This is a genomic window from Arthrobacter sp. 05T47 (genome assembly GCF_056395825.1).
On the sequence record NZ_JBFTKG010000016.1, the window covers coordinates 1 to 57,671 of the forward strand.

The following is a 57,671-nucleotide window of genomic DNA, read 5'->3' on the forward strand; positions in this document are numbered from 1 at the left end:
CTCGTCAACAGCATCATCTGCCAGAGGGGTCAGGGGGAAGGCACTCAAGCCGGTGAACATGGGTATAACTCCTTAGGTCTGAGTAACAGGGAAGCAAAGTCTGAGGCACTCCCTGGGGGACTTAGCTGCGGGCCCTGTCAGCAGGGAATTCCCGCGTAGAGACAGTCTGGCGGACCCCCTATTTGGAGGACTGTCGCTTACTTTGGCCCTTGGCCGATGAGGTCGGGGGCGATGCGGGCGCCGGCGTGTTCGCGGGAGCGCGGTCGCCGTCGGCCACCKCGTTGCGCGGCGGCCCCTGCAAGGACGACGAGCGTGATGCCACCGAATTGGGTGAGTGAGGGCTGCTGGTGCAGCACGAGCAGCCCGAGGAGCACCCCGATGGCGGGTTCGAGGGCCATCAGGGTACCGAACGCCGTGGGCGTCATCCGGCGCAGGGCAAGCATCTCGAGCGCCATTGGCAGCACCGGCATCAGGACGGCCAGTCCGAAAGCGACRGAGAGGACACCGAGGTTGAGATGTCCGGCGGACTGCGGGATGCCGACGACMGCTGCCGTGGCAGCTGCGACGGGAACGGTGAGTGAAAGTGCGCCGATGCCTGTGAAGCGGTCGCCGATCCGTTGGGTGAGCACAATGTAGACGGCCCACCCGACGGCYGCGAGSCCTGCCAACCCGATACCGGCGAGGTTGATGTCACCAGCCCAGGGTTCGGTCAGAAGGACGACKCCGAGCAGCGCCAGGGCTGGCCAGATAAGCGCCCGTGCGCTGTGGCTGCGCACCGCGGCGACRGTCAGCGGACCGAGGAACTCGATCGCGACGGCGGTGCCGAGCGGGATSCGTTCGATGGAGGCGAGGAARGCGATGGTCATCAGTCCGGTGGCGACRCCCAGCCCCAGAAGCACGGGGAYGTCRGGGCGGSGCAGYGYGCGCAATGGGGGCCGGGCRAYGGCCAGGAAGACGAGCGCCCCCACACTGAGTCTGAGCCAGGCGGTTCCGGCCGGCCCCACCGYCGCGATCAGATCCACTGACAGGGCCGARCTCAGCTGRACCGAKAGCATGGCSGCCACGGCCAGCCCCCACGGYGGMACGGGAACATTSTTKGGGRCGCGCTGGCTCACGGCTGGCCCYTTCGGGSCTKCCGGTCAMCGATCGCKCGTGTCCGGGAGKGGAMGRGCATGTCAGTCTCCTTCATTGAGCATCTTCATTGGTCATCGTGCCGGCGGSKATCAGGCGGCGGGCRACSCYGACGTCGGGACCSAGYMGGGTCAGCCGGGCGATSAGGTCCTCGGCTGCGGCGTGGAGCGCCTCATCGGTCATGGGTTCGAGCGCGTCGAGGATGAACAGCGCGGAGGTGGTCTCCYCGCCGAGCTGGGTGCGGCGTGCCTGGCGCCAGTTCCAGCGCCGGCAGGTCACSCCGGCRTCRTCGCRCCACACCACCTCGCCGGATTCCGGGTGCTCGATCACCGYGGCGCCGTCGGCGGCGGTATCAAAGGCYTCCTTGCCGGTGGCTCGAACCAGCCGCGGCGCACCGCTGTAGCGGGTCAGATCCTCCCCACCCAGCGGGACCTGGTGSAGCACCGAAACSGCRTTATAGAGRTCGGTGAGACGGTTCACCCGGGGCAACCCGGACACCGCCCGGCGCAGGAGCGCCTCCAGGSWGTTGCGCGTGCGGTTCGGTTTGGCGCCGAAGCCCTGATAAGCCTCGCGCCACGCAGCCACGTGCGGGAGCTGCTCAACCGGCCGGCCGTTGAGCAGCTCCCGGGCTGCGGAYTCCGCCGCCTGGAGCATCTCCTCWCCGGCCTGGTCACTCGGGCCAGGRACGAGTCCGTCAACGGCCAGCAGCAAMGCCCGGTAGTCGGGCCGCAGCGCKAACACGGCGGCGTCAACATGGCCGCCGTCGAGAAATTCCTGAAGCATGCCCGACTCARGCATCGGACGCCTCCGGCCGGTGWCCYGTCCCCACGCCCGGCTCGAAGACGGCCAGGGAGAACCTCGCCGGCTCCGTGSCCGGATTGGCGTAAGAGTGTGCCACGTCGCCCGGGAAYGTCACCGCATCGSCCTYATCGAGGGTGAGCAATTGACCTGCGACCTCCACCRTGACCGTGCCCTGCTGGACCTGCAARAGCTCCTTGGTGCCCGAYGTGTGGGCCTCGCTYACRTGACGGTCGCCGGGACCCAGCGTCCAGTCCCACAGTTCAACCACGTCCGGCGGTTCGGTGCCGGCCACCAACACCCCGCGGCCSCCGKACTCACCRCTCCACAAMGCAGCGCCCTCACCACTGCGCGTGACCTTCACCGGCTTCGGGCGAGGTGGCTCGACCAACGCCGGCAGCCCCACACCCAGCGCGTCGCTGATCCTCAGCAGAGTTCCCACGCTGGGATTCGCGGCACCCTGCTCCACGTTGACGACCATCCTGCGGCTTACCCCTGCAGACTCCGCAAGCTGATCAAGCGTCCAGCCCCGCGACTGCCTCTCCYGCTTAACYCGGGCGCCGATTGCCAGCGCCAAGCTCGTTGTACTCTCATCCATAAGTGCATCATACTGCACTTTGAGTGCATTATCTAGAACACCTAAATGCGCTGTTACCGTMACGATCGTCACCGGTTGGGGCCAGTTTCAGTTGCTCGCCCGGGGCCAGAAATACTTGACACAATCAGGCCGGCAGTCGGGTAGCTGTAGATCCAGTTCCCCTCACGTCGAAGTTATGCCGTATGTATATGTGGAAACACTGAACTGGTCATCACGGAAGGGGAGTTCTAGCGCCTACTTCTACTCCCGTGTTTTTAACTCCGATAATGAAGATTCCGTAAGGGTGCACTCGTAACCGACGAATCTTCGCCTTGCGCTGCCACTGATTGTGCGATGCCTCAGTGGTTCAGCAGGTCACATCGTCATTGGGGAGGGCCGACGCCCTCCCTGTGGAACCGCGTTTGGGGAGCCCGCCGTCTTCCGGCGTTGGGCCGCGCCGGGGCGCCATGAGATGCTCGTTATCGCTGGTATGCGGAAGGCTGCCGGGCTGTGGCGTCCTGTTTTTTCTGGATTGCTTGTGCCATTGGCGCGGGGTCGTCTTCATAGTCGGTGGCCCCGGCCAGATCGCGGCCGGCGATGTAGCCGAATGTCAGTGCGGGTCCCAGGTTGATGCCGCCGGCAGGGTAGTGGCCGCCCATGACCGATGCGTGATCGTTGCCGGCTACATACAGCCCCGGGATGGCTTCGCCGTCGTTGTTCAGGACGCGGGCGCGGCCGTCCGCGTCGAGGCCGGCGAAGGTACCGAAGCTTCCTGGCACTACCTTGACCGCATAGTAGGGGCCTTTTTCAAGGGGTGCCAGGGATGGGTTGGGACCCACGTTCGGATCGCCGCCGTAGCGGTTGAATTCGGTGTCCCCTCTCCCGTAGTCCGGGTCCACGCCTTGGCGGGCGTGTTCGTTGAAGCGCTCCACGGTGTGCCGCAGGGCGACTGGGTCGATCCCGGATTTGGTGGCGAGTTCTTCAATCGTGCGGCCCTTCTTCAGGTAGCCCGAGCGCAGGTAGGGAAACAGCGGCACGGGCAGCGGTTTGGCCATGCCCAGTGGGTACTTGCGGACGAACCGGGTGTCGGCGATCTGCCAGGACTGCACCGCCTCGCCYTCGGGCGTGGCGTCGATCAGTGCGGTGATGTAGTCGTAGTAGCCGTTGGCCTCGTTGACGAACCGTTTGCCGTTGGCCCTTACTCCGATGGAGCCGGGCTTGGCGCGGTCCATGATGTGTGGGAATGTGCCCGTCCGGCCGTTGCGGTAGGGCACGAGCGAGACCGGGCACCATGCAGCGGCTGACTTCACATTGGTTTTGAACCGGGCGCCGACGGACTGGCCCAGCGAGATGCCGTCGCCGTTGGCTTCAGCCGGCGCCAGCGTCCAATGCTCGCGGCCGGTAGGGGTTTTGGGGAACAGTTCTTTGCGTCGTTGAATATCGTGGGGGAATCCGCCGGTTGCCAGCACCACGCCGCGGGCTGCTTTGATGGCCAGTGTGCCTTCGGGGGAATCGACGAGGGCGCCGGATACCCGCCCGGTGCCGTCGGTCAGCAGGCGGGTAACGGGTGTGGAGACGCGGATGTGGACGCCGAGGTCGTCGGCGGACTTCATCAGCCGGCCGGTCAGGGCGGTTCCGTTGACCAGTTGCATGTTCCTGCGGTGGACCAGAAGATCCCAGACGTGCGGGGTGAAGCGGCGTGCGGCGTGGAACAGGCCGATGATGCGGCCCTGTGACGCTGAAAGGAATTTGGTGAGGTCGGGGCCGGCCATGATGCCCATGCCCAGAAACGAGGTCTCATAGAGCTGGTGGCGCATCTTGGCGCGTACTTCGGGTTTGATGCTGCGGGCGTTGATGGGCTTGGGCCCGACCGAGCGGTGGCCGGTTCCGGCTCCCGGTGTTTGGCCGTAGATGTCCTTGATATTCTCGCCTGGGGTGAACTGCAGGCTGGTTTTGTTCTCGAAGAAGCCCACCATGTGCGGCACGGCCTCAAGAAATGCTTCGACCTTCTCGGTCTGGTAGTCCGGGCCGAGGCGGTGGCGCAGGTAGGTGCGGATGGCTTCCCGGTCCTCGCTGACGCCGGCAGCTTTCGCCAACGGATTTGCCGGGGTCCAGGCCCAGCCGCCGGACCAGGACGTGGCGCCCCCGCAGACCGGGGCCTTCTCCACGACGATGACTTTCAGGCCGTGGTAGGCGGCCGTGACCGCTGCGGAAAGCCCGCCCGCGCCGGAGCCTATGACGAGGACGTCGCAGTCCAGGGTCTTGGCGGGGGCTGTGGTCAGGTCATCGGATTCTGTGGTGTTCACTCGGCTCTGGCCTTAATTGTTGGCTGTATCTGTGGTCTGTGTTTTGTGTGCAGGSGGTGAATGCGTAGCAACTGGCGTCCCGGTTGCCGGTTGCCGCACACTCGTCTTCGCGTCGCCGCTGGTTTGGGCGCGTCCTGCTTCTTGGGTGGGTTTAGCGGTGTTCCTTGTTGGCCCACTTATAGGACCAAAGGCTGGACACCAGGGCTATCAGGCACAGCCCGGCAAGCAGTGCCGCGGCAGGGGCCCAGCTGCCGCTGCTGGCCATGAGGGCGGTGGCGATCAGCGGGATGAAGCCGCCCACGGCCCCGGCCAGTGCATAGGCAAATCCTGCGCCGCTGTAGCGGATCCGGACGTCGAACATGTCGGTGAACCAGGTCTGCTGAACGCAGGTGGAGATGTTGTGCCCGAGATTGATCAGGACGACGAAGCCCAGGATCATCGGGATCAGTTCACCGCTTTCCAGCGCTGCGAAGAACGGCGCGGCTGAAAGGGCCGCGGCGAGCGGGCCGATGATGTAGAACCACTTCCGGCCGTACCTGTCCGCGAGGCGTCCCCAGAGTGCCAGGAAGGGGATGGCCAGGACCATGGCGACCATCGAAGCGGTCAGGACCGTGGAGGTAGGGGTGTGGGTGAAGTTCTTGACGTAGGCCAGGGAGAAGGTGAAGCCCATGTAGAAGGTGCTCTGGTCCACCATCCGCATGCCGATCACAGCGAGGATCTGCTTGGGGCTGGTCCGCAGCGCTTCGGCCAACGGTGCGCGCACGGCCTTGTGTTCTTCCTTGGCGGCGGTGAACTCCGCCGACTCGGGTACGCCGGCACGGATCCAGAGGCCGATTAGGGCGAAGAGGATGCTGATCAGGAACGGGAGCCGCCAGCCCCAGGCGAGGAACTGTTCCGGGGTGGTCAGGGCGGTGACCAGGGAGAACGCTGCGGTGCCGAGCAGCAGTCCGACGAAGGAGCCGATCTGCACGCCGGTGGCGAGGAAGTTGCGTTTGCCTGCCGGCGCGTTTTCTACTGCCATCAGGGCCGCGCCGCCCCATTCGCCGCCGACGGCGATGCCTTGGATGGCCCGCAGGGTCACGAGCAGGATGGGTGCGGCGACGCCGATCGCGGCGTAGGTGGGGAGCAACCCGATGGCGGTGCTGGCCAGTCCCATCATGATGACGGTGATGAAGAGCATGGTGCGGCGGCCGTACTTGTCGCCGAAGTGGCCGAAGATGGCCCCGCCGATGGGGCGGAACAGGAAGCCGACGGCGAACGAACCCATGGAGGCCAGCAGCCCGGCGACCTGGTTGTCCGAGGGGAAAAACAACGGCCCGAACACGACGGCGGCAGCGGTGCCGTAGAGGAAGAAGTCATACCAGTCGACGACGGCGCCAACGGTGCTGGCCAGCGCTGCCCGCCGTCCTGCCCTGGCACTGAAGACGACGGGCGGGTGGTTCAGGGCGCCCATGGTGGTACCCCCGGTGCTCGAAGTGTGGGAACTAGGCATTGCGGTTCACCGCAACCTTTCTGTTTGCTCGGCTGCACCTTTGCGGGCGAGCGGATTGAGTGCTTTAATGACTACGTAGTCATTTAGTGATTTAGATCATACGCACACCGCTTGATKGCAGTCAACACTTAGCGAGCAGGATGGAAGTTATGAATAGAACGATTGGTCTGGCGCACTTGTCGGCGCTGCATTTGAGTCCGCCGGACCTGGTGGAGGCAGCGGCAGATGCGGGCTTCACCTCGGTCGGGGTCCGGGTTCACCCGGCCACCCGGGGAGAAGCTCAGTACCCGATGGCTGCCGGTTCGTTCATGTCCGCGCAGACCATCGAACGCCTGGCCGGTACGGGCCTCTCAGTCCGCGACATTGAAGTATTTGCCCTGGACGGACACCGCGGCCGCGAGGAATGGGAACCGGTCCTGGAGGCAGGAGCGGCCCTCGGCGCGAGCGTTCTCAACGTCATCGGCGGTGATCCGGACCGCGCCCGGCTGACGGACAGCCTTGCGGCTCTGGTTGACGATGCCGCCCAGTACGGAATCCGTCCGTCCATCGAGCCGATCTCCTATCAGCCGCTGGATTCCGTACCCGCTGCCGGCCTGCTGGTCGACCGGACGGGGTGCGGCATCATGCTGGACGCGCTCCATTTCGTGCGGGCGGGCAGCCAAATTGAAGACCTGAAAGCCCTGCCTTCCGGCGCGGTCACAGTCATCCAGCTCTGTGACGGCCCGGCCGAAACCCCGGCACTGCCGGTCCCGCACTGCATGCCGCTGGGACAGGACGTGAACGGATCCGCGCGGCAGATCGAGTCGCGTGCGAAGCGGCTGGCCCCCGGGGAGGGAGTGTTCCCTCTCCGCGGGATCCTGGCGGCACTGCCTGACGCGCCCATCAGCGTCGAAGTCCCTGACGTCTGGGCCGTCGAGACCGGCGGCACAGCCGCACACCTCAAACACATCCACACCGCAACCGGGATTCTGATCGGCTCACCCCTGAAAACTGAAATGGAGAGAACATCATGAGCGAACTCACCGACGTGACAACACCGGGGGCAGCCGCAGGCAGCACCCCGCGGCCCCGAACCGCCAGCGCCGAGATCTATTGGCCCGGCCGTTTCCGGGATCAGGTCATCCTGGTCACCGGCGCCGCCGGCGGGCTCGGATCCGACACCGCGGACCGGCTCAAACGCGAAGGCGCCACCGTCGTCTGCACCGACGTCGCCGACGGCGGGCTCGGCGACGGAAGCAGCCCCGCCAACTGCATGGCACTGAACGTCACCAGAAGGACCGATTGGGACCGCACCGTCCAGACAGTACTGCAGGGGTACGGCCGGATCGACGGGGCGCTGTTCGCCCACGGAATCCAGGGCCCCGAGGTCGCGGTGACCGAAATGCCCGCCGACGGATGGGCTAGGACCCTGAGCGTGAACCTGGACGGCTGCCTTCACGGCCTGGCGAGCCTCCTCCCCGCCCTCACACAGCAGGGATACGGCCGGGTGGCCATCCTGTCCTCAATTTCCGCCCGTGAAGGGAACCCGCACCAGGCCGCCTACTCAGCGTCCAAGGCCGGACTCGTGGCCCTGGTCAAAACGGCAGCAAAGGAAGTCGCGCCTTTCGGGGTTACGGTCAACTCCATCGCACCGTCCATGATGAAGACCCGGCTCCTTGAAGACCTCAGCCCGGAACGGAACGCCCAGCTGCTCGCCAAAGTCCCCATGGGCAGGGTCGGACTGCCCGAGGAATTCTCCGCCCTGGCCACGTGGCTGCTCTCGACCGAAGCGAGCTACGTGACCGGTCAGACGCTCGACCTGAGCGGCGGCCGCAATACCGCCTGAGGAGGCGGCGCGGTCGTCCCCCGTATTTCCAGCCTGACCGGAAATACGGGCTTCCGCGTCTGGCTGGGAGGCCCGCCCTCGATTCTCCCGGCCAGGCGGTCGACGGCCTCGTACGACATCTCCGCAATGGGCTGGTGCACCGTGGTCAGGTTCACAAAAGCCCAGCGGGATGGCCCGGAGTCATCAAATCCCACAATCGACAGCTCCTCCGGAACCCGAAGGCCCAACTGGGTTGCAGCGTCCAACGCAGCAAACGCAAAAGCATCCGTCACGCAAAACAGTGCCGTAGGCCTGTCCTGGCGATCAAGCATCTCCAGGGCCGCCCGCACCCCGTCCTCGTGCGTCAGGCGGAGGTGCTGAATCCAGTCCTCGCGTACCGGGATGCTGCGGCGCTCCATCGCAGCGCGGACACCATCCTCGCGGTCACGGCCATTGGACCGGTCACGCAAAGTGGACAGCACGCCGATTCTCGTGTGCCCCAGACCCTGCAGATGGGAAATCACCAGCTCACCCGCGCCCCTGTCATCCGCCAGGACCGCCTCGACATCGACGCTGACATCATCACGGCTCAACAGCACCACCGGCGTCCCGCGGTCAAGGACCCGCCGGACCGCGGCAGAACCCTCCCTCGCCGACACGAAGATCATCCCGTCAACCGTCGCACGGTCGAGCACATCAACAGCCTCAGGATCCGGCGAAATATCCGGGTCCCGAATCAGCACCATCCGGTAACCACGCTCCAGCAACCGATTCTGCAACGACTCCACAATGACCGGGTAGATCGGGCTGGTCAGATCCGCGACCACAATGCCCACCGCGTGCGTCCGCCGGGTCACCATCATGCGGGCCGCTGCATCCGGTACATAGCCTAGTTCCCGCGCCCCGGACAAAACCCGCTCCTTGGTAGAAGGCGCGACAGCCGGATCCCCCCGCAAAGCACGTGAAACCGTCGACTGCGACAATCCAAGATGCCGGGCCACATCAACACTGGTAACCATGGCCTAATCGTATTTCACCCACAGCGCGCCAATGGCGGAAGTCCAGGCGCGACCAAGATGACTTGAAAAGGAAAGCCTGATCCAGTCAACCATTACTGGATCAGGCCCTCCTCAATGGGCCCACGACACCATCAGGAGGACTCGGCCCTCTAGATTGCCCCTGACGACACTCTCAGGAGTATCGGGCCCTCTGCGACCAGCGCAGCATCATGCTGATCCCGGATGAAGTCATGGCAGGGTTCGGCCGCGCCGGCGACTGGTTCGCCCTCGACGCCTACAAAGTCCGGCCGGACCTGATCACCTTCGCCAAGGGCGTCAACGCAGGCTACGTTCCCGTCGGCGGTGTCATCATCTCCGAAGAAATATCCGCAACGTTCGACGAGCGCGTGTTCCCCGGCGGACTGACCTACTCCGGCCATCCCCTCGCGGCCGCGTCCATCGTGGCCTCCATCGACGCCTTCTAAGAGGACAACATCGTGAAAAACGCCGACGCGACCCGCTATCTGAAGGAATGGCTGGTTGCTCACCGTCGGCTGGCGGCGGTCACCAAGGGCGGGCCGTTAAGCAGCCAACCGCGCAACAAGGCCAGAAGATCATTGAGTATTCGAGAAAACTGGAATGCTCGGTGATTCTTTGGCTCCTATGGGCTGATGGAACCCGCAATGAATCCCTTCACCCCCGGCTCCGGCGTCAAACCACCTGCCCTCCGTGTCTGAACGATTAGCGAGGAACGAGCGAGGTCCATGCCTCCAGAATTGTTCGGGGTGAGGTCTTCGACGATCCCCTTGGCCCGAGTCAACAGAGTCTCTGAAGGCGATATGCCGGAGTGTCTTACATCGATGTAGCCAGCGGAATCATCAGCGTTCACAGTAGGTGTTGGTCCACGGCCAGGTGGCGACGCATAGGCCGGTCTCGCTCGGATCTACATCATCGCGCTGGCTCCGCCGTCTACCACCAGGTGGGATCCCGTGACCCATTTCGCCTCATCGGAGGCGAGGTAGAGGCCTGCATACGCGACGGCGAGTGGGTCCCCTGGCTTGCCGTCAATCGTGCGCTCTATGATCGGGGCGACCGGTGCGTTCTCGCCGAATTCCTCGAACATCGCGAGTACCGGCGGCGTCGCCATGACACCAGGACTTACGCAATTGACGCGAACGCCGACGGCGACACCCTCGGCCGCGAGCTGCCGAGTGAGAGCGATGACGGCCCCTTTCGCGGCAGCATGGGCGGCCTGCGGCAGGGCCCGGGCACCCAGGATCCCGGCTCCAGAACCGATGTTCACGATCGCACCGCCGACGGCGGCAAGGTGCGGCCAGGCGCTTTGGCTGGCATGCCACACCAGGTCCAGCTCGTTCTGGATGGTGAACCGGTAATCCTCGTCGCTCATCTGTGCGAACGGCGCGAATTTCGGCATGCTGGCGTTGTTGTAGAGGACGTCGATGCGGCCATGGCGTTCGATTGCGCCGCCGACCCAGCGATCGATGTWTTCCCGGTTGCCCAGGTCCATCGGTGCGCTTGATTCGATCGCGCCTCCGTCGGCTTCCACCAGGCGGACCGTCTCTGCGGCTCCGTCGGCATGGAGGTCGCAACCGACGACCGTGGCGCCCTCGCGGGCGAATAGCCGGGCGGTAACCCGGCCCATTCCGCCCCCGATGCCTGTCAGCAGAACGACTTTTCCTTCCAGACGACCACCAGCCATGGTTCCTTCTCCATTCATCTCGTCCGATGTAGTGAGCCCATGCAACCACAGCGCGCAGGGGACCGGAGGCCGGAGCGGGGTGATGGTGCAGTTCGTGCACACTTCTGTGCACGGACTGCACCATGGGTCCGCAATCTCCCCACCCCGGCATCAGGTGGCGCAGGATGAGCAGCACGTGTTACGCACGACACACCGCATCAAAGGAGATGATGAATGATGAGTATCACCCCCGATACGTCGACGCGCCCGCTTCCACCCGGCGTCACCGAGTTCGACCTCGAAAAGGCACTCGCGGCGTTCGCCGCCGCGATTGGCGAAGACAAGGTCGCAAGCGACGCCGAGTCGCTGGAAGATTTCCAGGATCCCTTCCAGGTTCCCGGCTCCGCCACGAATCTCCCGTCCGCAGTCGTCAGCCCAACGAGTACCGAGGACGTCCAGGCAGTCGTTCGGATCGCCAACGAGTATCGAATCCCTTTGTGGCCCATCAGCCGCGGCAAGAACAACGGCTACGGGGGAGCCGCGCCCCAGGTGCGCGGCTCGGTGATGCTCTCGTTCCGGAACATGAACCGCGTACTGGAGATCAACGAGGAGCTCGGCTACGCGATAGTGGAGCCTGGCGTGAGCTGGTACGACCTGCACGAAGCGATCAAGGCCGGCGGACACAACCTCGTCGCCTCCATTGTGGACATCGGCTGGGGAGGCGTCGTCTCGAACACGCTCGAGCACGGGCTCACCTACATGCCGTACTCGATCGACCAAGCCTCACATTGCGGCTTCGAGGTGGTGCTCCCGAACGGCGACCTCATGCGCACCGGCTCGGGTGCAATGGATAACAACCCGACCTGGCCGCTGTACAAGCGCGGCCTCGGTCCGACGTCGACCGAGATGTTCATGCAGTCGAACTACGGCATTGTCACGAAGATGGGCTACTGGCTGATGCCGAAGCCAGAGGTATACATGCCGCTGTGGCTGCGCGTCTGGGATGAGGCGCAGATGCCCGCCGTGGTCGATGCGCTGCGCGAGCTCATGCTGGCCGGCACCATCGACATGCGCCCGCAGCTGTCGAACACCCTGTGCATGGCCTCGATGCTCACCACACGCGCCGAGTGGTACACCGGTGAGGGCCCGATGCCGGAGGAGATCATCGACAAGATCGCCAAGGAGATGGGACTGGGCCGCTGGATGATGCGCTTCGCCCTCTACGGCGACGAACMGGTGGTCGACCACAACTTCGAGAAGCTCAAGGCGCGCTTCCTGCAGATTCCGAGCGTGGATATCATGGGCCAGAAGCACGGGGCAGACGCCTGGGAGACGCTGCCCAACCCGCACGAGCGGGTGCAGATTGGGGTGCCGAGCCAGGATCTCTACAAGATGGCCGGATGGTCAGGCGGCGAGGAGGGCGGCCACGTCGACTTCTCGCCGGTCATCCCGCTCACGGCCCAGCACGCGATCGCCGCGCAGAAGCTGATGGCCGAGATGTGCGCCGAGGTGGGCCTTGATTTCCTCGGTGGCATGCTCCCGATCAACGCCAGGTCGACCACGTTCATCAACGTGATCCCCTTCGACACGAAGAACCCTGAGCAGGTCGCCAAGGCGTATGCCCTGGCCAAGCGGATGGTCGCCGAGGCCGGCAAGCGCGGCTACGGCGAATATCGGGCGCACCTGTCCTTTATGGATCTCGCGGCCGACCAGTTCGGTTTCAACGACCACGCGCTGCGGCGTTTCAACGAGACGATCAAGGACACCCTTGACCCGAACGGGATCATCGCCCCGGGCAAGTCGGGGATCTGGGGCACCCGCCTGCGGGAGGCCGGTTTCCCCCAGGCCTAATGGCGCATCTTCGGGGGAGCCCCCGCCCTAACAAACGGGCGGGGTCTTCCCCACCGGCTCCGGCAGGTGCCTGGCGTCCCGTGGGGCACAGCCGTGGACCTCGCGGAAGGCTCTGCTGAAGCTTGCCGGATGGCGGTATCCCCACCTCGTCGCGACTGTCGCGATCGTCGTTTCCGGGGAGCGCCTCAACTCGCCAACGGCACCCTCGAACCGGCGTTCGCGGATCCAGGCCGACACTCCGGTGCCGGAGGCTGCAAAGATCTTGTGGACGTAGCGCGTGGACACGTAGTGGGCCTGCGCAATCCGCTCTGGTCCGAGTTCCGGGTCGTGCAGGTGGTTCATCACATACCGCTGCATCCGGGCGAGCAGTGCCTCCGGGCGGGAGCGCGGGTCGGAAATCTCCTGCGCACCGTACATGCTGCGAAGCAAGGGGAGTAGCATCTGTGCAGCGCCTTCCCCATCACGGCTCGAGAGTCCGCCGCCGCTCGTTGTGGTTCGTGCGAGCTGTGCGAGGAACGGGGTTGCCGGCCCAGTGAGCCGTCCCTGGCCCGAGTCCACCCGCGTCGCGGAACGCCGGGCGATGCCCTCGGCCTGCGACCCTATGAACCATTTGGGAATGCTGAATACGAGCACYTCGAAACCATCGCGGCCCTCAAARGTGGAAGGCCGCGACGTATCCTGGCACGCAATGTCACCGGGGCGAAGAGCGCAGTTGCGATCGTCCTGTTCGATATGGATAGTGCCTCTGGTCATTAGATACAGCAAGATGCACTCCGGATCGGCGGCGGCGATCATCCGCTGCGTGCGTGCCACCCGGTGCGCAAGCCCTTGGATGGACTGGACCCTGACCGGCCCGACCTGGCCACTGGCCAAGCGGGCCTCGAAGGAGGGCGCCCCGACCGATTCAACGTGCATGGGGAAGAAGCGTTCGGCGATTCCCGCCGACCAGTAGTCGCGCCGCTCGGCCGGAGGAACCGACCGGGTGTCCAATACGGAAGTCATCGGTCCACCTCGGATGAGGTTCCGTGACAGATCTGCGGTGCAGGCAAGCACATGCCGAGTAGGGAGGGGCGGCCGTCGCCGGCAAAAGATGCAGTCATGGCATCTCCTTAGAAGATTCGATCCGTTTCGTACTGATTGTAAGGTGGGTCACAATGCAATGCAATGCGGCCGCTTCATCTTGCAGGCGGGCGCAGGTCACCCTCTAGCGTGCAGCCAATCGCACCTGTGGCACGCTGCCGGAGCGTWTAATTCGGACGAATTTGATCGTGTACGTTTCGTATTGAATAACATTGCACGTATGGTTGACCCATGGCAGTCAGAAGTGAAGAAAGTCGTCGCTCGATTTTGGAAGCAACCATGAAGTTGCTCGAAGATTCAGGGCCCAACGGATTTACGGTGCAAAAGCTCTCGATCGAGCGCATTGCCCGCGAGGCCGGCGTCAGCAAGACCACCATCTACAGGTGGTGGTCGAGCAAAGTTGCCGTGGTTATCGATACTTTCTTGGACAACCACGTCGCGCGGACTCCGGTGCGCCAGGACGTTCCCGCGATCGACGCACTTCGGGAGCATATGGCCTCCCTTGCAGAGGTCTACGCGGGCAATGAGGGGCGGCTCGTGGCGCAACTCATCGGGGAGTGCCAGCAGGACGAGGTGGCGATGGCTGAATTCAAAAAACATTTCTGGACGCCGCGCGCGCTGGTCGTTACGTCGCTGGTCGAGCGAGCCATAAGCGAGGGGTCGATGCGCAAAGATCTCGATGCCCCGGTCGTCACGGAGCTGCTATATGCCCCCATCTACTTCCGACTGTTGTTCCAATCGGGCCCCCTTGACGCCAAGGCCACCGACTCCATCATGCAGGCGGCCCTTGAAGGGCTCGCCGCACGATAGCGGCCTCAAGGCTTCCATAGCTCCGTCCGGGCCCATGGGCCCTGATGATCTCTGTGGCCGAAGAGCCGACCGGTCAACCTTTCAGGTCGCAAGGACTCCTCGCGCCTCCATCTAGCAAATTCGCAACCGGTAGGGCGGACTTCGGTCCATCCGGTCCACGTCTCGGCAAGTTCCAGGAGAGATGTGGACCTTGTGCTATACGATACGGATCGTATATATTCGGTGGATGCTGGATACACCAGCTTGGTCCGCGCCCGTTGCGAACGTGGATAATGCGTCCCGGTCTATGTCGCACTTCCCGGCTCTTAGGGCCCGGCGGGCGTGCATGCGGGCCACAAAGAAGGGAACATCATCTTGAACACCGCCATTGCTCCAAATGACGCGGTTGTCGTCGCCTACCGCAGGACACCGATTGGCCGGGCCCGCAAGGGCTCGCTGGCCGGGGAGCGACCCGAAGACCTCGTGCTCGCAGCCATCCGGGGAGCGCTCGCGGCGATTCCGCAGATGGACTCCGCCGAGTTTGCCGATGCCTACGTGGGTTGCGCGGTCCCGCAGGGCGCGCAGGGCGACAATATCGGACGCCGGGTCATGGTGCTTGCGGGAATGGATAGCGTCCCGGCGGTCACCGTGAACCGCTTCTGCGCCTCCTCGTTGCAGGCCACCGCGATGGCGGCCCAGGCCGTGCGGGCCGGCGACGGGGAAGCGTTTCTGGTGGCGGGCGTCGAATCGACCAGCTCGACTCCTCCCGTGGTGGAAAATCCGCACCCCGACTTCGCGGACGCGGCACGGCGGGCCGACGACGTCTTTGAATCCGGTCAGCCGTGGGTCGACCCCCGCGAGCACGGGCAGCTGCCCGACGTGTACCTCTCCATGGGCAAAACCGCCGAGTTCGTGTCACGCCAAACCGGAACCACGCGTCGCGACCAGGACGAATGGGCTCTGGAGTCCCAGCTCCGCGCTGAACGGGCGATCGGCTCCGGGTACTTCGCGCGCGAGATCGCGCCGGTGACCACGGCTGCCGGCACCGTGGTGACTGCCGACGACGGCCCGCGGCCGGGAACAACCTGGGAGGCACTCTCCGGCCTCAAGCCCGTGTTCCACGAATCCGGAACAGTCACGGCAGGAAACGCCAGCCCGCTCAACGACGGCGCATCTGCCTTGGTTGTCATGAGCGCCAGGCGTGCCGGTGAACTCGGAATGAAGCCGCTGGCCCGCGTCTTGGGCAGTGCCGCCAGCGGCCTTTCACCGGAGATCATGGGACTGGGCCCGGTGGACGCATCCAACCGCCTTCTTGATCGCCTGGGCCTCTCGATTGGTGACATTGACATCGTGGAGTTGAACGAGGCCTTCGCTGCCCAGGTGGTTCCCGTGGTCCGGAAGMTGGGCGCGGATCCGGAGCGGGTCAACCCGTTTGGCGGTGCGATCGCCCTGGGCCACCCGTTCGGGGCGACCGGCGCGCGGCTGGTCGGAACCCTCATCAATGGACTGCAAACCAGGGATGGATCGCTCGGCCTGGCCACGCTCTGCGTGGGCGGTGGCCAAGGCATGGCGATGGTAGTGGAGAGGCTCTCATGAACCAGTCAACGCTCATTGCCGACCCGGCACGCTCGATGCTGGCCGCGGACCGGAGCCTGGAAGGCCTCGGCATCCAGGTGCTGCGTGCCAGCGAGGGCCGCGCCACGGCAATCCTGACGGTCACGCCAGAGATGGCCAACGGGCACGGAATTGCCCACGGTGGATTGGTCTTCGCGCTGGCAGACACGGCGTTCGCCATGGCCGCGAACACGTTCGGCACCGGAATCGCGACCGCCGAGGCTTCCATCTCCTACATTTCCCCGGCCCGCATCGCCGAGGAGTTGGTTGCGTCCGCCGAAGTGACCTTTCACGAGGGCCGCCGGATGATTGTGGATGTCATGGTGAGGGCGGGGGACCGGACCGTGGCCATCTACCGCGGAACCGGCAGGGCCCTGCGCGCGGCGGACTGAGGTTTCTGAAAAGCTGCCGTTACATAGGTCAAAATGCATGTGTGCCCGGGCTCCAAGTCGGAGCCCGGGCACACGCACGTCTTTGTACCAAGGCTGCCGCATCGGCCCCATGGCGGGCGGGGGCCGACGCGCGGCGAAGGCGTCAGCTCTTAGAGGCCTTCGCGCCGGCGGTCGCCAGCTTGTCGGCGATGCCCATGAGGACCGGAGAACCGGTCGCGGCGATCAGCAGGCTCTCCACCGGACGCTTGAGCACAATCGATACGGGTTCCTTTGCCCCCGCGAGAACCGCTTCGCGTCCCATTGCCGGGTTCTTGTGGCACCGCACCGGCACGTTGAAGATCAGGCGGCGCAGGCAAGAGTTGTCGTGATCACACCACACAATCTCATCCTGTCGTCCCTGCAGGACCTTGTTGGGGAATTCCGGATCGGCCAGCATCTGCCGGGCCAGCATGATTCCGTCCGCGAACCCGGCGGTGATGGCGTCTGCACACTGTTGAGGGTCATAGGTGCTACTGAGAAGCAATGGAACCTCGGGCATGGCGGCGCGGAACGCCTGTGGCTCTCCGTGCTCCAGGATTGCGCCCGATTCGGAAGTGACGTTGTTGTCCATCGACTCGTAGTTCGCATCGCTCAGGGCGATATATCCCACCCCTTCCTTCTCAATGATCGCGGCGACCTCCGCGAAGCCTTCGGGCCCCTGGCCATCGGGAAGGTGGTCGTTGGTGCTCATCCTCAAGCCCACCGGATATTCGGTTCCGACCTCGGCGCGAATCGCCCGAATTGTGTCGACAAGGATGCGGGCGCGGTTCTCGGCGCTGCCGCCGTATTCATCCGTCCTCCAGTTGGTGCGCGGTGAGAGGAAGGAGGAATAGAGGTAGCGCATGTGTGCGCCCAGTTCGATGCCGTCGAAGCCGGCCGCCTTGGCACGCCGCACCGCGGCGACGGTTTGCTCCTGGACCTCAAGGATTTCCGCCTTGGTGATCTCCTCCGGTGTCGGGTTCGTTCTGCCGCCGGGAATGTAGAAACCGTGCGGCAGGCGGGGTGCGGCCATGCGGACGGGCTTTGGGCTCGCAGCCCGCGTGGGCCGTCCCTCGCCGGGCACGCCCATGGCGCCGAAACTGGGGAAGATCTGGGCGAAGATGGGTACATTTTGCTCGTGCACGGCGTCGACCATGCGCTTCAGGCCCGGAATGAATTCGTCGCCGTCGAAGCGCATCAGGGGCTGGAATGGTGCCTCCTGGTTCCCGCGCTCTGTGGCCACGCCGCCACCGATGATCAGTAGCCCTGCGCCGCCGCGCGCCCGAGTGGTGAGGAACGCAATCGTCTGGTCGCTGGGATGGCCGTCCTTCGTCGGCTGCAGCACCGCCATGGGGCTGAGCACATAGCGGTTCTTGATGGTCAGGCCGTCGATTTTCCAGGGGCTGGAAAGCACCTCGGCGACGGTGGAGGTCTCGGCGGACATTTGTTCTCCTTGGATTGTCAATGGAATCTGAATGAAGCCATTCATCCTTTATCACGTTCGAGTCGTGTCGTATCGTATCGCGCTTGTGCCGTATTTCATATGGATGGCCAGAAGGGCTTGGTTCGCGATACCTGTATGTGCGGACACGTGTCTCGATGAAGCTTTCTAACGGGACATTCACGAGCCCTCGTGGAACATGAATTCCGTCGCGCTGGGCCATTCACAGGCATGCATAAGTTCTCGCTCATCTTTGTCGCGGTGTGCGACCGGCCCGTGGGTACCATCGGGCCGGCCTCGACAGGGAAGCGGACCGCATCACCCGCTACATGAGGAGCGCTACATCGGCCAGGGGGATTCTGACGGCATGGAGACTACATCGAATTACCTGCATGGAAACCTCATACATGGCAGGTCGGACTCTAACCTTCAACCGGGATAGGCTGCTGCTCGGATCAGCTGATATCTACGCCCATATGCCTTCTAACATAAATCGACCTCGACGCGTGTCATGAGCGGGGCGACCGTTCAACTGAGTCTTGCCCAGATAGGGGCCGCTTGTTGACGSCTGTAGGCGGAGCGTCCTCAATAGACGGCAACTGTTTGATGATGTGCTGTGGGACAGCGTCGCCTTGACTCTTTTGGAGAAACCTAGTGTGGTCAAAGATGAAATCACGAATTGGGCGGACGAACGCGGGCGCATGATGAAAGATCTTGCCGGTGAAGTAGGCCTGCTGGCTCACCTTTGAAGTATGCGGTTTCCGATTCTCTTCAAAGGCCTGCAGTGCTGATGAGAGCGCCGCAGTGTTTGTCCCATTGACGTCGGCCAGGAATCGTCCAAGCAAGTAGCCGTCTTCGATGGACATCCCAGCGCCGTAGGCAGCGTAAGGGGAAGTAGGATGCGCCGCATCACCGACCAGTGTCACGCGCCCTTTCGACCACTGTTTCATGGGGACCCGGTCGACGATCTCCCACCGGTGAGTGTCTTCTGGTGCCGTGCGCTTGATAAATGACGGCAACGGCTCATCGAAATGCCCTGCCCGTTCCAGCGCGTAAGCACGAATATCACGCTCGATGAACGGCGTTTGGGGGACCCATTTCTCCAAGACCCACCACTCATATCCGTTACGACCTTCGTGTCGAATGGGAGTGTACGAGCCCTGCACAGTTCGATCGTGTGCGAAGACACCTCTCGTGCCGATTGACTCATCAGTGAGGAACCATCCACCCATAAGGTGGAGTCCGTGGTAGCGCTTCGGTGAGTCGCCCCACAACTCCTTCCGAACCGTGGAGTCGATGCCATCGGCGCCCACAAGCAGATCAACGGTAACGGCGTCATGGCCATCGAATTTCACCTGAACGGAGTCGCCGTTGTCGGTGAATCCCTTGAATTTGTGTGAAAGCTGGAGGACTCCCTCTGGGAGGGCATCAATCATCCGTTTGTACAGCCCCCATCGGATGAGCCCGATAAATCCGCCGTTGTATTCCTTGGCGACATCCTCAGGCATACRGAACTCAGCACGAATGCGGCCGTCGTAGCGGCGCAACTGGGTGAATGCTGGTGCACCCAGGTCGGCTGTATCGACTCCAAGCGCGCGCAATGCTTTCTGCGGTGTCGGCCAGAGATTCAGGATATTTCCAGCAGCCTTCACTTCTGGATAGCGCTCGTAGAGGCGAACGTCCCATCCGCGCTGATGCAGTCCGAGAGCAGCTGCAAGTCCGGCTGGACCTGCCCCGACGATAGCCGCCGTGGGCTTCTTGTTCGTCGATGTCATGAGCGTCTTCTCCATTCCAAGTCGTTTATTTCGGCGCTGGGGTTAGATGAAACCAGCTTGCTGAGTTGTGGTAAGAGGTTATTTGGGCCGCCGTTGTTGCGTCAGGGCTCGAAGCGGAATTAGGGAGCTGCAGTGTGGCTTGCGTCATTGATACTCTCCCGAGTCAGGCCACCCCCAATGTGGTATCCATCACTGATCGTAAACGAAACGAATCGTATAATACAAGAGTCGTCGATACGGCCACCCTTCTGCAAGGCTGGCAGCAGAATTTTAATGCCCTCAGCCTGTTCGCCGAAGACCAGCAGCGGCGCGCTGAGGCAGCCGCAGTGCCGTTGGCTGGGCTGCAGATCCTGCCGCCGGTCAGCCCCATGGGGCAATTACTGGCAGCGGGCGCCAACTACCGTCAGCACGTCATCGAGATTACGGTCGCGCACAAGCTCGGTGATCCAGATGCTTCCGAAGACGAGCTTCGGGAGCAGGCTGCCCGGGAAGTGGATGAGCGCCGGAACTCAGAAYCTGTCGCGGACGTGGCGTTCCCGCCCGTACAGCGAAACCACTGCAAGGATGATGATTCCGAAAATGATGCGGCTCTGCGCCTCGGAGAGTCCGTTGCTCACGATGATCGTGGACAAAAGGGTGAGGGTGAGTGCGCCGAGCAGCGTCCGCGTGTAGCTGCCGCGGATCGAGCCAAAGATGGTGCCTCCAACCAGGACGGCGGCCAGGCCCGAGAACAGATACGGCTCCCCGATGGTTTGCGACCATCCCGAGCCGTAGGAAGCAATGAAGATGCCTGCGATCCCGGCCAGGGCGCCCGAGGCGGCAAAAACCAGGGTCCACACAGCGGAGGTGCGAATCCTCGTCAGCCGGGCGGCCCGGAAATTGACTCCCGTGGCATGGAAGCGACGTCCGGCCGCGGTGCGGTTGAGGAAAATCCACATGCCCACCCCGCAGAGGAGCACGATCAGGATGATCGGCGGGAACGGCATGCCGAASGTGGTTCCCCGCAAACTCGCCAAAGAACGGAGCGCCTGCGGCGGGGCTGAGGAATAGTCGCCGTCGGCGAGGAAGAGCGTCGCGCCCGTCAGTGCCGCACCGGTGCCCAACGTGACGACCAGTGGCTGGACCGCGAAGCGGTGGCAGATCCAGCCGATCAGGGCACCGATGCCGCCGCAGACCAGGACCGTGATCAGCGCGGCGACAACCGCCGGCACCGCGAGCTTGCCCGCGACGTTCGCCGCCATAAAGGCGCCGAAGAGGATGTAACCCGGCGCAGCCAGGTCCAGTCCTCCCAGGATCACCACGAGCGTCTGGCCCATTGCTGCCAGGGCCAGCAAGGACGTAATGACTAGTATCGAGGTGACGGACCTGGGGTTTGCGATGGCCGGTATGGTGACCACCAGCCAGGCCGCCAGRGCCAGGACGACGAGGACCTGCAACGCCGGTACCTCGAAGACCCAGGCCCTGAACCTGGTCCAGGCCTCCTGCCGGGCGGTTGGTGCGTGGGATGCTTCCGCGGGGGACAGGGTGTCACTGGTCATGATGGGTTCCTCTTCAAACGGGGGGCCAGCAGCGTCGCGCCCAGCACGACGCCGACGACGAGGACGGCGCCGTAGGCGAATTGGATGAGGCTGGGGGCCACGCCCGAGGCGGTGAGCAATTGCTGCAGGAGATAAATGGAGACCGCTCCGAAGAGTGCGCCCAACAGGCCACCGCGGCCTCCGGCCAGGCTGGTTCCGCCCAGGACTGCGGCGGCGAGCCCCAGTAGTGCATAGGTGGAGGCTAGCGAAGAYTGCGMTGACTGCACGAGTGCGGTCAGCGCAATTCCGGCGATCCCGGCAAACAGGCCGCCGAGGGTGTAGGCCAGGATCCGGATCGCCTTGATGTTCACACCGGAACCGTAGGCGGAGACATCGCTCTCGCCGGTGGCCAGGAGGTTGCTGACAAAGGCCGTGCGGCGCAGCGCGAACCAGATCAGCCCGGCGACGCCRATCGTGATGAGGGCACCAGGGACGATGCCGATGCCCCCGGCGAAGASCTCCGTCCAGTTGTCAGGGGCGGCCACCGGGTTCTGRGCGATGGTCAGCGACAGGCCAACGAGCAGGAACAGCATCCCGGTGGTCGCGACCACCGGGTGCAGGCGGACGACGGCGACCAGGATTCCGTTCAGGGCTCCGATCCCGGCGGCCACCGCCAGGATGATGGGTGCCGCGAGGTGCCAGTCTCCCAGCCCAGCGGGAATGAGGATTGCGACGAACAGGCAGTTGATGAACGTGGCCAGTGGGCCGACCGAAATGTCGATGCCACCCGCCAGGATCGAGGGCGTGGAGGCGAATCCCACCAGCACGAAGGGCGCCAGGGTGGCCAGGGTGCCGGGGAGGCGAGCGGGGGAGAGGAAGGACGGTGAGACGATCAGGTTCAGCACCAGCAGCATCAGTGCGAGCAGGAAGGCAMAGGCGAAAGGCCAGCGCTGGAACATGGTCAGGACGCGGTTCATGTGTGCACCTCTGATTTCTGGCCGAAGTATGCGGCGACGATGGACTCGGTGGAGAGCTCGAAATGGGGGATCTGGGCAAACACGGATTGGTCGCGGAAGATCAGGACGCGGTCAGCGAGGTCGACGAGCTCGTCGACCTCGCTGGAGAGGATCACGACGCTCATGCCTTCGGCGCTAAGCAGGTGCAGGATTGCGTAGATCTCCCGCTTGGTCCCGATGTCGACCCCTCTGGTGGGGTCATTAAGCAGCAAGACCTTGGGGTCAGTGGCAAGCCAGCGCGCCAGCAGCACCTTCTGCTGGTTACCGCCGGACAGGGTGGAAATGGCGTCGTGCGCGGCGCCGAAGCGCAGGGACAGGGAGCGGGCGAAGGCATCGAACCGGCGGGCCATGCTGCGGGTGTCCAGCAGCCCGCCGCGACGGTCCTTGCCCAGGGTCGGCAGCGCGAAGTTTTCGCGGATCGACATGGACTCGAACAGCGACTCGCCGCGTCGTTCGCGCGGCAGGTAGGCGACCCCCAGGGCATCCCCGTTGCGCTCGGTAAGCTCCGCGGCGCCCTCGGGGAGGAGGCGGACGACGCTGCCGGGCCCACCGGCCACACCGGCCAGGCGCTTGATGAACTGGTCCTGTCCGTGGCCCTCGAGCCCCGCGAGGCCTACAATCTCGCCAGCGCGCAGCTCGAAGTCGATGGGTGTCGAGGCGGGCGCAAGGCGGACGGCCGCTCCCTGAAGGATGGTGTCCCCGGCATCATGCGGTTGCCGCCGTGTCTCGGCGTGGCCGGAGCTTCCGGTCATGTCCGCGATCAGCCGGTCGACGGACAGGTCCGAACGGTCCACGGTGGACACGCTCCGGCCGGACCGCAGAACGGTGACCCTGTCCGAAATCTCCGCGACCTCGTCCATCCGGTGCGAGATGAACAGGATGGCGGTCCCCCCGGCCGCGAGTCGGCGCAGCTCGACGAAGAGCCGATCACGGGACCTAACGTCCAGGGAAGCCGTTGACTCATCAAGGATGAGCACCTTGGGCTTTCGCACGAGCGCCCGCGCAATGCAGATGGACTGCCGCTCGGAGAGCGAGAGTTGGCCGGCGGGAAGATCGAGGGGTACCTCGCCGGCGATACGCGAGAGGACATCTTGCGCTATTGATCGCTGCTCGGCGCGGCCCAGCCGGCGACGGAACGTCCCGTGGGAMCCGAGCCAGACATTCTCGAGGACCGACTGGCTCCCCGCGGTGAGGACCTCTTGGAACACCGCCGCAATCCCCAGGTCCATGGCCTGTCGTGGCGATCGGCTGTTGACGGGGACGCCGTCCAATGTGACGGAGCCGGCGTCAGGACGGTGCACCCCACCCAGGATCTTTACGAGCGTGCTCTTCCCTGAGCCGTTTTCGCCCAGGAGCGTGTGGATCTCGCCCGGCCGGAGATGGAGGTCACCGTCGATAACGGCGCGCGTGGCACCGAACCGCTTGCTCACCCCGGCGAGCATCAGGCCGGATGGTTGGTTGTTCACGGCGAATCTCCTTTGAATGGCCGATGAATGTGTCTCAGGTCATATTCGAAACTAGACGAATCGTACCGCATGTGCCTAACCTGATGCCATACGATACGAATCGTTTTATATGTCAGGAGATAAACCATGAAGAAGACGACCTTTTTCCCCCGCTTCTCGACGGTCGGCGCCGCGATCCTGGGGGCCGGCGCCCTCGTCCTGACGGGCTGCTCGGCATCGGCGCCAGCGGCCCCGGGCTCCTCCGGAGGGGCAACCCCCGCCAAGGTGTCGCCGGCGGCAGCCGGGACCTGCGGGTCGCTGCCTACGGGTAGGGCGAACGATCCGAACGGCCTGCTGTCCGGTTTGCCCAAGGAGATCGCCGCGGGCTACAACCTCTACCCCTACGAGATCCGGAAATCGGCATGGGCCGACTACAAGTCGAAGAAGACTGAGGGTTTCACGGCTGCGATCGTGGGCATGCCACCTGCCAGCCCCTTCATTGCCTCCATGTCGGAGGCGATCCGCACGAGCCTGAAGGCCAATGGTGTCAAAATCGTCGGCGACTTCGCCCCAGATGACCCGTCGAACGTGCCCCTGCAGCTTCAGCAGTTCAACGAAGCGCTCTCGCTCAAGCCGGACGTGATCATCTACACCGCCATCGCACCGGAGCCGTCCGTGGGCTTGGCAAAGGCCGCCCATGACGCCGGCATCCCGCTGGTTGCCGCCCAGGTGCCGATCGATTCCGAGTACGCCGTGAGTGTGACGAGGAATACCCCGCTCGCTATCGCCCAGGTCACCGCCGGCACCGTGGCGTCAATCGGGGGCAAGGGCAACGTCCTGCGCGTCGACGGCATCCCGGGCATCCCGGTCTCGACCTTCGCGGGCCTGGGCATCGACGCCGTCCTGGCTAACTGCCCGGAGGTCAAGGTCGCCGGGTCGGTCACCGGCTTCTTCCAACCGGCCACGGCCCAGGCGGAGGTCCAGAAGTTCCTTGCGACCCACCCTGCCGGGGTTGACGCCGTCTTGCAGGCCGGAACGATGGGCGTCGGCATCCGCAACGCCTTTGTGGAATCGGGCATGGAGGTGCCGCCGATCGCGGACGACGGGTCCAGCCAGGGATTCTCCTCCTGGGCGCTGGCAAACCCCGGCTACCCCTACTTCGGCACCACGACCCCGTCCGTGCGCACCGGTGAGGCAGTGGTCGATGTGGCCCTGCGCATCCTGAAGGGCGAGGGACCGAAGATCAACCAGATCGTTGAACCCTCGGTGATCGTCTCCCGGGAGAACCTCGCCAAGGTCGCGGACCSCTCGTGGGACCACAATGACCTGACAGACCTGGCCGGCGACCCGGCGGACTACCTGCCCACCGACCGGCTCAACGCATTCTTCTCAAACCCCGGCGCATAGGGGCGGTGCGAGTCATGAGCACGAGCGATGATCCTCCACCCGGCCTGCCGATGTCCGGGTGCCGGGTGCCGGGACCAACGCCGGGCCGGTGAACGACTCAACGCGTTCTTCGGATAATCCCGGGGCCTGACGCCGACGCAGGAGCACACTCATCACCGGTCCTGGACCGGAACCGAGGGCCTCTTCCGCCGGGTGGATGTCGAATCGACATCCAMCCGGAAGGGGCCCTCGCCTGCTGTTGGGCTGCACGGTGAACGCGCCGGCCGGCGCGGAAGCCAGGATTCAGGGTACGCGGCCGCACGAGAACCGTCCGTCCTGCAGACCCCGGCCGCTTGCCTGTTTGTAGTCCGTTTCGGCGGCCGACGCACGATCCCGTTCCCTGCGTCCTCTGATTTCGTCAAGGGTGGCCCGCGGTCGCCGGATCGGTTCCGGTGCTGCATCTAGTCAYTCAAGGTCATTCAAGCCGTTTTCACGCGCAAAGAAGCCCCTTGGGACACTGAACCAGCATGCCGGTTCAGTGGTCCAAGGGGCTTTCCAATGCCGGCACTCCGCCGGACGGCCGCTTAGGGGCTGACGCGTCCGCGCAAGAATTCCGAGTCCGGGGAATCGGTGACGGGCAGTCCCGAGGCTTCCAGGCTTGCGCGCAGCTGCTTCATGAAGCGGTCGGGAAGTCTGACTGCCGGCGGGCGCAGGGCGCCGCCGTTGAAGCCGGAGAGCCACTCCTGGTACTTCCACTGGGTGCGGTTGATGGAGCTGGTGCCCGGGGTGGAAGTGGACGATACAGCCATATTGGCGGCCCGGGCCGGCTGGACCTCCCAGTAGCGCTTCATGGCTTCTTCCCATTTGCCGGTGCGCGCCAGTTCGAAGGCCTTGGGGTAGTAGTCTCCCATCCAGTTCGTGTTCGCGGTGCCGGAGAACTGGACGTCCAAGACCGACATGAGGGGGATTATTTCGGCCTCGATGGGGCAGGAGATCACTACTTCATCGCGGAAGTGGTGGTACATCTCCATGACTCCGGGGATGCCCGGGTAGCCCTGTTCGGCCTTGATGGCGACGATGCTCGGCATCGCGTCGAGGACGCGGCGCACGAAGTCCACGCTCATGCCTGCGGGGTGGATGCGCTCGAAGCCCCAGGCGGGGAGCGGGAACAGCATGGTGGCCAGATCGGTTTCGTCGGTGAAACGCTTGGTGTAGTCGAACACCTCGTCGTACGAGGTCGGCCAGAACGATGAAGGGTAGGCCAGCAGCGCGCGGTCGGCGCCGGCCTTGGTAGCCAGGTTTGCTGCATGGATGTTTTCTTCCAGGGTGCCGAAGATTGCGTGGAAGAAGAGGGCGAAGTCCGGGCCGGCTGCTTCGCGGGCGATGGCTGTGATTCGGGCGTTCTCCTCCGGGGTGATATTCGCTTCGGCGATCAGCAGGGAACCCTTGTAGCCACGTTCCTTGAGCAGGAGGATGTCGTGGCGGATCGCGTTTTCGTTGATGGCAGAGAAGTCCGGGGTGAAGGACGGGTGCGTCACCGCGACGGTGCCGACGAAGTTCTCCCGGGCCCAGGAGCGGGCTTCGGATTTGGTGTATTCCACCATGTTGTTCTCCTTTATTGTCAGTGGGGTCTATTTGCGGCTGGTGACGATGCCGACGGGCAGGACGGTGCCGATGCCCTCGGCGCGGGCGCGGTTAACGAGCATCTCGGCAACAACGATGTCCTGCAGGCCGGAACCGGTCGACTTGTAGATACGGATCCCGTGCTCCGCGTCGATGGCGGTTTCGCCGGTCAGGACGGCATTGAGTGTGACAATGAGCGAATCGACATCGACGCCGTGTGCCCGGGCCGCGATCATGTCCCCGCTGCCGTGCACGACCTCGTCACGGGTGTCCACCACGACGACCGCGGCGCGGGCGATCAGCTCCGCGGGCAGCTCGCGTTGTGCGGGGGTCGTGGAACCGATCGAGACCACCGCGGCGTTCGGGCCGACCCATTCGGCCAGCAGCGTAGGGGACTCGTCGCGGGAGCGTGCCGCGCACAGGATGAGATCCGCGCCTTCCGCGGCCTCGCGGGCCGAGCCGACAGCTCGTGCGGGTGCGCCGAACGTGCCGTCGAACTCGCGTGCAAAGGCCTCGCGGTTGGCAGGGGTCGGACTGAACACACGGATGTCGGCGAACTCAAGCAGGTGGGAAAAGGCTGTCAGGTGGGAACGCGCCTCAAAGCCGGAGCCGATCACACCGACGATCAGCGGCCGCTGCGGCACGATCGTGGAGGTGCCCACGGCAGTGGTCGCTGCGGTGCGCAGGCCGGTGACGCGATTTCCGTCCACGAGAGCCACCAGATCCGCGGTGTCCTTGTCGAAGAGTGAAATCAGATAGCTGACGCGCAGGCCGTCCGCGAAGGACCCGGCGATTGACTTTGCGCCGAACAGCTGGCCGTTGGGCGGCACCGAGGGCATGATCCGCAACCATTCGCGAGGTGTCTGGGCGAAGATCCTTCCCGGTGTGCCGCCCTCGTCGTCGGGGGCCTTGTAGGCGGTGCGGATGGCTTCGATCGCCCCGGCCCAGTCCGAAAGGCTGGCGACGTCGGCGTCGGTGAGAAAGAGCGGAAGATTGTTCGGTAACTCGCCATTGGTGCTCACGGGGGCACTCCTTGGATGTCGGGCAGCCGGTCCACGGGCTGCGGGCGTGGGTGGATTTACTGAGTAGACCCAAATAGTATCCGATACGAATCGTATCCTATATAGTCGTGACAGAGAACACGTCTCCAGGAAAGGATCCCAACCATGGCAATCGCAACCGTCAACCCGACCACCGGTTCGACCGAAATGATCATTGAGCCGCACTCGGCCGAGGAAGTCCAGGATCGCATCGCGGAAGCCGCCGAAGCGGCGCGGCTCCTGCGCGGCAGCACGTTCGCCCAGCGTGGGCAGTGGATGCTCGCCGCGGCGGACATCTTGGAGGGTCARGCGGAGGGCCTGGGCGAATTGATCACCGTCGAGATGGGCAAGCCGATTGCGCAATCGATTGCCGAGGTGCACAAGTGCGTCAAGGCCATGCGTTTCTACGCCGAGCATGCCGGGGAATTCCTGGCCGATGCCCCGCTGGCGGACCCGTCAACTGTCGGCGCAACCCGCGCGTGGACTCGCTACGAACCGCTGGGCACCGTCCTGGCGGTCATGCCCTGGAACTACCCCCTCTGGCAGGTCATCCGGTTTGCGGCCCCGGCGCTTATGGCGGGCAACTCCGGCCTGCTCAAGCATGCCTCGAACGTGCCCCAGGCGGCGCTCTTCCTTGACACGCTCTTTGAGCGGGCAGGGTTCCCGCGCGGCTCCTTCCGCACTCTGCTGATCGGCGGCTCCGAGGTGGCCGGCGTCCTGGCCGATGCGAGGGTCAAGGCGGTCACCTTGACGGGTTCCGAGCCGGCGGGGCGCTCCGTTGCCTCCATTGCCGGGGACCATGTGAAGAAGGCCGTGCTGGAGCTCGGTGGGTCGGACCCTTTCATTGTCATGCCCTCGGCGGACGTCTCGGCCGCGGCGGCGACCGCCGTGCGTGCGCGGATCAGCAACAACGGCCAGTCCTGTATTGCCGGCAAGCGCTTCATCGTGCACACCGAGGTCTATGACGCGTTCGCCGCCGAATTCGTGAAGCTGATGTCGGAGCTTGTCGTCGGGGACCCGCTGGATCCCGCGACCCAGGTAGGGCCCTTGGCCACCCTGTCAGGGCGCGATGAGCTGGCCGGGCTCGTTGAGGACGCCCGCGCCCTGGGTGCCCAGGTGCTGACCGGCGGGGTGACTCCCGGGGGCCCCGGCTTCTTTTACGCCCCCACGGTGCTCGCCGGGCTCAGCGACGGGATGCGGATCATCCAGGAGGAGACCTTTGGGCCCGTCGCCTCGCTCTATCGTGCGGCGGACCGCGAGGACGCCCTGCGGATCGCCAATCAGACCACCTTCGGGCTTTCCAGCGCGGTCTGGACCAGCGACGCCCAGGAAGAGGAATGGTTCACGGCCAATCTTGACGCCGGCGCGGTGTTCGTCAACGGCATGACCGTCTCGCACCAGGAGCTTCCGTTCGGCGGGATCAAGCGCTCCGGGTTCGGGCGTGAGCTCGCCGCGGACGGCATCCGGGAGTTCTGCAACCTCAAGACCGTCTGGAAGGCCTGAGTCGCAAGGCTAGACGCGCATTCAAGCCCACCCGTGCCCTTGTGCGGCTAAGTGATGCATGTTACTTTTTATTCGAAACGATACGTACTGAACTTGAAGGAGCAAGATGGCTAACGTCAACGTCGACGTGGTAGTGATCGGGGGAGGGCCTGTAGGAGTCACTGCGCTGGCCTTGCTGGGGCGCGCAGGTCTGACCGCCATCGGGGTGGAGCGTGATGTCCAGGTTTGGCCAACTGCCCGCGCCGTGCACTTTGATGGTGAAACCTTCCGCACCCTCCAATCGCTGGGAGTCGCCGAGCGCTTTGCCGAGGTAACTTTGCCGATGTCCTCCTTCCACATCGAGAACGAGGAGCGGGAAGTCCTGGTGTCCTTGCCCACGGGTCAGTTTGGCACCCAGGGTTGGCACGACGATCTCACCTTTCACCAACCGGACATCGAGGTCCTGCTGCGGGATGTCGTGGAAGAACTTCCCGGCGTCGAGCTCCGCCGAGGCACCAGCGTGCTCTCCGTGCGCAATGAGGGACCGGGCGTCGAGGTGGCGGTGCGTGGCTCCGACGGCGCGGAATCCTTAATTCGCGCCCGCTGGGCCATCGCAGCGGACGGGGCACGTTCACCAAGCCGCCAGGCGCTGGGCATCGAGTGCGAAAAGCTGGGCGAGGATGCACAGTGGCTTGTCGCGGACGGCATTTTGGAAGAAGGCCCCGGCCTGTCTTCCGACATGATCTTCCTGGGTCATCACACAAGGCCCGCCCTGTGGATCCGCCTCCCCGGCAAACGGGTGCGGATGGAGTTCATGTTGATGCCGGGGGACGACCCCGAGGAAATTGCCACCCCTGCGGGTGTGGAAAAGATCAGCCACGGCGTGCTGCCGACAGACAGATTCACTGCAGACCGGCTCGCTATTTATACCTTCCGTGGCCGCATCGCACGGCAGTGGCGCGCCGGGAACATCTTCCTGGCGGGGGACGCAGCCCACCAGGCGCCACCGCTTTTTGGTCAGGGCCTATGCGCCGGAATACGCGACGTGGCCAACCTGGTGTGGAAGCTCGATGCCGTCAAGCGCGGTGCGGCCGACGACAGCCTCCTTGACACCTACGAGAGTGAACGCATGCCGCATGCACGGTTCTGGGTCGAGCAGGCAACCCGGGCGGCGGGCTTCATGCAAACCACCGACGCCGACACCGCGAAGCAGCGTGACGCCTTCATCCGCGCAAACCCCGCCGCATCCGCACCGATCTCACCCGCGCTGGGCCCTGGCCTGCACGACGGCGGCACCGACGAACGCGCCGGCCGGCTCGGCATGCAGCCGATCCTCGCCGACGGGGTGCGCCTGGATGACATGGTGGGAAGCCGTTTCCTGGTGGCAACAACCCGCGAGCTCTATGCCGCGGTCCCGGCCCCACTGCGGGAACTACTTGAGGAACATGCCGACGTCGTGGTCCTGTTCGATCCGGCCAAGGTCGGCCAGATCCTTGCCGCCGCCGGCGCCCAGGCGGTCGTCGTTCGCCCGGACCGCTACATCCTGGGCCTCGGCGACACCCCCGAGGCCCTGGAGCGCCTCATCCGCAGCATTCCGCAGGCCGGCCACAACGTGCCGGCACGCATCTAAACCCACATCCGCGTCAAACGGACAGAACACAGGAGACCATCATGGCATTCAGCCCCATCACACACCTGAGGCACTTCGACATCGCGGTGCCCGACTACCAGAAGCAGGTTGAGTTCTACAAGAACCACTGGGGCCTCACCGAAATGGAGAACGACGGCGGCGTGACCTACTTCGCCGCCGAGGGATCCCCGGAACAGTATTCGGTCCGCGTGCGCGAGGCCGATGAGAAGCGCCTTGACATGGTCGCGTTCGGCGCGGCGGACAAGGCCTCGGTGGACCAGCTCGCCTCGGACCTCATTGCCAAGGGCGTGAAGCTCATTGGCGAACCCGATGACGTCAAGACCCTCGGTGGGGGATACGGMTTCCGCTTCTTCGACTTGGAGGGACGCACCATCGAGGTCTCCTCCGATGTTGAGGTGCGCAAGCACCGCAAGATCGAGGAACGCGAGGCGATCCCGGTGCGGCTCTCCCACGTGGTGCTCAACTCCCCGGAACCGGAAAAGATGCGCGCCTGGTATGAACAGCATCTGGGCTTCCGTCTCTCCGACACCCTGAACCACCCGCACATGGGCGACCTCTTCTACTTCATGCGCTGCAATGCACAACACCACTCCATAGCGATCTCCCGCGGTCCGCATGCCTCGCTGCAGCACGCGTCCTTCGAGCTGCGCGGCATCGACGAGTACATGCGCGGAAGCGGCAAGCTGCTGCGGTCCGGGTTCAAGAAAATCTGGGGCCCTGGCCGCCACAAGGCCGGGGACAACACCTTCACCTACTTCCACGATCCCAACGGGAACACCATGGAATACACCACCGAGCTGGATTCGGTGGATGAGGATACCTGGCATCCAAGCATCTTTGACACGCGCGACCCCGAGACCTCCGACCAATGGGGAACCGGCGGCGACATGGACGAATTCATCGCCCGCGAAATGTTCAACGACCGCGACAAGGGCCTGTACGTGGCCCCACCGGTATAGCGGCAGCAGACAATGACTAATGGAGGATTCATGGAAGAGGCACGCGTGAACGGATTCATGCTGGGCACTTTCGAGGACGGCGGGGAGGAGTTTCCCGGTGTGGTCTTCGGCGACGACGTCGTTGACCTGCGCACAGTGGTGCCGGGAATCGGGCGGATCGGGGACCTGTTCGCTGACTGGGATGCGCACCTGGACGCCCTCGAGGCCATCGACCCGGCAGCGGCGGGCGCACGCCCGCTCGACGGGCTGCGGGTGCTGCCGCCGGTGCAGCCGGTGGGCACCATCATCGCCGCGGGGGCGAACTACCGTGAGCACGTCCTGCAGATGAGTGTGGCCCACAAGCTCGGCAAGGAAGGCGCCGATGCGGCGCAACTGGCCGCCGACGCCGCAGCCGAAATCGACGAGCGCGGCCGGACGGGCGACCCCTACGTCTGGACCGGGATCCCCTCGGCGGTCTGCGGCGCCTACGATGACGTGAAGTTGCCGGATGTCGGCGGAAACGTCGACTGGGAACTGGAGCTTGGCGTGGTCATCGGCCGCAGGGCGCACCGGGTCGCGGCCGAAGACGCTTTCGACTACGTGGCCGGGTATACGATCGTCAACGACATCACGGCGCGCACGCTCGTACCGCGCAACGACATCGCGATGATGGGCACCGACTGGTTCCGTGCCAAGAACCAGCCGACGTTCTTCCCCACCGGCCCCTACRTGGTGCCGAAGCGGTTCGTCCCGGATCCTGCGAAGCTCCGCATCYSCTTGAGCCTCAACGGCACGCTGATGCAGGATGCCTTGGCCGATGACCTGCTCTTCGACATCCCGAGCCTGATCGCCTACGCCTCCTCGGTGGCCGTGCTGCTGCCCGGCGATGTCCTCATCACCGGTTCGCCTGCGGGCAACGGTTCGCATTGGGGCMGTTACCTGAGGGACGGCGACGTGATGGAGGCGGAAATCTCTGGTCTCGGCATCCAGCGTTCAACGGTCCGTGGGCCTAGCGGGCAGTTGCCTCCCTGGTATGTGGATCGCCCGGACGCGGTCGCCGCGGCCGGCGGGGCCGCCCCGTGATCCTGCGTCAAAGCCACTTCGTTCCGCCGGTGTCCTATCTGCTGGCGGCCGAGCTGGGATTTCTGCGCGGTGTTGAGGTGCTGCCCACCCGGACGCCCTCGAGCGCGGAGCAGCTGCGGGCCCTGCTTGCCGGGGAGCAGGACATGGTGGTCACGGCTATCGACAACCTGTTCGAATGGACCCGGGCCGGCGCCGACKTGCGCCTGGTTGCCCAGGTCGAGCAGACCACGCMRCTGGGCATCTATGCAGGCGGTGACGTGGAATCCCTCGCGGACCTGGCCGGGTGCCGGTTCGCCGTGGACGCCCCCGACAACGGTTTCGCGCTCATCGCCAAGCACCTGCTACGGGACGCCGGCGTCGAGGTCGACTACGTGGTGGTGGGCGGCGTTCGCGAACGCTTGGACGCGCTGCTCGGCGGCCAAGTGGACGCGACCCTGCTCGGGCCGCCGTTCGACAAACTGGCCGAAAAGGCCGGGATGCGGCGCGTGGTGGACGTCAATGCCCTGCTGCCGGAACTGCCGGGCCAAGGCCTGGTGGTCCGCGCCGAGCTTCTCGCTTCCGCAGAGCTGGAACGCTACCTGGGCGCTTTGGTGCGCGGGGTGGCGGCCGGAGAGTCGATGACCGACGCGGAGGGAATCGAGTTGCTTGAACGCTGCGGCTACCAGGCGGCGGCCACGGCGGCCTGGGGCGCGCGCGCCCGCACGCTTGCGGTGGATCAGCGCGGACTTGGACTGCTGACCGGGATCCGTCGAAGCCTGGGCATGCTTCCGCCGGACATCGGGCTGGAGGAGCTCTGCGACGGCGAACCACTCCTGAGGGCCACCCGGGCCGCCACGGTCGGTAACTGAGCGTCACCCCCACGAACTTGTCTATTGCAACCCCACCAACCCAATGCGATACTGTACGTATCGTATGTTTGATGTCCAAAGGAGCAACCATGAAACTGGGACGTATAGCAGTGCCCACGCCCGACGGCGAGCAGATTCGACTCGTCGCGGCCCAGCCGGAGCAGGGCCGGGTTATTGACCTTGCCCGCGCCTATGCCTTGACGCTGCAGCGCAAGGCTGCCGAGCCCGAGCGCGCCCGGGCTCTCGCCCTGGCGGTGCTTCCCGGAAGCCTGGCGGCGGGAATCGGCGGAGGCGCCGTATTCCTGGACGCCGCACACGCTGCGCTTGCCGCGGCCGACGACGCTTCGCTTGCCATCGATGAGGTCTCGTGGCGGGCGGCGGTCGACGCCCCGGTCATTCGCGACGGGCTGACCTTCGAGCAGCACATCCAGAACTTCCACCGCATTGTCGCCAAGGCACAGCCGGCAAGGTCGATCTACGAGCGTCCGGGGTATTTCAAGGGCACTACGGCCATGTCCTATGGCCACAACCAGGTTCTGCCCTACCCCGACTTCACCGAAGCCCTCGACTGGGAACTCGAGGTCGGCTACGTCGTGGGCAAGTCCGGAAGCGACCTGACCCCGGACACGGCGCTGGACCACCTCTTTGGCATCACCGTCTTCAACGACTTCAGCGCACGCGATATCCAAGGCGCGGAAATGGCGATCGGCATGGGCCCGCAGAAGTGCAAGGACTTCGGCTACGGCATTGGCCCCTGGGTCACCACCATGGACGAAATCGATTCCATCGAGGGACTGCGCGGCCAGGTCCGCGTCAACGGGGAGGTGCTCTCCGACACCAAGGTCGAGGACTTTGTCTACACCCCCGCAGAGCTGCTGGCCTACGTCTCGATCTCCGACCGCCTGCAGCCGGGCGACATCATTGGATCGGGCACGATGGGCTTCGGCGCCGGCGTTGAAATCGGAAAGTTCCTGAAGCCCGGCGACGTCATTGAACTCGAGCTCGAAGGCGTCGGCACGTTGCGCACACCGATCTCCACCGAACGCCAGAAGGCTCCCTGGTGGCCCGAGCCGCGCACCTACCCGCACGAAGAATGGGTGGTCTGATGACCCGCCCCCCAGTACGCCGCATCGTCACCGGGCACGACGACCAGGGACGCGCCATCATCCTCTCGGACGGTGCCGCGCCCAACCACTGGTCCTCGGAAGTGATTCCGGGATTCGGTGCCACCGTGCCCTGGCTGACCGCGGCCGGACGCATCGACCACGTCACCGACGCGGACCCGGCCGCGGCCGACGCCGAGATTCCCAGCTTCCCCGCTGCCGGCGAGACGATCCTGCGCATTGCAGACTTCCCGCCGGACGCCGTCTATCCGGACGAGGCGGGTTCGGTGATCTTTAGCGAGCTCGACGGGCACGACGAGGCCGAAGCAGGCGCCGAGCACAGCGGCTCCAAGCACTTCTGGTTCCATCGCACCGACTCGCTGGACTACGCTGTCGTGCTCGAGGGCGAGATCACGCTGCTGGTCGACGAGGGTGAGGCAACCATGCGCGCCGGCGACGTGGCCGTGCAACGCGCCACCAGCCACGCGTGGTCCAATCGCACCGACCGCACGGCCCGGGTCCTTTTTGTGTTGATCGGAACCGAGCCCCTCACAGCATCCCAGATCGCCGAGCGACGCAGGGAAGCTTCCCGGCCCTTGGAGAGCGCATGATCCTCAACGCCCACGCCGCAGACGGCGAAGTGATCTGGGAGCCCGACCTCGAACGCAGCGCGGAGACCGGCATCGGGCARTTCGCCGCCTTCCTGGGCCGGCAAGGCATTGATGTCAGTGCAGGCTACGACGAGCTCTGGCAGTGGTCGGTGGATGAGCCGGAACAGTTCTGGGAACTCTTTGCCCGGTTTGCGGGAGTCGAGTTCGGCGGTACGGCAGGACCGGTCTGCACCACTGACGCCATGCCGCACACGCGGTGGTTTCCGGGACGCACCCTCAATTTCGCCCGGCACCTGCTGCAGGGCCACGAAGGAATTGCGCTGGTGGGCATCGCCGAGGACGGGACGCGCGAAGAGGTCACCTGGGACGCGCTGAGGCGCGAGGTGGCATCCCTCGCCGCGCACCTTCGGGACCGCGGGGTGGGCCACGGGGACCGGGTCGTCGGAATCCTTCCGAATGTTGCCGAAGCCGTCGTCGGGCTGCTCGCCACTGCCACTATCGGTGCTATTTGGTCCGTCTGCGCCCCTGAGTTCGGCCCGGGTGCGATCGTTTCGCGGTTCGCCCAGCTCGGTCCAAAGGTCGTCATCGCCGCGCCGGGCTACCGGCTCGGCGGGAAAGACCGGGACCGCCRTGGGGAGCTGGGGGAGATCTTCGCTCAACTTCCCACCCTCGAGCACATCATCTGGGTGGGGCGGCATACATCTGTCCCGAGTGTCCCAACCCGGGTTCCGGCCGTGGACTGGGCCCAGGCCGTGGCCGAACCGGCGGAGCTCGTCTTCGAGGACGTCGAGTTCAGCCACCCGCTGTGGGTCCTGTTCTCCTCCGGGACAACGGGCATTCCCAAGGGCATCGTGCACGGGCACGGCGGGGCGCTTCTTGAGGAAATGAAGATGCTCCTCATCCACTCCGACCTGCGGCCCGGGGACCGCTATCTCAACGTGGCCTCTACGAGCTGGGTGCTGTGGAACGCGCTCGTCTCCGCACTGGGGGTGGGGGCGACGGCGGTACTCGTCGACGGAAACCCCACCTTCCCGTCCATCGACCGGGTGTGGCAGATTGCCGCAGCCGAGCAGGTCGCGGTCCTCGGTGTGGGTGCGGGATTTGTACATGCCTGCGCGAAGGCGGCTCTGGTACCGATGCGCGACCACGACCTGGACGCCCTGAATTCCCTTCAGGTCACTGGATCGCCGCTTTCGGCCGACGGTTATCGCTGGGTCTACGGCAATGTGGGTGACATCTGGTTGAGTTCGATGAGTGGTGGCACCGACATCGCCTCCATCTTCGTGGGAGGATCCCCGACATTGCCGGTCCATGTCGGCTACATCCAGGCTCCGGCCCTCGGAGTGCGCGTGGAGTCGTGGGATGAAGCCGGCAATCCCACCCGGGGCAAGGGCGAACTGGTAGTGACCAGGGCAATGCCCTCGATGCCGCTGAGCTTCTGGGGAGACGATGGCAGCAGGTACCACGAGAGCTACTTCGCGATGTACCCGGGGGTGTGGCGGCACGGGGACTACATCGAGTTCACGCACCGGGGCATCCTCATCCACGGCCGTTCCGACTCGACCCTCAACCGCAACGGGCTGCGGCTCGGTTCGGCAGACATCTACACGGTGGTCGAATCGCTGCCGGAAGTCGCCGAGGCCCTGGTTGTCGGTGCGGAACTGGGCACTGACTACTACATGCCGCTGTTCGTCCACCTGGCCGACGGTGCCAATCCGGACGTGACCCAAGAGGCGATCACAAGATCAATCCGTGAGAACCTCTCCGTCCGATACCTGCCTGACGAGATTGTCTTCATGCCCGGAATTCCGCATACCCGCACCGGAAAGAAGCTGGAAGTCCCCATCAAGCGGCTTCTGCAAGGAGCGCGGCTGGAAACGGTCGCGGATCTCGGGTCGGTGGATGATCCCGTGCTGTTGGAAGAATATGCCCGGTTTGCCCTTGAACGGCAGACGATATCACCGTAGGCGGCACCGCTACTGGCTTCCGACAGGTTCGGCCCGCCGTAATGGGTGGTGGGCGCCGGGAAGTATCGAGGATAAGACATCAAGCGACTCAACGGCTGGCTAAATACTGCTCACCCCGTCAAAGGAGAGACATTGGGAACCATGCCAACAGCAACACCTGTCAGTCAAAAAACCGCGGGCGCCATCGGCCACAGCCTCACTCTGATCCGGGGCGAGGTTGGAGAGACGGCAGACTGCATCAATGAACAGGAACTTGCTCACCTGGCCACCCATCTCACCACCGTTAACCGGGTGTTCGTTGCAGGGGCAGGCCGCAGTGGACTGGTTCTCAGGATGGCCGCTATGCGGCTGATGCATCTCGGCCTCACGGTCCACATCGCAGGGGACGCCACCACTCCTGCAATCCGCGCCGGGGACCTGCTGGTGGTGGCCTCTGGATCCGGAACAACCTCAAGCGTGGTGAAGGCGGCAGAAACTGCGGCAAAGGCCGGTGCAAAGGTGGCCGCATTCACTGCCAACACAAACTCCCCACTGGCTGCAGTATCCGACGTGCTCGTGGTTATCCCGGCCCCGCAGAAAACCGACCACCAATCGGGTGCGTCTCGGCAATATTCCGGAAGCCTCTTCGAACAGGTGCTATTCCTCGCCACCGAAGCGGTGTTCCAAGCCCTCTGGGAGGAAACCTGCATTTCTGCCGAACAGCTCTGGACCCGGCACGCCAATCTCGAATAGCAGGACTCAGGATGGCGACGACGGAGGCGACGACTGATGCAGCGGAAACACCCGTCAACAACTCACCCCTGAATTCCTTTTGCCCAACATTTCCTAAAGAAAGAGCCGATCATGAAACTCCAAGTTGCAATGGACCTCCTCACCGTCGAAGACGCCCTCGAATTGGCCGCCAAAGTAGCCGAATACGTGGACATCATCGAACTCGGAACACCCCTGATAAAGGCTGCAGGCCTCTCCGCTGTCACCGCCATCAAGAATGCCCACCCCGACAAAATCGTTTTCGCTGACATGAAGACCATGGACGCCGGAGAATTGGAGGCCGACATCGCCTTCAAAGCCGGCGCCGACCTGGTATCAGTCTTGGGCAGTGCAGACGACTCGACCATCGCCGGCGCCGTGAAAGCCGCCCGTGCGCACGGCAAAGGCATCGTTGTGGACCTCATTGGGATATCCAATAAAGTCTCCCGCGCCAAGGAAGCGCGTGCCCTTGGCGCCAAGTTCGTGGAATTCCACGCCGGCCTTGATGAGCAGTCACAGCCCGGCTATGACCTCAAGGGGCTCCTGGCCGCCGGCGAAGAAGCKCGCGTCCCCTTCTCAGTAGCCGGAGGAGTAAACCTCTCGACGATCAAMGCTGTCCAGCGGGCAGGGGCGGACGTGGCCGTAGCGGGCGGCTCAATCTACGGAGCCGCGGATCCCAGCCTGGCCGCCAAAGAACTGAAGGCCGCCATCATCTGACGCTTCCTTTCCATCACCTGCGGCGGCCGCACGTGCAAAACGTGCGGCCGCCGCATCCAACCCACTCACAAGGWACCGGAGGGACAAAAAGTGAGTATGCGATGAATGCTGGAGCCACGCTTCAGCCACGGCCCACCCAGCGGCCCATCCACCAGTGGGAATACCTGAGCCCAGGCGACGGCGTCGAGGTGTGTCTGGGGGATCTCCAGTACGCCGGATGGGTAGACGCGGTCGGAGACCGCGGGCATCTGATTTGGGTGATCGAGAACGGAACGGCTGACCGCCGGCTGTTCCTGCGCGGGGATGGCGTCACACTATGTCCCATCTGACGCTACTCCCCAACCCGAATCCGACCAGATCCGCGGTACACGATCAAAGCCCTTCCCTCCCGGAATATTCGGAAGAGTGGCGCGAGGTGTCCACTGCTGACCCAAATCTTGTCGACAAGTTACTGAACGAGGCTGAGTCGTCGCTCGTCGAAGTGGCTCTGAGCCGCCGGCCCGCCGGCATTTTGGTCACCCGCCATCACGCAGGCCGGTACGTTCTAGAACTCAGTGAAGAAGTGCCGTTCGGGGAATCCCGGGAGCGGTCCGCCTGGTAAGAGAGCGTTCCTGCTTCCGGAACCACGTGGTCATTATCCAGGCGTCCACTCGAGAGCCAGCACGCAACGCAGCCTGATCCTAGGAGCAGACCGGCGAGCACTGTTGGGGCCCAGAAGAAACCGCACCTTCGGGCTGATAGCCGCCAGCCAGAACCTCGGCGCCCTTGACGCAGCGCGGGGGAGCAGATGGGCCAGCAGGCAACGGGCGGGCCACCGACACCCACACCCGCCCAGACAGGATCAGGAATTGCTTTCGAATTCATCGATCGTTATGCGCCCGCCGAGACGTGGAATTCGTCCTCGCGGCGGGCAGGGCGTTTGAGGATCTCGCTGCGATAGCGCGCAAACGGGAGGACTGGGCCACCAAGCGATCAAGCCACCCAATAGACGCACGCCCTTCGAGAAGGTCTCGAATCGATGTCGGTGATTACCCCTGGGAGGTCGGCTGACTGATGCTGAGGACGTCTCCAAACTTCGCCGGGCTCGAGCCCGCGCAGAGGATCTCACTGTTGAGTCCGTCCAGGAATGGGGCGGGCGCCGACCCTTGCTCGTGATTCTTGTGGCACCCGGCGGTCGCTATTCGGGTTCAATGGCGTCCAGGACCTCGACTGCATATTGGATGACAGCCAGTGCCCGGGCAGTCAGCATCGTTTCTTTGGGCCAAACTGCAACAACAGAGGTCTGGCCGGCGCGGGGACGAAGGTGCCTGGTCACGAGTCCCTTGCCCTCGCTGGAAACCGGGATCTGATTCGGCCGCGACATCAAGAGGCTGTAGCCGAGCCCCCGCCCGACCATCGCCCGGACAAGATCAATTTGCGGGACTACTGCACCCACGTTTGGCTTGAGCCCACGCTGAGCGAACATCAACTGCGTATATTCCGTACTGGGGGCCGTGTTGAGCATGATGAGTGGCTTGGCCGACAGATCAGCGAGATCCACATCATCTTCTTCAGCAAGTGAATCGTTGGCCCCCAGAACGGCCATGACTTCGGTCTTGTAGATGACCCTGCGCTCAACGTCCGCTGGCAAGCCAATGTCATAGACGATGGCCGTGTCCAGGGTTCCATCTTCAAGCGCCGGCAACAGGTCAGAGTGGTCCCCTACCGTGATGCTGATTTCGACCTTGGGGTGCAGGCTCGCCACGCCCTCAAGCACGGCGGGCAGGACGTTGCTTGCCAGGCCCGTATAGCAGCCCAGCGACACCGGCCCCTTCAGCTCGCCGCGGATCTCACCCAATCCTTCTGCCAGCGCACTGGCCTCTCGAAGCAGCTCCCTGGCCCGCTTCGCGAAGTGGCGCCCAGTCGGCGTCAGGTGCATGCCCCGGGCCTTCCTCCGGATGCACAGTTGTTCCCCCAACGCTGCCTCCAGCTCGCTGACGGCATGCGAAAGCGCGGATTCGGAGATGTGAAGCTGTTGCGCCGCGGATCCCAGGGTGGTGTGTTCCGGCAGCGCGGCGAAGAGCTCGAGCTGACGAAACGTGAATTTCGGCACGAAAATCACTTCTCCTAAAGAATCGAAATACTTCCGCTGATATTCGCAGTTTACTAGAGAAATAKTGCCTGTGACACTGATTACACAAAGAAGTGCCAGCAGGACCGGCTACACAACGACGTGCCAGTAGGAGTAAGACAACAATGACGACACCAGCCGCACAGTGCCCCTACCACGGGAACTCGGAGACCCGAAGCGATGACGCGGCCTCGGTGCCCGGCAGCAGCGATCAAGCTCGCACCACCGCTTCGCAGGACGCCGTCGACTACGCCGTGGCTGACTGGGTTGACGTGGCTGAACTTGCATCGAATCCCTACCCGACCTATGCCCGGCTGCGGGCAGAGTCGCCGGTCGCCTGGGTTCCGCAGCTTAACAAGTTCCTCGTCACCAACTACGCCGGCTGCCACACGGTGGAACAGGACCAGGAGATCTTCAGCGCCAACGTTTCCGGCGCCACGATGACCCGGGCCATCGGTGCCCAGCCGATGCTGCGCAAGGATGATCCGGAGCATTCAGTAGACCGGGCACCGGTAAATCCTGTGCTTCGTCCCAAGTCCATCAAGGAAGTCTGGGGCCCGGTCTTTGAGCGCAACGCCGAAACCTACCTTGAGAATGTCGCCGAGCTTGGCCCAGAGGAGGCGGACCTCAACCGSGACTATGCCGCCCCTGTGGCCTCGCAGAACCTCATCGACCTGCTGGGGCTGAAGGATGTATCAGTGGAGCAGGTCCGCCGCTGGTCCCACGACTTCATCGCGGGCATGGGCAACGTYCTGGACGATCAGTCGATCTGGGACCGGTGTGACGCTTCGACCGCGGAGGCCGATGCTTTACTCAAGGAACTGATCCCCTACTACCGGCAGAATCCGGATGCCTCGATGGTGTCCGCGTTCGCAAACAGCGGGCTGCCAACATCCAACGTTGCAGCGAATGTCAAGCTGACCATCTCCGGCGGAATGAACGAGCCCCAACACATGGTCACCAACATGGTCTGGGCCCTCAGCAACCACCACGAACAGCGGGCGCAGGTCCTCGCCGACCCCTCGTTGTGGGCGTCGGTGTTTGACGAAGCCGTCAGGTGGCAATCACCGATCGGCATGTACCCGCGCCAAACGACCCGGGAAACCGTCCTGGAAGGGGTCCGGATCCCCGCAGGCGCCGGGATCGGCGTTGTCGTTGCATCCGCCAACCACGACGCCGCCCACTTCGGCGCCTCTGCAGCAGACTTTGATATCCACCGGCCAAAGCGCCCCCACCTCGCTTTCGGCAGCGGCGTCCACCTCTGCGCCGGGCACTGGGCCGCAAAGACCTCCATCGGTCAGATTGCCGTACCGATGGCCTACAAGGGCTTCCCAGGGCTTCGCGTAGACGAACGGCGGAATGAAAGCTGGGACGGCTGGGTCTTCCGCGGCCTGACCAGCCTTCCCGTCACCTGGAACTAAGAGCACCCCGAATACAAGGAGCAACGATGCCCACCGTCACCTACACCCAGCCAAACGGCACCCAGCAAACCCTCCAGGTCGAGGAAGGCACAACRCTGATGCGCGCCGCCGTCAGCAACGGCATTGACGGCATCATCGGCGAGTGCGGAGGGCAGGCCATGTGCGCCACATGCCACGTCTACGTGCGGCCGGAATATGCCGAGGCGCTGCCCGAGATCAGCGACGACGAAGACGAAATGCTCGACTGCGCCACCGCGGAGCGGATGGACAGCTCACGGCTGGGCTGCCAGATCAAAATCGACGCAGAACTCACAGGGATTGTCGTCGACATCCCTGCCGGCCAACTCTAGAAGCGGGGCAATGACATGAGCGTTGTCATCATTGGCGGCGGACAGGCCGGCCTACAGGTCGCCGATACATTGCGGACCGAGGGGTACGGGGGCGAGATCCATGTGATCGCCGAGGAATCCGGACTGCCCTACCAGCGCCCGCCGCTGTCCAAGGACTACCTGGCCCCGGGCCAGGAGCCGGCTCCCTTGCCGCTGCGCGGAGCTTCCTTTTTCGTGGACAAGAACGTCACACTCCATGAAGGCGCCCAGGCACTCGCCATCGACCGGGCGGAACGGAAGGTCAAGCTCACCGAAGGTTCACTCGACTACGACCACCTCGTCTTCGCGACCGGTGCCCGAAACAGGATGCTGAACTGCCCGGGCGCATCCCTGTCCGGCATCCATGGACTGAAAACCCTGACAGATGCAGAAGCGCTGCACACGGCGCTGCCCACCGCCCGCAATATCGTCATCATCGGTGCCGGATTCATCGGACTGGAATTCGCCGCCGCCGCCCTGGCCCACGGATGCGACGTGACCGTACTGGAATTCGCGCCTCGCCCGATGGGACGTGCACTGACCCCCGTCATGGGTGAGTGGTTCGCAGCCGCCCACCGTTCACAAGGCGTCGACCTGCGCCTCGGCGAAGGCATTGACCGCTTCGAGCCCGGCGCGGATGGCCGCGTCGGAGCCGCAGTGTCCACCACAGGGGCTTCCTATCCTGCTGATCTGGTCCTCGTGGGCATCGGCGTTCAGCCCAACGACACCCTGGCCTCGGACGCCGGCCTCGAAACCAGCAACGGCATCGTTGTCGATGAAACGCTGCGCACAGCGGACCCTGCCGTTCTGGCGATCGGCGACTGCGCCAGTTTCCCCAGCGCACACGCCCAGGTCCGTCTGCGTCTGGAGTCGGTCCAGAATGCCACCGATCAGGCCCGTCATGCCGCACGCACGGTCCTAGGGGCTAACCACCCGTACACGGAGCTGCCTTGGTTCTGGTCCACACAGGGCCCATACCGGCTGCAGATGGCAGGGCTCGCACGACCCGATGACGACACGCTGGTCCTGGGTGATCAGGCGGCAGCTAAGTTCTCCGTCCTCTGCTTCAGGGACGGCGTCCTCACGGCTGTGGAATCGGTCAACGCGCCCGCGGACCATATGGCCGCCCGCAAACTACTCGCCGCCGGCACGGGCATCACCCRCGACCAGGCAGAAACCGAGGGGTTCACCCTGAAGGCTGTCGCAAGCACCCAGTTAGTCCCAGTAGTCGCCTGACAGGGATTACCCGTCTCCGCCCCGACAAATCCCCCCGTGATCATGGTGATGATCCCGATTTCARGGGAGAMGAATTTTGTCAGCACAAAGAAGTGCCGCGCCCCTGTGATGTGGGCGCCGCTCGTGGCCGCAATGAGTTGAACTGGCTGWTTTCGGGGGTGTGTACATTGTGCACATTTTGGGTGTCGGATCGGGCCTCAGCGACCCGTCATGAAACCCCCGGGCTWRGGTCTCAGAGCTTTTCGCCGTTGGGTGCCGCCACCAAGAAGGAGACGAGGCAGGCTGCGGCYGCAATGCCGACGGAAACCCACAACGCGGGAGCATAGCCGACGGAAGCCGCCTGGGCGGCGAATGGTTGCACAAGCACGACGCCGAGACCGGCGCCAGTGCCGAAACTGGCACCATTAAGGCCGGGCAGTGCCGCGGGGGCCTCCCTGGGRGACAACACGACAGAGAGCCCGTTAAGACTTGTAAAGAGAAAGCCTGTGTAGGAAATGCCAAGGGCGGCAACAGCGAAAATAATCACAAAGAGATTGTCGGAGAAWGCCGCTGCGACAATGCCGAAGGCCAGACTGAAGCCTGCTCCGAGCCGCAGGGTTAGGAGCCACCCGCGGCGGTCGGCGATCCAACCGGCCAGGGGGGCAGTGCAAACGCCGAGCAGAGCTGGCGGGGCCAGGAACAGCAAGGCCGCAAGGGAGGGATTTAGTCCGAAGCCATGTTGGAGGTCCTGGCTAAGAACCACCACGGTGAAATTAAGCATGGCGAACATGCCGGCGAGGGCGAGCAGGCTGGTAGCGATAACRGGCCAGAACTGCCGGGAACGCAGGTAGTGGACGGCGATAAGGGGGTGCCTGCGCCTCTTTTCTATAGCCCAGAAAGCCGCGAAAGTGACCACTGTTCCGACAAGAAGTGCCAGTGAGATMGGAGACGTCCATCCCGCGGAGGAACCTTCAGAAACGAAATATGTCAGGAATATCAGGAACACGGAGAGGGAGCCGGCACCCGACCAATCCATGCTGCCGCTCACGCCTTGAGGCCGGCCTTGAGGGACAACCTTTAGGATGCACACGGCAGCGATTGCTGCCACGACCAGCACCACGACGAAAATTGATCTGAAGCCGAGGGCTTCGGTCAGGAGTCCACCGGCSAAGCCGTCCAGACCGCCGACTCCACCGCTGATCGCTGCCACAATACCCAGCGATACCCCAAAGACTCTCGCGTTCAGGTTTTCGTTGAGGACGATGTAGGCCAGGGTGAACATGGCGCCGCCTGCTCCCTGCAGGATTCTTCCCATAACGAGCAGGGGCAACGTCGGAGCCACTATGCCCAGGATGGTGCCGGCAACAACGGTGCCGAGGGCTACAAGCATGGCGGCACGGCGACCGATAAAGTCGCTCCAACGTCCGATGACGGGCACTGCAATTGCGGCGGAGAGAAAGAACATCGATTGAAGGGGTGCCGCGCCGGCCGGTCCCTCACCGAAGGCGGCGGCCATCTGAGGAAGTGCCGGCGTGACCATGCTGGCGGTCAGCTGAAAGGTCACCGTGGCCACGATCAGGGTAGAAATCAACCTTGTCGCACGCCAGCCGTCGATCTTATGTTGTTCAGAACTTGTGCTGGGATCTGTGGTTGAGATGTTCACATAAAACTCCTTTGTGATGCCGGGGATCCGGCGTGCGGCAGCAAGCCGCTGAATATTGTGATGTCGGGACCTACCTGAAAAAATTGGCACCACGAGTGGGCAAGCGCCCTGAGAGCATGCCCTTGTTCTAGGAACACCAGCTTCAAGTCCGGAAGTTTTGCCTGCTCCACGGAGTTGGTCGCTCAAGAAGTTAGCGTCTCCCAGAACCGCCGGGACTGGGCGGTGATGTGGTAGGGGATAACAGCTGCCGCCGCGGATTCTGTCGGCGCGGTGACGTTWCTGCTCGCGTCCGGAAAACTTGATCGGGGATGACAGTGTGATCTGTGATCCGATGAGCGGCGATAGYCTGAAGCTTGCCGGCAGATAGTCGGTATAGTCCTTGAACGGTGCTTGTGTCAGCCAAGCCCCTGCTATCCATATCTGCKCTGGACTCGGACCTGTGAAGGCAGCCCTTCGGGAGAGCGCCTACCACATCGGTGCCGGTATTTGCATGGCYGAGCAGACCGGTCAGTTCGGATGAAGCACGCGCAACGGGTCTTCGTGGTTACCCATCACGAACGCTCAGACGTTGCCACGGCTTAGGATGCTCGCCGTCGCGAACGGCTCTGCCTTAGACGGTCTTTCTCGACTGGTCCACGAGTTGACCTTCGTGCACGTAGGATTCATATGCTTCGCTGAGATCGACATACTTGCGAAAATTCCGGAGGTCAGACAACTGGTTGTTACGAACGCGAGCAACGAAGTCAGTATTCGCGATTTGCGCCCGGCCTACGCCAATAAAGTCGAAGTCAGCTGCTGTGAGGCCGCGTCGGACCCGAGCCAGGTCCTGCTCGACCTGAAGCTCGGGTTCCTGATCATCGAAAATGTCCTGGGCGAGATCCGTACTTAGGCCGACACTGCCGATGGCGATGACCGGGACGGTAGTCATGGTCTTCACCCACGAAGCCAGGCTGCGCTCTGGGTCTAATTCAGGCCATGCTGGGGCATCAAACCGGCGTGTGGATACGTGGAACAGGTTCACTCCGGCTCGCTCAAGGCGCTGGATGAATGGACGGAGGTCATCTGGATGATCAGCGATCCTGGCACCGTAGTCCACTTCCTTCCACTGTGAGAACCGGAATGAAATTATGAAGTCTGCCCCTGTTGCCTCACGAATGGCAGCTACGATCTCCTCAGGAAAGCGTGCGCGCTCGACTAAGGTCGCCCCGCCATATTCATCTTCGCGCTTATTCGTTTCATGCCAAAGAAAGAGGTCCAATAGGTATCCGTGGGCGCCATGGACTTCGATGCCGTCCGCTCCTACCTCTTGGGCGATAATGGCGCTCTGCACATATGCTGCCTTTGTGTCTTCGAGGTCCTGACTGGTCATTGCTAAGCCGTTAATGCGACCCTCCTGAACTAAGCCGGAGGGGCTTAGTGAGGGGTAATTCGGAAAAGGATTTGGGATTCCATCGACTACTAGCCGCAAAGCGCCGGGATGCCATAGTTGCATAAGAAATACCGCGCCTGTTGCCGTTACGGCCTTCGCGACGCGACGCCAACCCTCTGCGGTCTCTTGGCCGATGATGCCGAAAACGGGCTGCCAGTAGGCCGCAGGATGATCTGGTGCTGCCCCTTCGGCGATTATTAGACCTGCGCCATCTTCGGCACACTTTCGCAGGGTATCTGCCATGCCAAGGGTCGGCGCATAATCACGCGTTTTCCGTTGCATCGCTGGCAGTACAAAACGATTACGAATCCATTTCTTATTTACCAGTAACGGTGAGAATAGTGGATCCGGATTACATTTTTCTGACATTTATGGCACCTCTCCGTTGAGTGTGGCTCGAATTCCTCACACTTTACTCACGGCTTCATTGGTCCACAATTAGGCACATTTTTGTTCCCATGCGATGCAAGACTGTTTTTGAAGCAGCTCCCACCCCTGTTCCTCTGCTCGCCTACCGGAGGTTATGTCCTCTACTTGCAGGTCAGCGGGGCGGGTCGTCCCATGGCTGCATGTCTGGACAGGCCGGTTTTTAGGCCGCCAAATGCAAACACTGCTTTGTAACGGAGACCTTGGGGGTGGTCCAGCACCATCGCGTGCCGGACCCCGCGTGAGTCAGACAGACGGGCTCCGTTTAATCGCGCTGCACCTACGTTTGGCCGTGTGATGAACTATTCTTTCGGCCTACCAGTCCCGCCCCGGCCGGACCAGACATCAGCGATGCAATTTGAGTGCGTGAGTTGAAACCAAGTTTCGCCAAAATACGCTCAATATGCCCTCCAACCGTTCGGGGTGACACCACGAGTTGGGCTGCGATCTCCTTATTGCTGAGCCCCTGGGAAACCAGGCCGGCGATTTGAGCTTCTCGCTGAGTGAGCGCGGTACCTCCATGCTTCCCATAGCCGTCTGGGGTCTCAGCCGTGCCGTTACGGCGCTTGGTACTTACTTTCGTGAGGCCGGGCTGTGGGGTACCTGTCGAGGCGTACCCTGTGCGGGCTGCGCCTAGTGCAAGCTCGATGGCTTGCTCCTGAGAGGGTTCAGGGCGGGCAGTGAGGACCTTGAATTCCCTTTCCCCGAGCTCGCGTCGCACCTTGGTCGCCATCTGCTCGAAGTCCTTCTCCAGAGGGCCGAACGCCGAGATAGTGGTTCCTATCCCACTCCATACGGCCCGGGCTGCATGGTAGAGAACGGCTGCGGATTCGTAGTGTCCGCCCGAGGCAGCTGTCCAGGACATTTGTTCAATTGTCAGAGCGATGCAAAGGCCGTCGGGGAAGTCTCGTTGTATTTCGAGTGCTGCGATCTGTGATTGCCTCGCCGCATCCAGTTCCCCAACGTGCCACTGGCACAGCCCCATCACGGCATCAGCGTAGGCATGGGCCCATCGTTCTCCGTAACTATCGCTTACCTTCAAGACCTCCCGGCAGGTGGCCAGGGCATCCCCGGTGCGACCGGCGTACATTTGAGTCCAAGCCAGCAGAAATAAGGCGTAGAGGGCCGACGCCGTATCGCCCACTTGGCGGTGAACGCCGACAGCTGCGGTAAAAAGCCCCATGGCGCGGTCCAAGTGATCGTCGAATACCTCACAAAGGGCCTCCCAATGATCTGCATGGGCCGCCAGTGCCCTGTCGTTGAGGCTCTCTGCGATCAGCCGGCATTCGGCAACATGCTCCCGCGCTTGTTCCCTGTCACCCTGCACGAKGCAGATCCAGGCTCCAACCCACAGTGCGGCTCCTCGTTCAGGGCTCGGTTCGGTTGCTAACTTAAGTAGGCGGTCCAGCCATCGCCTGCCCTCGGCAAGGTTCCCGCCGGCCGTCCAGTGGTACCTGAGCAGGGCGGCGAGGTGCAGCCCCGCGCGTTCCTCCCCCGGAGTCGAGGCCGACCACTCCAGCGCAGACACAAGGTTCGGATGGTCACGCCGCGCCGCCATCAGTCGTTCGGCCTGGTGCGGGCCGCACCAATTCTTCACTGTGGCAGCCGCCCGGGTCAGGTAGTGGTCACGCTGGCGGCGCCGCATGTCCGTGGACTCCCCGACTGATTCGAGAAGCTCAGCACCATACTCGCGGAAGGTCATGAGCTGGCGGTACCGAACCCGGACGCTGCCTCCTGTTTGGGTGCCGTAAACGTTCTCGGCGACGACAAGCGACTTAGCGACAAGGTGGTCAATCAGATCGAGCACGCCTTCGCGTGTCAGCTGGCCAAACCCGCAAACCTCTTCGGCAGCCTCTACCTCGAAGCCGCCCGGGAAGACTGAGAGGCGCGCCCACAGCAGCCGCTCATCTGAACTGCAGAGTTCGTGGCTCCAATCGATCAGTGCCCTGAGGGTCTGCTGCCTTGGTAATGCCGCGCGGCTGCCGCCAGTCAGAATATCGAACCGCTTGTCAAGCCGCTCGATGAGTTGAACAACTGACACTGAACGCAGCCGGGTCGCTGCAAGTTCGATCGCCAAAGGGATCCCGTCCAGTCTCTGGCACAGTTGTGCCACAGCCAGCCGATTAGYCTCGGTAACTTCGAAGGTAGGATCCACGCTACGAGCCCGGTCTATGAGCAGGCGGACAGCGTCGAAGGACTCGATTGTCATACCTTCCGCGGCTGTATGGACGGGAGCTGCAAGAGGAGGCACGTTGTAGACCTGCTCCCCGAAGATGCCCAGAGGCTCCCGGCTCGTGGCCACAATCCTCAATCTCGCAGCTCGATCAAGGAGTCGGGCGGCCAGGACGGACACTGCATCGAGTAGATGCTCGCAGTTATCGAGAACGAGAAGGAGATGCCGGTCCTGGACATAGTCTGCGATCCTCTGCAGGGATGACCGGTTGGACTGGTCCGGCAGCCGCAGTGCAGCGGCTATGTGAGRTCCAACCATTGCGCCGTCCTCCACCTCGGCGAGCTCCACGATGAAGACACCATCGCTGAATGCCTTGCGGACCCGAGAAACCARCTCCAGCGCCAGACGCGTCTTACCGACGCCRCCAGGACCCGCCAGAGTCAGAAGCCGGGAGCGTGACATCAGCTCACGGGCTTCAGTTAGCTCGCGACGCCGTCCGATGAAGCTCGTCAGATGATGGCCGTCGTGTGAACGGCCGACAAGTGCGTCGGTACTCATGTTCCTCCTGTGATGCACAAAACAATACAGGTATCAGATGGGGTCATCTGACCCGTTTCTGCTCCACCGAAAAAGACCACACTGGAAGCAGTTGCAAGGATGCAACAGCGGCCTCGATGGAAAGACTGATGAAACACATAGGGACCCTTAAGCGCCAATGCCCACGCCGAGTACACCTCCCAGCGGCGGTATGCCACACAGCACGGGCACATTGCGGGAAAGATGCAACCCGCTCTCACCAGGTAACCACGGGTTACTGTCATGCAGCACACGTCTGGCCCTACGGAGCACATTCCCATGCTGCGGAAGTGCCTGAAGGTTGTGGCAGGCACTCGGCTTATCGCTGAGCTCAGTTCCGGGACGTCGCCGGCTGATCATGACAGCGACGACGTCCATGGCCAATGCACTCGAAGCCAGTTCGCGCCGAAGACATGAACAGGGAGAGATCCTTGMAGGCCCCTGGTCGGAGTCGCGTGAGCGCTGAACCTYGAATTATCGATCACCTATAAATGTCTCCCGCATCGGGGCACTTGTGCGATGTGTTCATCATCCGCGAACTGGTTAGGCGTCCCCACGTCCGGCGACAGCAGCGCGAACAACAGGACCGGCCCGATCCACGTAAAACGACCGAAGCCGCTGCTCGTGCCGCCATCTAATTCCTCGGACCGCTTTGTCCCCAAATTTTTCTACGAGCTAGGAGAACCCATGTCAGTCACTATTGAGCGACCAAATGAAGTCGATCGAATGCGCTTCTTCATCAACGGAGAGTGGGCCGAACCCAGCACTGTCCGCATCCAGCACCAGATAGAGGCGGCCACAGGCGAGGTCATCGGTGCCGCAGCGTTAGGCTCGGAAGCCGATATTGATGCGGCCGTAAAGGCTGCGCGGGGTGCCCTCGATAACGGTCCCTGGGGCAGGTCAACCGCCGCCGAACGGGCCGCAACGCTYCGCAAATTTGCCGAGGCGCTCGAACGCCGTGCCACTGATACGTCAAAGCTCGTCAGCAGGGAAAACGGCATGCCCATCGGGTTGTCGCAGATGCTCAATGGCGGTGCCCCCTCCGCCCTTCTGAGAATCTATGCCGATGTAATAGAAGCCCTCCCTTTGGAAGAGGTACGTCCAAGCCAGGCAGGTTCAACAATCGTCCGTCGCGAACCAGTGGGCGTGGTCGGTGCCATAGCACCCTGGAACTTCCCGCAGGCATTGGCGATGTTCAAGATTGCCCCTGCCCTGGCCGCCGGCTGCACTGTCGTTCTCAAACCATCCCCGGAAACCGCGCTGGACTCTTATGTATTTGCTGAGGCCGCCCGGGAGGCAGGACTGCCCGACGGGGTGCTCAACATTGTCCTCGGCGATCGTGATGCCGGCGCCGCACTCGTTTCACACCCACTCGTTGACAAGATCGCATTCACCGGATCAACCGAAGCGGGCAGGATCATCGGCGCRGAATGCGGACGCCTTATCCGCCGCTGCACACTCGAACTCGGTGGAAAATCGGCAGCCGTTTTCCTCGAGGACGGCAGTATCGAGACCTTCCTGTCCGGGCTGGACAATGCCTCKTTCCTGAACAACAGCCAGACGTGCACCACCCAATCCCGCATCCTGATCGCGCGTTCCCGGTATGAGGAGGTTGTGGATGCCGTTGCCAGTTTYGCCGACTCGTACAAGCTCGGGAACCCTCTTGATCCATCCGTAACAATGGGCCCGATGGCCACCCAAGGGCACCTCGAACGGGTTTTGGGCCATATCGAAACAGCGAAAAGTTCCACTGCTCGGCTCGTTGCTGGCGGCGGGCGCCCGGCCGCGTTGGACCGAGGTTGGTTTGTCCAGCCCACCGTGTTCGCCGACGTTGACAACAATGACCGTCTCGCTCGGGAGGAAGTCTTTGGGCCGGTTATGGCGCTCATCCCGTTCGATGATGACGAGGATGCCGTGCGAATGGCCAATGACAGCAACTATGGCCTCGGCGGGTCAGTGTGGAGCGCCGACGAAGATCGGGCGTTGTCGGTCGCACGAAGGGTGCGCACCGGGACGATCGGCCTGAATTACTACACCCTTGACCTCGGTGCCCCCTTCGGTGGATTCAAAGACTCCGGCATTGGCCGGGAGCTGGGCCCGGAAGGGATCAACGCCTACCTCGAATACAAATCGATCTATGGCTCTTCCAAGTACCTGTCTGCCTGAACAGCATCCATCAAATACCTGTCGTGCGCTACGGGCACAAGGTCCACTAAGGGAGTTCGAATCTTGATGACAAATCCGACCARAGTTGTCGACGCCTACTTTGCGGGAGTGAAAGCCGGGGACGCCAGCGCCGTTGCAGCACTGTTTGCACCTGATGCCCTGCTGATCAACGCCAAAGGAACCATCCGGGGCGCAGACGCAATAAAGACGATGTACGAAAACGGACTAGCTCCAGGGGCGATGACGCCAAGCCCACGGCCGCCAGTGGTGAACGGCGACCACGTCGCTGTCGAAATAGAGCTGGATGCGAACGGGGTTCCTCTCAAACTCGGCGATTTTTTCACGATTAAAGACGGCAAGATCCAGACTTTGACCATTTACAGCCTCACCCCCACCGACGCCAKCCTGTTCGACAAGGTGGGAGTGGACCCGGCCCAGTAACCGGAGGCGGACACACGCTTTCACTGGAAACCAGCAGGTCCAGCTGCCGATACCTTCCAAAGCAGTTTCAGCAACATTGATGAGGAGAACACATGAAGGTCGCAATTTTCGGCCCTGAACGCAAAGTTGGCATCATACGGAGCGAATCCGTGGTCGATGTCAATGCCACCTATGCAAAGTATCTTGCAGAGACAACCGGGGCGGCGCGGGCGCAGGCACAAGCCGACCTTGTGGTCCCGCATGAGCTAAGTGCTTTCATCTCGGAGGGAACGCGGGCCCTTGAGGAAGCACAAACCGCCGTGGAGTATCTATGGTCCGCAGCAGAGGACGACCGCGGTCTGCTGGGCGAGCAGCTCTGCTTCAAGTTGGGCGAGGTGGAACTTCACCCCCCGGTCGCCAAGGAGGCCCGTATTTTCTGCGCCTTGGCGAACTTTTACGACCACATGGAAGCGGCGAGCAAAAACAGCTCGGCCGGAGACACTTCTGAAGTCCTGGAGCGTCTTGTCAAGGGCGGGCCGAAGTACTTCCTCAAGGATCACCGCGCGGTTTCCGCTGACGGACAAGAAGTACGCTATCCCGAGCGGACAAAGCGCCTGGATTACGAGGCGGAAGTTGCCATCATAATTGGCAAGCGCGGGCGGGACATCCGCAGTAATGATGCCCTCCCGTATATCTGGGGTTACACCCTGCACAATGACTGGTCAGTCCGAGACAACGTCTCTTTCGGTCCCGACTTCATGCACTCAAAGAATTTTGATACCTCCGCCACCATTGGTCCTTGGATTGTGGTGGGGGAAGAGCTCGACCCTCAGAACATCCCGATCGAGTGCCGTGTCAACGGCGAGATCAGGCAGAGCGGCAATACGAAATCGATGGTGCACGATTTCGCTGCGTTTATCCAGCATTTGTCGGCGGACACCACACTGTATCCCGGTGATCTTGTCAGCAGCGGCACGCCGAAGGGGACAGCTATCGATTCCAGCCAACAGCAGCCGGACGGATCTCACCCGGAAACACTGTTCGTAAAGCCGGGCGACGTAGTCGAAGTGTCCTCAAGCCTCATCGGGACTCTCCGGAACCAGGTCGTCAAGGCGGCCAACTAAATCTTCAGTTCACGCGAAGTGCCGGCACGCGCAGGCAAGCCGACGTGACCCCTACAGATGAAGRAAGACAAGAAATGACCCAGAAGAAACAACATTCGGTCGGCGGCGTCCTCTACGACCGACCATTCAAAATCCGCCGTCTCAACCACTTCGGCATCAGCGTGGAGGACACCGGCGCCTCGCTCTCGTACTACACCGAGCTCCTGGGGTTTTATCAGGCGGATGCCCTCGACCTTCAGAAGTACGACCCGGGAGTGTGGCTGGACGGTCTGTCTGACACGAACATCTATTTCCTGCGCCACAACAGCGATCACCACACGTTCGTCCTGATGCCGCGGCCCTGGGTTGAGCACATGGACTCTCCGGCACGTGGCGACCTCACCATCAACCAGATCACCTGGCAGGTAGGGAGTCTCCGCGAAGTTGTCGAGGCCCGCCTGTGGCTCGAGTCGTTGGGCAACAAAATTGAGCGGTACGGTCGTGACCCGGGTTCCAACTGGCACACATACTTTCCCGATCCCACCGGACATACCAATGAACTGGAATACGGGATCGAACAGGTCGGCTGGGACGGTCGTAGCAAACCTGAAGTCCTGTGGCCCTGGGCCAACGAGCACCCCTCACTGCCAACCAGCTCGGAGGCAACCGAGCTGGTTGCCGCTGAATCTGACGGAGTCGATCTGACTTCCGGCYACCGCTGGATGGACGARCTGCCCAAGACCTTTGACGTCGGCGGCGTCCTGCTTTCTCGTCCGTTCAAACCCGTTCGCATCGGCCCTGTCAGCATCTTCGTTGAAGACGTGGCGGCTGCTGAGCGGTTCTATACAGAGCGGCTGGGCCTGGTCAAAAGCGAAGAGACCACCGTCGAGGGACACCGGGTCGTGTTCCTGCGCGCCAACACGGAACACCACAGCCTCGGTTTATTTCCGCTGGAACTCCGCAAGGTGTTGGGGGTCAGCGAACATAGCACCTTGCTGGCCTTCGGCATCCAGCTAGGCTCCTACGAACAGCTCCGAGCAGCGCGAACTTTTCTCGAAGAGCGCGGAGTGAAACTCATTGACCTGCCACAGGAAGTCCACCCGGGCATCGACTACGTCATCCATGCAGTCGATCCGGACGGGCATGCCATGCAGCTGTACTACTACATGGAACAGATTGGATGGGACGGCCAGGCCAAGCCGGYGGCCCAACGGCGGACCGTGGACCCAGACAATTGGCCCGAGGCACTGGAGCCGTTATCCGACACATACGCGGGAGAGACGTTCTGGGGACCCCTCGGATAGGCCTTCAAGGCATCCTTGCGYTGCTGCGCCAGCAAGGCGCGGCTGAAAACCTGCGGCAGGAAGGTGTGATCTTGGAACACTATCCAGACTGGAAGCGGCTCATCGGGGCACACGTCGAAGTCCGCCGCCAGCAGCAACTTGTCAGGCATGGCGTCGTTGACGATGCCATGCCAGACTCCTCAATCGTCTGGCTCGCGGCCGACGGCATCAATCCGCGGACGATGTACGAGGCGGCCGAAGGCTACTCCGTTTGGGTCGAACCGCAACAGCTGAGCGGCGAAGCCAGCTATCGCATGACTTCATACCAGCTCYACCCGTAGACGCCTTGAACTCGGGTAGCCGTCCACCGCTATCCCGGMGTCAGGAGACTGGGCCTTGTGAGCACAGTCCCCTGACACCGCCCGGATAGCAGTCCCAAACCTGCAGGACAGGCTTCCCCGACCGCTTTTTACAGCGGAGGAGGACCCTGAAAATTTCGAAAAACTTCCACCTTGGCGGGCCGTCCAAGGTGCCTTTGAAAGGAACGGCATGAGCCGGATAGTCATTAGCGGAGCCTCAGGAGACCTGGGCCGCCGCGTCACGAAGCTGCTATTGAAGAACACAGCGCACGAAGACCTCACTCTCGTCACCCGCACGCCTGGGAAGCTGTCCGATCGGGCAGCGCAGGGCATTCGTGTCCTGCAGGGGGAATATCAGGACCGCGAATCACTCGACGCAGCCTATCTCGGCGCTGAGACGCTGTTTCTCATCAGCGGGCTCAACCTGGGCCGCAGAATCGCAGAGCACCGCAATGCCATCGCCGCAGCGCAGCGGGCCGGTATCCGCCACATCGTCTACACCTCGGTGAGCGGTGTCCAACCCAATAATCCAGCGATGTCGGCCAAGGACCACTACCAAACTGAACTAGACCTGCGCGMATCCGGCTTGAAATTCACTTTTCTCCGCAACGCGCTGTACTCGGAAATTGTCAGCAGCATCCAAATCGCACCGGCGGCGGCGTCCGGCCGGCTGGAAATGGCCACCGGCTTCGGCAGCCTCGCTCCCGCAGCAAAAGCAGATGTGGCAAGGGCAGCGGCCGCCGTACTTCAGGACCCCCAGGAACATGAAGGAGCTGTCTATGAAATCACGGGGCCCCAGCTGCTGAACTACGAAGACATTGCCCGTATCGGAGCGGAAATCTACGACGCCCCGATCGCATATACGCCGGTCACCCCGGAAGAGCGACAGGCGTTTTTCGACTCCATAGGGATGCCTCGAACCTACGATCCGAATATGCCCCTAAATCCAGACGGTCACCTTTGGGCCAGCGACGAACTCGTGACAGCAGACATGGCAGTTGCCCAGGGCTATCAGGCCGTCCTGTCCCAGCACGTGAAGCAGATTACAGGTCAGGAGCCTGAGACCCTGCGGTCAGTCATGGAGCGCGTGAAGTCAACGCGCTACGACCTCATCGAAGAACCGGTCTAAGAGCGATTTCCCGCTAGTACCCCCAACAATCAGGGCGGGCCCGACAACAACAGGCTACGCGCCAGGCCGACCGCTCAAAATACAGAAAGAAGTTTCATCATGGGAGACACCAACGGAACGCAAGGCGTAGCCGTCAACGACGTGCCGGCATACCCGGACGTTCCAACCTATCTGAATGTCCTGGGGAGCCTGCACATCTGGGAAGGGGACGGGTGGAAGGCTGAATCGCTGTCATGGAAAAAGGGCGCCTACATTGCATCCAACCTCAGCGGCCTCCCCGAAATCACTTTCAGTGGCCCCCACGCCCAGGAGTTCCTTTCACGCCTCAGCATCAACAACGTGTACAAGTGGCCGATCGGCACCTCAAAGCACCTTGTCATGCTCGATGAAAACGGATGCATCGCCAATCACGCCCTCACAGTCCGGGACAGCGAGGAGTCCTTCCGCCAATTCGCTTCCATGCCCTGGCCCATGTTCAAGGCTCCTGATCTGGGTATCGACGTCGATATCAGCCTCAGGAACATCTTCCTGTTCCAAGTTGCCGGCCCCACGTCGCTGCAGGTTCTGGAACGGCTTCTGGGCGACCAGGTACGAAGCCTCAACTTTCTGGACGTCAAAAAAGTCAGCGTCCCTGGCATAGATGAGGCCGTGGAAATCGAGCTGTCTCGAATCGGAATGTCCGGCACCCTTGCCTATGAATTGAGGGGCCCACTCGAGCACGGCCCGGCCATCTTCGACGCCGTCTACCAAGCGGGTAAGGATTTCGGACTCAAGCGCCTTGGCTGGCGGACCTACGTCGTCAACCACACAGAAGGAGGGTTCCCACAGCAAGGGTGCACCTTCTTACCGGCCGCCTATGCCGATCCCGCATTTATCGCCCACCCCGTA

47 protein-coding genes and 1 pseudogene (1 of these 48 running past the window's edge) are annotated in these 57,671 nt (G+C 63.2%); 29 read left to right on the forward strand and 19 right to left on the reverse strand.

Going from position 1 to position 57,671, the window contains the following annotated elements:
• Positions 1 to 197 precede the first annotated feature (197 nt).
• The 5 genes from AC1DEY_RS12510 to AC1DEY_RS12530 form a co-directional block, all read right to left on the reverse strand.
• Entirely contained in the window at positions 198 to 866 is a 669-nt protein-coding gene (locus AC1DEY_RS12510; RefSeq protein WP_476868205.1) for an EamA family transporter, read from the reverse strand.
• 319 nt (positions 867 to 1,185) lie between these two features.
• Positions 1,186 to 1,914, reverse strand: coding sequence for a B3/B4 domain-containing protein (locus tag AC1DEY_RS12515; protein WP_476868206.1), 729 nt, complete (start codon positions 1,912 to 1,914; stop codon positions 1,186 to 1,188).
• 7 nt (positions 1,915 to 1,921) lie between these two features.
• A complete protein-coding gene (locus tag AC1DEY_RS12520; RefSeq protein ID WP_476868207.1) occupies positions 1,922 to 2,527 on the reverse strand; it encodes a helix-turn-helix domain-containing protein in 606 nt (201 codons plus the stop codon).
• 458 nt (positions 2,528 to 2,985) lie between these two features.
• Positions 2,986 to 4,812 carry an FAD-dependent oxidoreductase gene (locus AC1DEY_RS12525; protein ID WP_476868208.1) on the reverse strand — a complete coding sequence of 609 codons (1,827 nt, stop codon included), beginning with the start codon at positions 4,810 to 4,812 and terminating at the stop codon, positions 2,986 to 2,988.
• Between the two features lie 151 nt (positions 4,813 to 4,963).
• Positions 4,964 to 6,304 (reverse strand): MFS transporter, encoded by a 1,341-nt coding sequence (locus tag AC1DEY_RS12530; protein ID WP_476868209.1) that lies wholly within the window; start codon positions 6,302 to 6,304, stop codon positions 4,964 to 4,966.
• A 149-nt stretch (positions 6,305 to 6,453) separates the two neighbouring features.
• Between AC1DEY_RS12530 and AC1DEY_RS12535 the strand changes: the two genes are divergently transcribed.
• Positions 6,454 to 7,317: a sugar phosphate isomerase/epimerase family protein gene (locus AC1DEY_RS12535; RefSeq protein ID WP_476868210.1), complete on the forward strand. Its 864-nt coding sequence runs from the start codon at positions 6,454 to 6,456 to the stop codon at positions 7,315 to 7,317.
• Positions 7,314 to 8,129 (forward strand): SDR family NAD(P)-dependent oxidoreductase, encoded by an 816-nt coding sequence (locus tag AC1DEY_RS12540; protein WP_476868211.1) that lies wholly within the window; start codon positions 7,314 to 7,316, stop codon positions 8,127 to 8,129. Before AC1DEY_RS12535 ends, AC1DEY_RS12540 begins: the two co-directional genes overlap by 4 nt.
• Here AC1DEY_RS12540 and AC1DEY_RS12545 read toward each other — a convergent pair.
• Positions 8,090 to 9,127 carry a LacI family DNA-binding transcriptional regulator gene (locus AC1DEY_RS12545; RefSeq protein WP_476868212.1) on the reverse strand — a complete coding sequence of 346 codons (1,038 nt, stop codon included), beginning with the start codon at positions 9,125 to 9,127 and terminating at the stop codon, positions 8,090 to 8,092. The two genes, AC1DEY_RS12540 and AC1DEY_RS12545, sit on opposite strands and share 40 nt — an antisense overlap.
• Before the next feature lie 182 nt (positions 9,128 to 9,309).
• Here AC1DEY_RS12545 and AC1DEY_RS12550 point away from each other — a divergent pair.
• Both AC1DEY_RS12550 and AC1DEY_RS12555 read left to right on the forward strand, forming a co-directional pair.
• Positions 9,310 to 9,588: pseudogene (locus AC1DEY_RS12550) on the forward strand (aminotransferase class III-fold pyridoxal phosphate-dependent enzyme); the annotation flags it as partial.
• 15 nt (positions 9,589 to 9,603) lie between these two features.
• The gene (locus tag AC1DEY_RS12555) at positions 9,604 to 9,756 is read left to right on the forward strand and encodes a hypothetical protein (protein ID WP_476868213.1); all 153 of its coding nucleotides are present in this window, start codon (positions 9,604 to 9,606) and stop codon (positions 9,754 to 9,756) included.
• A 293-nt stretch (positions 9,757 to 10,049) separates the two neighbouring features.
• Here the strand turns inward: AC1DEY_RS12555 and AC1DEY_RS12560 are convergent, their stop codons facing one another.
• Positions 10,050 to 10,826 carry an SDR family NAD(P)-dependent oxidoreductase gene (locus AC1DEY_RS12560; protein WP_476868214.1) on the reverse strand — a complete coding sequence of 259 codons (777 nt, stop codon included), beginning with the start codon at positions 10,824 to 10,826 and terminating at the stop codon, positions 10,050 to 10,052.
• A 213-nt stretch (positions 10,827 to 11,039) separates the two neighbouring features.
• On the opposite strand from AC1DEY_RS12560, the gene AC1DEY_RS12565 reads away from it, so the two are divergent.
• Positions 11,040 to 12,656: an FAD-binding oxidoreductase gene (locus AC1DEY_RS12565; protein ID WP_476868215.1), complete on the forward strand. Its 1,617-nt coding sequence runs from the start codon at positions 11,040 to 11,042 to the stop codon at positions 12,654 to 12,656.
• 27 nt (positions 12,657 to 12,683) lie between these two features.
• Here the strand turns inward: AC1DEY_RS12565 and AC1DEY_RS12570 are convergent, their stop codons facing one another.
• Positions 12,684 to 13,658: a helix-turn-helix domain-containing protein gene (locus tag AC1DEY_RS12570; RefSeq protein ID WP_476868216.1), complete on the reverse strand. Its 975-nt coding sequence runs from the start codon at positions 13,656 to 13,658 to the stop codon at positions 12,684 to 12,686.
• A gap of 309 nt (positions 13,659 to 13,967) precedes the next feature.
• On the opposite strand from AC1DEY_RS12570, the gene AC1DEY_RS12575 reads away from it, so the two are divergent.
• The 3 genes from AC1DEY_RS12575 (at position 13,968) to AC1DEY_RS12585 (ending at position 16,531) form a co-directional block, all read left to right on the forward strand.
• Positions 13,968 to 14,546, forward strand: coding sequence for a TetR/AcrR family transcriptional regulator (locus AC1DEY_RS12575; protein ID WP_082492751.1), 579 nt, complete (start codon positions 13,968 to 13,970; stop codon positions 14,544 to 14,546).
• A gap of 354 nt (positions 14,547 to 14,900) precedes the next feature.
• On the forward strand, positions 14,901 to 16,121 hold the full coding sequence (locus tag AC1DEY_RS12580; RefSeq protein ID WP_476868217.1) for an acetyl-CoA C-acyltransferase: 1,221 nt from the start codon (positions 14,901 to 14,903) through the stop codon (positions 16,119 to 16,121).
• The gene (locus AC1DEY_RS12585) at positions 16,118 to 16,531 is read left to right on the forward strand and encodes a hotdog fold thioesterase (RefSeq protein WP_476868218.1); all 414 of its coding nucleotides are present in this window, start codon (positions 16,118 to 16,120) and stop codon (positions 16,529 to 16,531) included. Before AC1DEY_RS12580 ends, AC1DEY_RS12585 begins: the two co-directional genes overlap by 4 nt.
• Positions 16,532 to 16,673: 142 nt before the next feature.
• On the opposite strand, the gene AC1DEY_RS12590 is transcribed toward AC1DEY_RS12585, so the two are convergent.
• The 5 genes from AC1DEY_RS12590 to AC1DEY_RS12610 all read right to left on the reverse strand — a co-directional run bounded on the left by AC1DEY_RS12590 (position 16,674) and on the right by AC1DEY_RS12610 (position 23,764).
• Positions 16,674 to 17,993 (reverse strand): NADH:flavin oxidoreductase, encoded by a 1,320-nt coding sequence (locus tag AC1DEY_RS12590; protein ID WP_476868219.1) that lies wholly within the window; start codon positions 17,991 to 17,993, stop codon positions 16,674 to 16,676.
• Positions 17,994 to 18,499: 506 nt separating this feature from the next.
• Positions 18,500 to 19,780, reverse strand: coding sequence for an FAD-dependent oxidoreductase (locus AC1DEY_RS12595; RefSeq protein WP_476868220.1), 1,281 nt, complete (start codon positions 19,778 to 19,780; stop codon positions 18,500 to 18,502).
• A 494-nt stretch (positions 19,781 to 20,274) separates the two neighbouring features.
• Positions 20,275 to 21,303: an ABC transporter permease gene (locus AC1DEY_RS12600; protein ID WP_056431733.1), complete on the reverse strand. Its 1,029-nt coding sequence runs from the start codon at positions 21,301 to 21,303 to the stop codon at positions 20,275 to 20,277.
• Positions 21,300 to 22,259: an ABC transporter permease gene (locus AC1DEY_RS12605; RefSeq protein WP_476868221.1), complete on the reverse strand. Its 960-nt coding sequence runs from the start codon at positions 22,257 to 22,259 to the stop codon at positions 21,300 to 21,302. Before AC1DEY_RS12605 ends, AC1DEY_RS12600 begins: the two co-directional genes overlap by 4 nt.
• Complete coding sequence (locus tag AC1DEY_RS12610; RefSeq protein WP_476868222.1) at positions 22,256 to 23,764, reverse strand: sugar ABC transporter ATP-binding protein; 1,509 nt, start codon at positions 23,762 to 23,764, stop codon at positions 22,256 to 22,258. The genes AC1DEY_RS12605 and AC1DEY_RS12610 overlap by 4 nt, the downstream gene beginning before the upstream one ends.
• Positions 23,765 to 23,890: 126 nt before the next feature.
• Between AC1DEY_RS12610 and AC1DEY_RS12615 the strand changes: the two genes are divergently transcribed.
• Positions 23,891 to 25,150: a substrate-binding domain-containing protein gene (locus AC1DEY_RS12615; protein WP_476868223.1), complete on the forward strand. Its 1,260-nt coding sequence runs from the start codon at positions 23,891 to 23,893 to the stop codon at positions 25,148 to 25,150.
• 563 nt (positions 25,151 to 25,713) lie between these two features.
• On the opposite strand, the gene AC1DEY_RS12620 is transcribed toward AC1DEY_RS12615, so the two are convergent.
• Together AC1DEY_RS12620 and AC1DEY_RS12625 are read right to left on the reverse strand one after the other, a co-directional pair.
• Positions 25,714 to 26,733, reverse strand: coding sequence for a dihydrodipicolinate synthase family protein (locus AC1DEY_RS12620; protein WP_459384515.1), 1,020 nt, complete (start codon positions 26,731 to 26,733; stop codon positions 25,714 to 25,716).
• Positions 26,734 to 26,760: 27 nt separating this feature from the next.
• Positions 26,761 to 27,774, reverse strand: a complete 1,014-nt coding sequence (locus AC1DEY_RS12625; protein ID WP_230008245.1) for an ornithine cyclodeaminase family protein — start codon at positions 27,772 to 27,774, stop codon at positions 26,761 to 26,763.
• 144 nt (positions 27,775 to 27,918) lie between these two features.
• Here AC1DEY_RS12625 and AC1DEY_RS12630 point away from each other — a divergent pair, with 144 nt between their 5' ends.
• From AC1DEY_RS12630 to hxlA, 10 genes are all read left to right on the forward strand, one after another.
• Entirely contained in the window at positions 27,919 to 29,295 is a 1,377-nt protein-coding gene (locus tag AC1DEY_RS12630) for an aldehyde dehydrogenase family protein (RefSeq protein ID WP_476858223.1), read from the forward strand.
• Between the two features lie 106 nt (positions 29,296 to 29,401).
• Positions 29,402 to 30,904, forward strand: coding sequence for a bifunctional 3-(3-hydroxy-phenyl)propionate/3-hydroxycinnamic acid hydroxylase (locus tag AC1DEY_RS12635; protein ID WP_476858222.1), 1,503 nt, complete (start codon positions 29,402 to 29,404; stop codon positions 30,902 to 30,904).
• Between the two features lie 41 nt (positions 30,905 to 30,945).
• A complete protein-coding gene (locus AC1DEY_RS12640; protein ID WP_476868224.1) occupies positions 30,946 to 31,884 on the forward strand; it encodes a VOC family protein in 939 nt (312 codons plus the stop codon).
• A 30-nt stretch (positions 31,885 to 31,914) separates the two neighbouring features.
• Positions 31,915 to 32,946, forward strand: coding sequence for a fumarylacetoacetate hydrolase family protein (locus AC1DEY_RS12645; protein ID WP_476868225.1), 1,032 nt, complete (start codon positions 31,915 to 31,917; stop codon positions 32,944 to 32,946).
• On the forward strand, positions 32,943 to 33,794 hold the full coding sequence (locus AC1DEY_RS12650) for an ABC transporter substrate-binding protein (protein WP_476868226.1): 852 nt from the start codon (positions 32,943 to 32,945) through the stop codon (positions 33,792 to 33,794). The genes AC1DEY_RS12645 and AC1DEY_RS12650 overlap by 4 nt, the downstream gene beginning before the upstream one ends.
• An 89-nt stretch (positions 33,795 to 33,883) precedes the next feature.
• Positions 33,884 to 34,900, forward strand: coding sequence for a fumarylacetoacetate hydrolase family protein (locus tag AC1DEY_RS12655; protein WP_476858219.1), 1,017 nt, complete (start codon positions 33,884 to 33,886; stop codon positions 34,898 to 34,900).
• Complete coding sequence (locus AC1DEY_RS12660) at positions 34,900 to 35,508, forward strand: cupin domain-containing protein (RefSeq protein ID WP_476858218.1); 609 nt, start codon at positions 34,900 to 34,902, stop codon at positions 35,506 to 35,508. Before AC1DEY_RS12655 ends, AC1DEY_RS12660 begins: the two co-directional genes overlap by 1 nt.
• Positions 35,505 to 37,475: an acetoacetate--CoA ligase gene (locus AC1DEY_RS12665; protein ID WP_476868227.1), complete on the forward strand. Its 1,971-nt coding sequence runs from the start codon at positions 35,505 to 35,507 to the stop codon at positions 37,473 to 37,475. The genes AC1DEY_RS12660 and AC1DEY_RS12665 overlap by 4 nt, the downstream gene beginning before the upstream one ends.
• 141 nt (positions 37,476 to 37,616) lie before the next feature.
• On the forward strand, positions 37,617 to 38,207 hold the full coding sequence (gene hxlB / locus AC1DEY_RS12670; RefSeq protein WP_476868228.1) for a 6-phospho-3-hexuloisomerase: 591 nt from the start codon (positions 37,617 to 37,619) through the stop codon (positions 38,205 to 38,207).
• Between the two features lie 111 nt (positions 38,208 to 38,318).
• Positions 38,319 to 38,942, forward strand: coding sequence for a 3-hexulose-6-phosphate synthase (gene hxlA, locus AC1DEY_RS12675; RefSeq protein ID WP_476868229.1), 624 nt, complete (start codon positions 38,319 to 38,321; stop codon positions 38,940 to 38,942).
• Positions 38,943 to 40,119: 1,177 nt separating this feature from the next.
• On the opposite strand, the gene AC1DEY_RS12680 is transcribed toward hxlA, so the two are convergent.
• On the reverse strand, positions 40,120 to 41,043 hold the full coding sequence (locus AC1DEY_RS12680) for a LysR substrate-binding domain-containing protein (protein ID WP_476868230.1): 924 nt from the start codon (positions 41,041 to 41,043) through the stop codon (positions 40,120 to 40,122).
• 134 nt (positions 41,044 to 41,177) lie between these two features.
• Here AC1DEY_RS12680 and AC1DEY_RS12685 point away from each other — a divergent pair, with 134 nt between their 5' ends.
• Genes AC1DEY_RS12685 through AC1DEY_RS12695 form a run of 3 tightly spaced genes read left to right on the forward strand, consistent with a single transcriptional unit; the run spans position 41,178 to position 44,077 of the window.
• A complete protein-coding gene (locus AC1DEY_RS12685; RefSeq protein WP_476868231.1) occupies positions 41,178 to 42,473 on the forward strand; it encodes a cytochrome P450 in 1,296 nt (431 codons plus the stop codon).
• Between the two features lie 26 nt (positions 42,474 to 42,499).
• Positions 42,500 to 42,823, forward strand: coding sequence for a 2Fe-2S iron-sulfur cluster-binding protein (locus AC1DEY_RS12690; RefSeq protein WP_028276580.1), 324 nt, complete (start codon positions 42,500 to 42,502; stop codon positions 42,821 to 42,823).
• 15 nt (positions 42,824 to 42,838) lie between these two features.
• Complete coding sequence (locus AC1DEY_RS12695; RefSeq protein WP_476868232.1) at positions 42,839 to 44,077, forward strand: NAD(P)/FAD-dependent oxidoreductase; 1,239 nt, start codon at positions 42,839 to 42,841, stop codon at positions 44,075 to 44,077.
• A 232-nt stretch (positions 44,078 to 44,309) separates the two neighbouring features.
• On the opposite strand, the gene AC1DEY_RS12700 is transcribed toward AC1DEY_RS12695, so the two are convergent.
• The 3 genes from AC1DEY_RS12700 to AC1DEY_RS12710 all read right to left on the reverse strand — a co-directional run bounded on the left by AC1DEY_RS12700 (position 44,310) and on the right by AC1DEY_RS12710 (position 50,305).
• Positions 44,310 to 45,713, reverse strand: coding sequence for an MFS transporter (locus AC1DEY_RS12700; RefSeq protein WP_476868301.1), 1,404 nt, complete (start codon positions 45,711 to 45,713; stop codon positions 44,310 to 44,312).
• Between the two features lie 616 nt (positions 45,714 to 46,329).
• Complete coding sequence (locus AC1DEY_RS12705) at positions 46,330 to 47,517, reverse strand: oxidoreductase (RefSeq protein ID WP_476868233.1); 1,188 nt, start codon at positions 47,515 to 47,517, stop codon at positions 46,330 to 46,332.
• Between the two features lie 337 nt (positions 47,518 to 47,854).
• Positions 47,855 to 50,305 (reverse strand): LuxR C-terminal-related transcriptional regulator, encoded by a 2,451-nt coding sequence (locus tag AC1DEY_RS12710; protein WP_476868234.1) that lies wholly within the window; start codon positions 50,303 to 50,305, stop codon positions 47,855 to 47,857.
• Positions 50,306 to 51,010: 705 nt separating this feature from the next.
• Here AC1DEY_RS12710 and AC1DEY_RS12715 point away from each other — a divergent pair.
• From AC1DEY_RS12715 to AC1DEY_RS12745, 7 genes are all read left to right on the forward strand, one after another.
• The gene (locus AC1DEY_RS12715) at positions 51,011 to 52,489 is read left to right on the forward strand and encodes an aldehyde dehydrogenase (protein WP_476868235.1); all 1,479 of its coding nucleotides are present in this window, start codon (positions 51,011 to 51,013) and stop codon (positions 52,487 to 52,489) included.
• Positions 52,490 to 52,555: 66 nt separating this feature from the next.
• On the forward strand, positions 52,556 to 52,930 hold the full coding sequence (locus tag AC1DEY_RS12720; RefSeq protein ID WP_476868236.1) for a nuclear transport factor 2 family protein: 375 nt from the start codon (positions 52,556 to 52,558) through the stop codon (positions 52,928 to 52,930).
• Positions 52,931 to 53,022: 92 nt separating this feature from the next.
• Positions 53,023 to 54,033 carry a fumarylacetoacetate hydrolase family protein gene (locus tag AC1DEY_RS12725; RefSeq protein ID WP_476868237.1) on the forward strand — a complete coding sequence of 337 codons (1,011 nt, stop codon included), beginning with the start codon at positions 53,023 to 53,025 and terminating at the stop codon, positions 54,031 to 54,033.
• A gap of 74 nt (positions 54,034 to 54,107) precedes the next feature.
• The gene (locus AC1DEY_RS12730) at positions 54,108 to 55,316 is read left to right on the forward strand and encodes a VOC family protein (protein ID WP_476868238.1); all 1,209 of its coding nucleotides are present in this window, start codon (positions 54,108 to 54,110) and stop codon (positions 55,314 to 55,316) included.
• A 65-nt stretch (positions 55,317 to 55,381) separates the two neighbouring features.
• A complete protein-coding gene (locus AC1DEY_RS12735) occupies positions 55,382 to 55,636 on the forward strand; it encodes a hypothetical protein (protein WP_476868239.1) in 255 nt (84 codons plus the stop codon).
• A 208-nt stretch (positions 55,637 to 55,844) separates the two neighbouring features.
• Complete coding sequence (locus AC1DEY_RS12740; protein WP_476868240.1) at positions 55,845 to 56,783, forward strand: NAD(P)H-binding protein; 939 nt, start codon at positions 55,845 to 55,847, stop codon at positions 56,781 to 56,783.
• Between the two features lie 99 nt (positions 56,784 to 56,882).
• Positions 56,883 to 57,671 carry the 5' portion of a hypothetical protein gene (locus AC1DEY_RS12745; protein WP_476868241.1) on the forward strand. 573 nt of this gene lie beyond the right edge of the window, so the window shows 789 of its 1,362 coding nt (coding positions 1-789); its start codon is at positions 56,883 to 56,885; the stop codon falls past the right edge of the window.

What these genes read in the sequence shown, in the direction of transcription:
- AC1DEY_RS12725 (WP_476868237.1), top strand. Translation starts at nt 53,023, where the DNA reads ATGAAGGTCGCAATTTTCGGCCCTGAACGCAAAGTTGGCATCATACGG.
- AC1DEY_RS12635 (WP_476858222.1), top strand. Translation starts at nt 29,402, where the DNA reads ATGGCTAACGTCAACGTCGACGTGGTAGTGATCGGGGGAGGGCCTGTA.
- AC1DEY_RS12575 (WP_082492751.1), top strand. Translation starts at nt 13,968, where the DNA reads ATGGCAGTCAGAAGTGAAGAAAGTCGTCGCTCGATTTTGGAAGCAACC.
- AC1DEY_RS12660 (WP_476858218.1), top strand. Translation starts at nt 34,900, where the DNA reads ATGACCCGCCCCCCAGTACGCCGCATCGTCACCGGGCACGACGACCAG.
- AC1DEY_RS12705 (WP_476868233.1), bottom strand. Translation starts at nt 47,517, where the DNA reads ATGTCAGAAAAATGTAATCCGGATCCACTATTCTCACCGTTACTGGTA.
- AC1DEY_RS12545 (WP_476868212.1), bottom strand. Translation starts at nt 9,127, where the DNA reads ATGGTTACCAGTGTTGATGTGGCCCGGCATCTTGGATTGTCGCAGTCG.
- AC1DEY_RS12655 (WP_476858219.1), top strand. Translation starts at nt 33,884, where the DNA reads ATGAAACTGGGACGTATAGCAGTGCCCACGCCCGACGGCGAGCAGATT.
- AC1DEY_RS12535 (WP_476868210.1), top strand. Translation starts at nt 6,454, where the DNA reads ATGAATAGAACGATTGGTCTGGCGCACTTGTCGGCGCTGCATTTGAGT.
- AC1DEY_RS12590 (WP_476868219.1), bottom strand. Translation starts at nt 17,993, where the DNA reads ATGTCCGCCGAGACCTCCACCGTCGCCGAGGTGCTTTCCAGCCCCTGG.
- AC1DEY_RS12540 (WP_476868211.1), top strand. Translation starts at nt 7,314, where the DNA reads ATGAGCGAACTCACCGACGTGACAACACCGGGGGCAGCCGCAGGCAGC.
- AC1DEY_RS12585 (WP_476868218.1), top strand. Translation starts at nt 16,118, where the DNA reads ATGAACCAGTCAACGCTCATTGCCGACCCGGCACGCTCGATGCTGGCC.
- hxlB (WP_476868228.1), top strand. Translation starts at nt 37,617, where the DNA reads ATGCCAACAGCAACACCTGTCAGTCAAAAAACCGCGGGCGCCATCGGC.
- AC1DEY_RS12530 (WP_476868209.1), bottom strand. Translation starts at nt 6,304, where the DNA reads ATGCCTAGTTCCCACACTTCGAGCACCGGGGGTACCACCATGGGCGCC.
- AC1DEY_RS12620 (WP_459384515.1), bottom strand. Translation starts at nt 26,733, where the DNA reads ATGGTGGAATACACCAAATCCGAAGCCCGCTCCTGGGCCCGGGAGAAC.